This is a genomic window from Streptomyces anulatus (assembly GCF_014650675.1).
Lineage (GTDB): Bacteria > Actinomycetota > Actinomycetes > Streptomycetales > Streptomycetaceae > Streptomyces > Streptomyces anulatus.
Genome location: NZ_BMVK01000015.1, coordinates 1 through 57,671, shown reverse-complemented (window position 1 = coordinate 57,671; position 57,671 = coordinate 1). Strand labels below are relative to the sequence as shown.

At 72.3% G+C, this 57,671-nt stretch carries 37 protein-coding genes (1 of these 37 running past the window's edge); 18 read left to right on the top strand and 19 right to left on the bottom strand.

Annotated features, from left to right (window positions below; translation table 11 throughout):
- Nucleotides 1-363, bottom strand: the start of a protein-coding gene (locus IE272_RS29280; RefSeq protein ID WP_190008844.1) for a serine/threonine-protein kinase. The gene continues 1,335 nt to the left of window position 1, outside the view; only the first 363 of its 1,698 coding nucleotides appear in the window; the start codon lies at nucleotides 361-363; its stop codon lies off the left edge, out of view.
- Nucleotides 364-860: 497 nt separating this feature from the next.
- Here IE272_RS29280 and IE272_RS29275 point away from each other — a divergent pair, with 497 nt between their 5' ends.
- From IE272_RS29275 to IE272_RS29255, 5 genes are all read left to right on the top strand, one after another.
- Entirely contained in the window at nucleotides 861-4,559 is a 3,699-nt protein-coding gene (locus IE272_RS29275) for an FHA domain-containing protein (RefSeq protein ID WP_190008842.1), read from the top strand.
- A 207-nt stretch (nucleotides 4,560-4,766) separates the two neighbouring features.
- Complete coding sequence (locus tag IE272_RS29270; RefSeq protein ID WP_079044185.1) at nucleotides 4,767-6,125, top strand: ABC transporter substrate-binding protein; 1,359 nt, start codon at nucleotides 4,767-4,769, stop codon at nucleotides 6,123-6,125.
- 106 nt (nucleotides 6,126-6,231) lie between these two features.
- Nucleotides 6,232-7,518: a carbohydrate ABC transporter permease gene (locus tag IE272_RS29265; RefSeq protein WP_056707395.1), complete on the top strand. Its 1,287-nt coding sequence runs from the start codon at nucleotides 6,232-6,234 to the stop codon at nucleotides 7,516-7,518.
- Nucleotides 7,519-7,618: 100 nt separating this feature from the next.
- Nucleotides 7,619-8,560, top strand: coding sequence for a carbohydrate ABC transporter permease (locus IE272_RS29260; protein ID WP_056707397.1), 942 nt, complete (start codon nucleotides 7,619-7,621; stop codon nucleotides 8,558-8,560).
- Between the two features lie 189 nt (nucleotides 8,561-8,749).
- Nucleotides 8,750-10,978 carry a bifunctional glycosyltransferase/CDP-glycerol:glycerophosphate glycerophosphotransferase gene (locus IE272_RS29255; RefSeq protein WP_190008840.1) on the top strand — a complete coding sequence of 743 codons (2,229 nt, stop codon included), beginning with the start codon at nucleotides 8,750-8,752 and terminating at the stop codon, nucleotides 10,976-10,978.
- Nucleotides 10,979-11,017: 39 nt separating this feature from the next.
- Here the strand turns inward: IE272_RS29255 and IE272_RS29250 are convergent, their stop codons facing one another.
- The 6 genes from IE272_RS29250 to IE272_RS29225 form a co-directional block, all read right to left on the bottom strand.
- Nucleotides 11,018-12,169, bottom strand: a complete 1,152-nt coding sequence (locus tag IE272_RS29250) for a glycosyltransferase (protein WP_190008839.1) — start codon at nucleotides 12,167-12,169, stop codon at nucleotides 11,018-11,020.
- Entirely contained in the window at nucleotides 12,166-15,045 is a 2,880-nt protein-coding gene (locus tag IE272_RS29245) for a bifunctional glycosyltransferase/CDP-glycerol:glycerophosphate glycerophosphotransferase (protein WP_190008837.1), read from the bottom strand. The genes IE272_RS29250 and IE272_RS29245 overlap by 4 nt, the downstream gene beginning before the upstream one ends.
- The gene (locus IE272_RS29240) at nucleotides 15,042-18,491 is read right to left on the bottom strand and encodes a bifunctional glycosyltransferase/CDP-glycerol:glycerophosphate glycerophosphotransferase (protein WP_190008836.1); all 3,450 of its coding nucleotides are present in this window, start codon (nucleotides 18,489-18,491) and stop codon (nucleotides 15,042-15,044) included. The genes IE272_RS29245 and IE272_RS29240 overlap by 4 nt, the downstream gene beginning before the upstream one ends.
- A 342-nt stretch (nucleotides 18,492-18,833) precedes the next feature.
- Nucleotides 18,834-19,724, bottom strand: coding sequence for a TylF/MycF/NovP-related O-methyltransferase (locus tag IE272_RS29235; RefSeq protein ID WP_190008834.1), 891 nt, complete (start codon nucleotides 19,722-19,724; stop codon nucleotides 18,834-18,836).
- 60 nt (nucleotides 19,725-19,784) lie between these two features.
- Nucleotides 19,785-20,564 carry a methyltransferase domain-containing protein gene (locus IE272_RS29230; RefSeq protein ID WP_190008832.1) on the bottom strand — a complete coding sequence of 260 codons (780 nt, stop codon included), beginning with the start codon at nucleotides 20,562-20,564 and terminating at the stop codon, nucleotides 19,785-19,787.
- Between the two features lie 166 nt (nucleotides 20,565-20,730).
- Nucleotides 20,731-21,858 (bottom strand): CDP-glycerol glycerophosphotransferase family protein, encoded by a 1,128-nt coding sequence (locus IE272_RS29225; protein ID WP_190008931.1) that lies wholly within the window; start codon nucleotides 21,856-21,858, stop codon nucleotides 20,731-20,733.
- Nucleotides 21,859-22,022: 164 nt separating this feature from the next.
- On the opposite strand from IE272_RS29225, the gene IE272_RS29220 reads away from it, so the two are divergent.
- Both IE272_RS29220 and IE272_RS29215 read left to right on the top strand, forming a co-directional pair.
- Nucleotides 22,023-25,748, top strand: a complete 3,726-nt coding sequence (locus tag IE272_RS29220) for a bifunctional glycosyltransferase/CDP-glycerol:glycerophosphate glycerophosphotransferase (RefSeq protein ID WP_190008830.1) — start codon at nucleotides 22,023-22,025, stop codon at nucleotides 25,746-25,748.
- A gap of 82 nt (nucleotides 25,749-25,830) precedes the next feature.
- Nucleotides 25,831-27,048, top strand: a complete 1,218-nt coding sequence (locus IE272_RS29215; protein WP_190008828.1) for a hypothetical protein — start codon at nucleotides 25,831-25,833, stop codon at nucleotides 27,046-27,048.
- Between the two features lie 52 nt (nucleotides 27,049-27,100).
- Here IE272_RS29215 and IE272_RS29210 read toward each other — a convergent pair whose 3' ends face one another.
- On the bottom strand, nucleotides 27,101-27,709 hold the full coding sequence (locus IE272_RS29210) for a TetR/AcrR family transcriptional regulator (RefSeq protein WP_179890849.1): 609 nt from the start codon (nucleotides 27,707-27,709) through the stop codon (nucleotides 27,101-27,103).
- Between the two features lie 245 nt (nucleotides 27,710-27,954).
- On the opposite strand from IE272_RS29210, the gene IE272_RS29205 reads away from it, so the two are divergent.
- Together IE272_RS29205 and IE272_RS29200 are read left to right on the top strand one after the other, a co-directional pair.
- Complete coding sequence (locus tag IE272_RS29205) at nucleotides 27,955-28,860, top strand: ABC transporter permease (protein ID WP_179888627.1); 906 nt, start codon at nucleotides 27,955-27,957, stop codon at nucleotides 28,858-28,860.
- A complete protein-coding gene (locus tag IE272_RS29200) occupies nucleotides 28,853-29,662 on the top strand; it encodes an ABC transporter ATP-binding protein (RefSeq protein WP_050359609.1) in 810 nt (269 codons plus the stop codon). Before IE272_RS29205 ends, IE272_RS29200 begins: the two co-directional genes overlap by 8 nt.
- A gap of 245 nt (nucleotides 29,663-29,907) precedes the next feature.
- Here IE272_RS29200 and IE272_RS29195 read toward each other — a convergent pair whose 3' ends face one another.
- Nucleotides 29,908-34,914 carry an NAD-glutamate dehydrogenase gene (locus IE272_RS29195; protein ID WP_050359608.1) on the bottom strand — a complete coding sequence of 1,669 codons (5,007 nt, stop codon included), beginning with the start codon at nucleotides 34,912-34,914 and terminating at the stop codon, nucleotides 29,908-29,910.
- Between the two features lie 432 nt (nucleotides 34,915-35,346).
- On the opposite strand from IE272_RS29195, the gene IE272_RS29190 reads away from it, so the two are divergent.
- Entirely contained in the window at nucleotides 35,347-35,925 is a 579-nt protein-coding gene (locus tag IE272_RS29190) for a DJ-1/PfpI family protein (RefSeq protein ID WP_056707423.1), read from the top strand.
- 401 nt (nucleotides 35,926-36,326) lie between these two features.
- Here IE272_RS29190 and IE272_RS29185 read toward each other — a convergent pair whose 3' ends face one another.
- The gene (locus IE272_RS29185; RefSeq protein ID WP_007448348.1) at nucleotides 36,327-37,004 is read right to left on the bottom strand and encodes an HAD family hydrolase; all 678 of its coding nucleotides are present in this window, start codon (nucleotides 37,002-37,004) and stop codon (nucleotides 36,327-36,329) included.
- A 39-nt stretch (nucleotides 37,005-37,043) separates the two neighbouring features.
- The gene (locus IE272_RS29180; RefSeq protein ID WP_050359606.1) at nucleotides 37,044-37,550 is read right to left on the bottom strand and encodes a DUF6912 family protein; all 507 of its coding nucleotides are present in this window, start codon (nucleotides 37,548-37,550) and stop codon (nucleotides 37,044-37,046) included.
- A 274-nt stretch (nucleotides 37,551-37,824) separates the two neighbouring features.
- Between IE272_RS29180 and IE272_RS29175 the strand changes: the two genes are divergently transcribed.
- Nucleotides 37,825-38,271 (top strand): Rv3235 family protein, encoded by a 447-nt coding sequence (locus tag IE272_RS29175; RefSeq protein ID WP_057663279.1) that lies wholly within the window; start codon nucleotides 37,825-37,827, stop codon nucleotides 38,269-38,271.
- Between the two features lie 68 nt (nucleotides 38,272-38,339).
- Here the strand turns inward: IE272_RS29175 and secA are convergent, their stop codons facing one another.
- Nucleotides 38,340-41,162, bottom strand: coding sequence for a preprotein translocase subunit SecA (gene secA / locus IE272_RS29170; protein WP_050359605.1), 2,823 nt, complete (start codon nucleotides 41,160-41,162; stop codon nucleotides 38,340-38,342).
- A 240-nt stretch (nucleotides 41,163-41,402) separates the two neighbouring features.
- Here secA and IE272_RS29165 point away from each other — a divergent pair, with 240 nt between their 5' ends.
- Entirely contained in the window at nucleotides 41,403-42,014 is a 612-nt protein-coding gene (locus IE272_RS29165) for a GNAT family N-acetyltransferase (protein ID WP_057663281.1), read from the top strand.
- Between the two features lie 64 nt (nucleotides 42,015-42,078).
- Nucleotides 42,079-43,266 carry a winged helix-turn-helix domain-containing protein gene (locus tag IE272_RS29160; RefSeq protein WP_050359603.1) on the top strand — a complete coding sequence of 396 codons (1,188 nt, stop codon included), beginning with the start codon at nucleotides 42,079-42,081 and terminating at the stop codon, nucleotides 43,264-43,266.
- 13 nt (nucleotides 43,267-43,279) lie between these two features.
- Here the strand turns inward: IE272_RS29160 and IE272_RS29155 are convergent, their stop codons facing one another.
- The 7 genes from IE272_RS29155 to mtnA all read right to left on the bottom strand — a co-directional run bounded on the left by IE272_RS29155 (nucleotide 43,280) and on the right by mtnA (nucleotide 51,868).
- Complete coding sequence (locus tag IE272_RS29155; RefSeq protein ID WP_007448358.1) at nucleotides 43,280-44,032, bottom strand: response regulator; 753 nt, start codon at nucleotides 44,030-44,032, stop codon at nucleotides 43,280-43,282.
- A 182-nt stretch (nucleotides 44,033-44,214) separates the two neighbouring features.
- Nucleotides 44,215-44,904 carry a ribosome hibernation-promoting factor, HPF/YfiA family gene (gene hpf, locus IE272_RS29150; RefSeq protein WP_003968752.1) on the bottom strand — a complete coding sequence of 230 codons (690 nt, stop codon included), beginning with the start codon at nucleotides 44,902-44,904 and terminating at the stop codon, nucleotides 44,215-44,217.
- Between the two features lie 326 nt (nucleotides 44,905-45,230).
- Nucleotides 45,231-46,013, bottom strand: a complete 783-nt coding sequence (locus IE272_RS29145) for a ComF family protein (protein WP_098893161.1) — start codon at nucleotides 46,011-46,013, stop codon at nucleotides 45,231-45,233.
- Nucleotides 46,014-46,126: 113 nt separating this feature from the next.
- Entirely contained in the window at nucleotides 46,127-47,962 is a 1,836-nt protein-coding gene (locus IE272_RS29140) for an LpqB family beta-propeller domain-containing protein (RefSeq protein ID WP_190008929.1), read from the bottom strand.
- Between the two features lie 28 nt (nucleotides 47,963-47,990).
- The gene (mtrB, locus tag IE272_RS29135) at nucleotides 47,991-50,030 is read right to left on the bottom strand and encodes an MtrAB system histidine kinase MtrB (protein WP_073958553.1); all 2,040 of its coding nucleotides are present in this window, start codon (nucleotides 50,028-50,030) and stop codon (nucleotides 47,991-47,993) included.
- A 1-nt stretch (nucleotide 50,031) separates the two neighbouring features.
- The gene (gene mtrA, locus IE272_RS29130) at nucleotides 50,032-50,721 is read right to left on the bottom strand and encodes a two-component system response regulator MtrA (protein ID WP_007448372.1); all 690 of its coding nucleotides are present in this window, start codon (nucleotides 50,719-50,721) and stop codon (nucleotides 50,032-50,034) included.
- A 4-nt stretch (nucleotides 50,722-50,725) separates the two neighbouring features.
- Nucleotides 50,726-51,868 (bottom strand): S-methyl-5-thioribose-1-phosphate isomerase, encoded by a 1,143-nt coding sequence (mtnA, locus tag IE272_RS29125; protein WP_098893166.1) that lies wholly within the window; start codon nucleotides 51,866-51,868, stop codon nucleotides 50,726-50,728.
- Nucleotides 51,869-52,008: 140 nt separating this feature from the next.
- Here mtnA and IE272_RS29120 point away from each other — a divergent pair, with 140 nt between their 5' ends.
- The 5 genes from IE272_RS29120 to IE272_RS29100 are packed head-to-tail and all read left to right on the top strand — an operon-like array spanning nucleotide 52,009 to nucleotide 57,510.
- Nucleotides 52,009-53,220: a DUF7847 domain-containing protein gene (locus IE272_RS29120; protein ID WP_056707444.1), complete on the top strand. Its 1,212-nt coding sequence runs from the start codon at nucleotides 52,009-52,011 to the stop codon at nucleotides 53,218-53,220.
- A gap of 4 nt (nucleotides 53,221-53,224) precedes the next feature.
- Nucleotides 53,225-53,914, top strand: a complete 690-nt coding sequence (locus tag IE272_RS29115; protein ID WP_057663289.1) for a DUF4129 domain-containing protein — start codon at nucleotides 53,225-53,227, stop codon at nucleotides 53,912-53,914.
- Entirely contained in the window at nucleotides 53,911-55,161 is a 1,251-nt protein-coding gene (locus IE272_RS29110) for a DUF4350 domain-containing protein (RefSeq protein ID WP_190008826.1), read from the top strand. Before IE272_RS29115 ends, IE272_RS29110 begins: the two co-directional genes overlap by 4 nt.
- Entirely contained in the window at nucleotides 55,158-56,186 is a 1,029-nt protein-coding gene (locus IE272_RS29105; protein WP_050359595.1) for an AAA family ATPase, read from the top strand. The genes IE272_RS29110 and IE272_RS29105 overlap by 4 nt, the downstream gene beginning before the upstream one ends.
- A gap of 10 nt (nucleotides 56,187-56,196) precedes the next feature.
- Nucleotides 56,197-57,510 carry a DUF58 domain-containing protein gene (locus IE272_RS29100; protein WP_190008824.1) on the top strand — a complete coding sequence of 438 codons (1,314 nt, stop codon included), beginning with the start codon at nucleotides 56,197-56,199 and terminating at the stop codon, nucleotides 57,508-57,510.
- The last annotated feature ends 161 nt before the right edge of the window (nucleotides 57,511-57,671 follow it).

Genomic DNA, 57,671 nt, shown 5'->3' with positions numbered 1-57,671 from the left:
CAGGGAAGCGGCGACCGGGGTGAGCGGGCCGTTCTCGCGGAGGTAGCGGTGCAGGTCGGGGCCGTCGATCAGGTCCATCACCAGGGCGAGGAGATCGCCCTCGACGACGAGGTCCCGGGTGCGCACGATGTTGGGGTGCGTGAGCCTCAGCAGGACGGAGCGCTCCCGCAGGAACCGCATCACGACATCGGCGTCGTTGGCCAGCTCCTCCTTGAGGACCTTGATGGCCACGGTCTCGCCGGGCTGACCCGCGACGGCTGCCTCGGCGCCCGCGGTCTCCCGCTGGCGGGCTCGCCAGACGGTGCCCGTGGCGCCGCGTCCGAGCGGCTCCTCGAGCAGGTACTTGCTGCCTACCGGCCGCACGTCATGCGCTCCCTGCTGATCGTGGTGCTTGCGGTCCCCCAGGGGGTGTCTTGCTCGCCTCCTGGGCCCGCCCGAATGTTCCGGCCCACTGTAGTGCCGCCGAACGGGGCACCGGGGGCTCACGTTTCGGAGGAAGACGCGCGGACCGGGCGGAGGGTTGCCGCACAGCTGATCACAGGCAGGTCAGACGTTCGGCCACGGAAGCGGAATCCCGTCCGGCATCTGGCAGGTAACTGCCGGGAAACCCCTCCGAGCGGCGGGATCCGGACGCAAGCAGGCACTTTTGCGCCCACAGCCGACCATTCAAGATCATTTAAAGGTGACCGCCGGGCGTGTTGTCAGTGGCAGGTGCGAGGATGCCTCCAGCACGGATCTGCGAGGTCGGAGTCTCGCGGTGCGTGACGACCTGTACGGACGACGTGTCCGTGCCGGGTGGGGGGAATCACAGGGCGTTTCCCCTGCCGGGCACCCCCGCGCAGAAGGGACCGCTGACGGCGATGCAGATCCGGCTGACCGTCCTCGCGCCGCGCAGCGGCCAGACCCTGGCGCGCACCTGCGACGTGCTCGTCACCGCCCCCGCCGGGACCGCGCTGGCCGCCGTCGCCTCCCAGCTGGCCGCCGCCGTGTCGGGGCCCGAGAGCTCCCAGGGCGGCGGGGCGATCGTGTTCTTCGCCGGACGGGAGCGGCTGGACGGGCACCGCATCGCGCTGGGCGAACCGCCCCTGGTGGACGGCGCGGTCCTCTCGCTCCAGGTCCCCGGCGACGACGAGGCGACGGACGACGCCGTTCCGGCCCAGCTCCACGTGGTGGCGGGCCCTGACGCGGGCGGCGTCCACCTGCTGCACGGCGGGCAGATCCGGATCGGCCGCTCCGCCGACGCCGACGTCCCGCTCGACGACCCGGACGTCTCCCGGCTGCACTGCGCGGTGACGGTCTCCGACGACGGCCGGGTCTCGGTCGCCGACCTCGGTTCGACGAACGGCACCTCCCTGGACGGCGTCGAGGTGCGCGAGCGGCCGGTCCGCCTCGCCCCCGGCGCGCTGCTGCGGCTCGGCGAGTCCGCCCTCCGGCTCACGGCGGGCTCCCGCCCGGTGACGCTGCCGACCGCCCCGGACGGCGAGGGACACCTGCGGGTGACCCGCGCCGAGACGGGCTCCGCCGCCCCGGGCCACGGCACCGGTGCGCCTCTCTCCGCGCACACCCCCGACCACGGCGGCCAGGGCCACGGCTACGGCGCAGCGGCGTCCCCGTTCCCCGCTTCCGCCGGTTCCACGGCGCCCCCAGGGCCCTACGGCGGCTCCGGAGCCGGGGGCTCCTCCCCCGACGAGCCCTCCTGGCCGGAGCACGCCGAGGCCGGGCCGGGCGCGTATCCGGGACACGCCGCCCACGCCCGCGGCGAGGAGTTCGCCGACGCCCCGGCCCCCCGGCGCGGCATAGGAGCCTGGGCGAGGCGGCTCAAGGGCGGCGCGAAGGGCGAGCAGACGGCGGGCCCGGAGACCGGGGCGGGCAAGCGGGGCGACGCGTACGCCGCCCGCACGGACGGTCCGGGCGGCCCGGCGGCGCCCGGATCATCGGCGCCCGGGTCCGGCGCGTACGGCTCGGTCGCGGGGTCCCACGGGTTCCCGGGCGGCTCCCACGATCCGTCCGGCGGCCCGTCGGGGGCCGGACACCTCGCCTCCCCGGCCTCCCCCGGCTCCCCCTTCTCCGCGCTGCCCTCCGCCCCCGAGGGCACCTGGCCGGATCCGGCCGCCGTGCTGCTGACCGCGCTCGGCCCCGGGCCCCGGCTCTGGGAGCGCCACCCGGGGCACCCGGAGGCGCTGGTGGTGCGGCTCGGCACGACCGACCGGGCCGAGGTGCCCGGCGTGCCGGTGACCGTGGGGCTGCAGGAGGCCGGTTCGCTGGGGCTCGCCGGTCCGCGCGCCCGGCTGGCGGGGCTGGCCCGCGCGACGGTGGCGCAGCTCGCCGCGCTGCACTCCCCGTTCGACCTGGAGATCGTCCTCATCAGCACGGACCGCTCCCGCCCGCTGGAGGAGCGGCGGCGCGAGTGGTCCTGGCTGGGGTGGCTGCCGCATCTGCGCCCGACGCACGGGCAGGACTGCCGGCTACTCCTCGCGTACGACCGCGAGCAGGCGGCCGCCCGTACGGCCGAGCTGGTGCGCCGCCTCGACGAGGGCCCCCTCGGACCCGGCTGGCCGCATCTGGACCGGGCCTCGGTGGCCGAGGCGGCCCGCGAGCACACGGGTCCGCACACGGTGGTCGTCCTGGACGGCGACCCCGGTACGGCGATGCTGCGCGAGACCACGGCGCGGCTGGCCGGGGCGGGCGCGGCGGCCGGGATCCATCTGATCTGTCTGGCCGAGACCCCGGCCTCCTCCCCCACCTCCCCGGTGGCCGCGACGTACGAGGCCGCCTGCCGGGCGTCCATCGCCTTCCGGGAGTGCGGGGCCGTCGCGATGCTGAGCGGGGACGTCGCCACGGCGCTGCGCCTGTTGCGCACGGCGGGCGGGCAGGCCGCGGGGCACGGGACGGTGGCCGCGGTGGACGCGGTGTCGGCGGCCTGGGCCGAGCGGTTCGGGCGGTCGCTCGCGCCCCTGCGTGAGGAGGGTTCGGCCGCGCTGGCGGGCCGCCCGACGACCGCGGCGCTGCCGCCGTCCGCGCGGCTGCTGGACGAACTGGGCCTGGCCCGGGCCACACCGGCCTCGCTGATGGCCCGCTGGGCGTCCACGGCGGAGGCCCAGCCCGGCGCGTCGGCGCCCCGGACGGCGGCCGCCCCGGCCCGCTCCGAGCTGGACAGCGCCAATTCCGGGCGCACCCTCAGCGCGGGCCCGCGCGTCGGCCCGCAGCGCACCGCCGCCTCCTCCCACCGCGACTCCGGCCGCACGCCGTACCCGGCCGCGGGCGCCCCCGACCCGGACCGCACACCGTATCCACCGCTGGACGCCCGCGACTCCGGGCGCACGCCGTACCGGGGCCACAGCTCCGACCCCGACCGGCCGCCCTACCCGCCGCTGGACACCCACGACTCCGGGCGCACGCCCTATCTGGGCTCCCGGCGTTCCGGACCGGGGCAGGGCTCCGGGACCGGGTCCGGGGGCCGGGGCGACACCGCCGCCTCCGGTGGGCCCACGCCCCCGGCCGGCGCCCACACCGGCCGGCCGGTCCTCGTGCTCGGGGCGGGACCCCGGGGCCCCCTCAGCGTCGATCTCGCCGACGAGGGTCCGCACCTGCTGATCGAGGGGCCGCCGGGCAGCGGCCGTACCGAACTGCTCCGGGCCGTCGCCGCCTCGCTCGCCTCCGCGGCCCGGCCCGACCGGCTCGGCATCCTGCTCGTCGACGGCTCCGGCGGCGAGCAGGGAGAACGCGGCGAGGGCCTGCTCCCCTGTACGGAGCTTCCGCATGTCTTCACGCACCTCGTGGCGTGCGACCCGGTCCGGATGCGGGAGTTCGCGCAGGCCCTGGGCGGCGAGTTGAAGCGGCGTGCCGAGCTGCTCGGCGACCTGGACTTCGCCGCCTGGCACGAGCGGCACGCCCAGCAGGAGGCCCCGCCCCGCATCGTGGGCCAGCGGCCGCCGAGCGGCGCCGAGCGGCGGGGCGATCTGGACTCCCCGGCCAGCGGCACCCTGCGGCTGCGCCCCGTGCCCCGGTCCGGGGCCCCGGGCCCGTCGCCGCTGCCCCGCCTCGTCGTCCTCGCCGACGACTTCGACGCGCTGGTCGCCCCGGCGCTCGGCAGTCCCGGCCGGCCCGCCGCCGGTTCCGTGGTGCGGGCGCTGGAGGCCGTGGCCCGGGACGGCGGGCGGCTCGGGGTGCACCTGGTCGCCACCTCCGCGCGCCCGGACCGCACCGAGGACACCGAGCTGGCCCGTGGCGCCCGGCTGCGCATCGTGCTGGACGCCCCGGTGCTGCCGCCGTCCCCGGACGAGCCGGCCCCCGGCCGGGGCAGGCTGGGGCATCCGGACGGCCGGGTGACGCCGTTCCAGGGAGGCCGGGTCACCGGCCGCATCCCGCGTACGGCGACGCTGCGGCCCACCGTCGTTCCGCTGGAGTGGGAGCGGATGGGCGATCCGCCGACCCGGCGTCCGGTCCGGGAGCTGGGCAACGGGCCGACCGACCTGGCGCTGCTCGCCAGTGCGCTGGAGCGCGCGGCCCGTTCGGTGAACGCCGAGCGGCTGCCGGCGCTGGTGCCGTTCCCGGCCTGACGCGGCCGGCGGACGACCCGCCCCTACCCCTGCCCGGGCAGGCTTCCGACATGCCCTGACATGACGTCACGAGGCGATCACGATCGCTCTGTTGGGGCCTCCGGCGGTATTGCGGGGCCCGTGTGCCGGGCGTAGGACTGTGCGCACGGACGACGTGGTCCGGGCATGCGGACATGGCCGGACGCGTAAAGAAGAGACGGGGCAGTAATGCGCACAACCCTTCGGATACGCAGGGCCGCAGTGGTGTTCGCGGCGGCCGGCGCTCTGGCGCTCACCGGCTGCGGAGGCGACGGCAAGAAGAAGTCTGACGACGAATCCGGCAAGGGCACGGACAGCGCGTCCACGGTCGAGCTGCCGAAGCTGGACGGGGAGAACATCTCCGTCGCCGCGGTCTGGACCGGACCCGAGCAGGAAAACTTCACCAAGGTGCTGGACGAGTTCGAGAAGCGCACGGGCGCGAGCGTCACCTTCGTCCCGGCGCAGGACCCGATCATCAACTTCCTGGGCACCAAGATCGCGGGCAAGCAGCCGCCGGACGTGGCGATGATCCCGCAGGTCGGCGCCATCCAGCAGGCAGCCGCGAAGAAGTGGGCCAAGCCGGTCGGCGCCGAGGCGAAGGCTCAGCTCGACAAGAACTACGCGAAGGTCTGGCAGGACCTCGGCGCGGTGGACGGCACCCAGTACGGCGTGTATTTCAAGGCCGCCAACAAGTCCCTGATCTGGTACAACGCCGCCGCGTTCGACAACGCGGGGGCAAGCGAGCCGAAGACCTGGAAGGACTTCCTGACGACCGCGGAGACCATCTCGGCCTCCGGCGTCACGCCGGTCTCGGTGGGCGGCGCGGACGGCTGGACCCTGACCGACTGGTTCGAGAACGTCTACCTCTCCCAGGCCGGGCCGGAGAAGTACGACCAGCTGGCGAAGCACGAGATCCCGTGGACCGACCCGTCCGTCAAGGACGCGCTGACCACGCTGGCCGGGCTGTGGGGGAAGCCGGAGCTGATCGCGGGCGGCGCGGACGGGGCGCTCCAGACGGAGTTCCCGGCCTCGGTGACCCAGACGTTCACCGGGGGCGACCAGCCCAAGGGCGCGATGGTGTTCGAGGGCGACTTCGTCTCCATCAACATCGCGCAGACCGAGGCGAAGATCGGCACGGACGCCAAGGTGTTCCCGTTCCCGGCGGTCGGCGCGGACTCCCCCGTGGTGACCGGCGGCGACGCGGCGGTGGCGCTGAAGGACACCAAGGGCGCTCAGGCGCTGCTGACCTGGCTGGCGTCCTCCGACGCGGCGAAGATCTGGGCCGAGGCGGGCGGGTTCATCTCCCCGAACAAGGGCCTGGACCTGAAGGCGTACCCGAACGACGTGCAGCGCACGATGGCCCAGGCGCTGATCGACGCCGGTGACGACGTCCGGTTCGACATGTCCGACCAGGCCCCGCAGTCGTTCGGCGGGACGCCCGGGAAGGGCGAGTGGAAGATCCTCCAGGACTTCCTGAAGAACCCGAAGGACATCGCGGGGACCCAGAAACAGCTGGAGTCCGAAGCGGTCAAGGCGTACAAGAGCTGACGCCGTGACGACAGCGACCGCGGGGGGCGCCGGGTCGGCGCCCCCCGCCGACGACACGCATCCCCGTCCGTCCCCTCCCCCGGACCCGAAGAGGTCCCGCAAGAGCGTGACCGGCACCCGCAAGGTCATCGCGGCGGCGTTCCTGCTGCCCGCGCTGGTGCTGCTCGGCGCGCTGGTGCTCTACCCGATCGGGTATTCGGTCTACCGGTCGTTCTTCGACCAGGCCGGCACGGGCTTCGCCGGGATCGACAACTACAAGGCGCTGTTCACCGACGCCACCATCGTCACGGCGGTGAAGAACAACGCGATCTGGGTGGTCTTCGCCCCGACCGTCGCCACCGCGCTCGGGCTGATCTTCGCGGTGCTGACCGAGCGGATCCGCTGGGGCACCGCGTTCAAGCTGATCGTCTTCATGCCGATGGCGATCTCGATGCTGGCCGCGGGCATCATCTTCCGGCTGGTGTACGACCAGGCTCCCGAGCGGGGCGTGGCCAACGCGGTGGCGGTGGGCGTGCACGACACGTTCAACGAGTCATCCGGCTTCCCGAAGGCGCGCCCGCTGCCCGTGCACCCGCTGGAGAAGGGTGACGGCGGGGCGTTCGTGTCCAAGGAGCCGGTCCGGGCGGGCCAGCCGCTGCGGGTGCCGCTGATCGGCGTGGCTCCGGCGAAGATGCCGGGCGACGCACGGCCGGCGGAGGGCGCCCCGGCGGCCTCCGGGGACAAGATCTCCGGAACCGCCTGGCTGGACTTCACCCGGGGCGGCGGCGGCAAGCCGAATGTCGTCGACCCGAAGGAACTGGGCCTGAAGGGCCTGAAGATCGAGGCGGTGAAGGACGGGAAGGTCGTCGCCACCGCCACGGCCGGAGCGGACGGCGTGTTCACCCTGCCCGCCTCGGCGGACGGGGCCCAACTGCGCCTGCCCGCCGACAACTTCCGCGAGCCGTACAACGGCGTCGACTGGCTCGGGCCGTCCCTCGTGACGCCCGGGATCATCGGCAGCTACGTGTGGATGTGGGCCGGGTTCGCCATGGTGCTGATCGCGGCGGGCCTGGCCGGTCTGCCGCGCGAGCTCCTGGAGGCGGCCCGGGTGGACGGCGCCAACGAGTGGCAGGTGTTCCGCCGGATCACGGTGCCGATGCTGGCGCCGGTGCTCGCGGTGGTCCTGGTCACACTGATGATCAACGTGCTGAAGGTCTTCGACCTGGTGTTCATCATCGCCCCCGGCTCCTCGCAGGACGACGCGAACGTGCTGGCGCTCCAGCTGTACAGGTCCTCGTTCGGCACGGACGCGGACCTGGGGATCGGGAGCGCCATCGCGGTCCTGCTGCTGCTGCTGGTGATCCCGGTGATGCTGTTCAACATCCGCCGGATCCGGAAGGAGGGACGCCGATGACGGGCCACGCACGCCCCGTGCCGCCTCCCGGCCGGGGGTCCGGGGGTCGTCCCCCGGAAGAACGCAGCAACATCCGCCGGATCCGGAAGGAGGGACGGCGATGAGCAGCGCACCGGAAGTGAACACCGCACGCATCGGCCGCCAGAAGGCGGTTTCCCGGCAGACGAGCGCCCCAGGAGCGCCCAAGGCCAAGCAGTCCCTCGGCGCGCGGATCGCCGCCCGTGCGGGCGGCGGGGTGATGCGGGTCTTCCTGATCCTGGTCGCCCTGTTCTGGCTGATGCCCACGATCGGCCTGCTGCTGTCCTCGCTGCGCGGGCCGCAGGACATCGCGGCGACCGGCTGGTGGAAGGTCTTCACCGCCCCGTCGGAGATGACCTTCGACAACTACCAGCGGCTGCTGGACAATTCGACGATCACCGGCTCGCTCGTCAGCACGATCATGATCACCGTGCCCTCCACGGTGCTGGTGGTGGTGATCGGCTCGCTGGCCGGATACGCCTTCGCGTGGATGGAGTTCCCCGGCCGCGACTGGTGGTTCCTGCTGGTCGTCGGGTTGCTGGTGGTGCCCGTACAGGTCGCTCTGATCCCGGTGTCCGAACTCTTCGGCACCATCGGGATCTTCGAGACGACGCTCGGGGTGGTGCTGTTCCACACCGCGTTCGGCCTGCCGTTCGCGATCTTCCTGCTGCGGAACTTCTTCGCGGAGATCCCCCGCGAACTGCTGGAGGCCGCCCGGCTCGACGGGGCGGGCGAGATCCGGCTCTTCGTCCGGGTCGTGATGCCGCTGGGCGGTCCGGCGATCGCCTCGCTCGGGATCTTCCAGTTCCTGTGGGTGTGGAACGACATGCTGGTCGCGCTGATCTTCGCGGACTCCGAGTCGCCGCCGATCACCGTGGCGCTCCAGCAGCAGGTACGCCAGTTCGGCAACAACATCGACGTACTGGCGCCCGGCGCGTTCGTGTCGATGGTGATCCCGCTGGTGGTGTTCTTCGCCTTCCAGCGGCAGTTCGTGACCGGAGTGATGGCAGGCTCGGTCAAGTAGCCCTCGCCACAAGGCCGTACACCCTCGAAGGCGTACGGCTGTACGTCAACCCGGAGCGGCCCGGTTCCCCGGAACCGGGCCGCTTCGCCGTCCGCGTCCCCCGATTGCCACGTCCGGCGTAACCCTGTCATTCCATCCGACGTTTGCGGTCTGCCTGCTTCCCGCGAACGATCGACCCATGGATGTGTAGTGCCCCGGTTCTCCGTCATCGTGCCCGCATTCCGGGTCCAGGCCTATCTGCACGCGTGTCTGGACTCCGTGCTGGCCCAGTCCTTCAAGGACTACGAGATCGTCGTGGTCGACGACTGCTCCCCCGACGCCTGTGGGCCGATCGCCGACGAGTACGCCCGCCGGGACCACCGCGTCACCGCACTGCACCTCCCCCGCAACACCGGCCTCGGACCGGCACGCAACGCCGGGATGGGCCGGGCGGCCGGCGACTACCTGATCTTCCTCGACGGCGACGACACCCTGCTCCCGGACGCGCTCCAGACCATCGCCGACCGGATCGACGCGACCGGCGAACCCGACGTCCTGATGTACGACTACGCCCGTACGTACTGGACGGGCCGCAGTGTGCGCAACGTCCTGGCCGCCCACCTCGACGAGGGCGGGCCCGCCCGCTTCCGGCTCACCGACCGCCCCGAGCTGCTGCGACTCCTCATGGTCGTCTGGAACAAGGCGTACCGCCGCGCGTTCATCGAGGCCGAGGGGTTCACCTTCCCGCCCGGCTACTACGAGGACACCCCCTGGACCTACCCGGTGCTGATGTCGGCCGGGTCGATCGCGGTGCTGGACGCGGTCTGCGTCTCCTACCGGCAGCGGCGGCGCGGCAACATCCTCTCCACCACCAGCGAGAAGCACTTCGACGTCTTCGACCAGTACGACCGGGTGTTCGCGTTCATCGACGCGCGCCCCGAACTCGCCCTGTGGCGACCGGTGATGTTCCGCCGGATGCTGGACCACTTCTCGGCGCTGTTCGCCTCCCGGGACCGGCTGCCGCACCACAGCCGCGCAGCGTTCTTCCGCCGGGCGGCCGCGTCCTGCCGCCGCTATCGCACCCCCGGCGCCCCGGTCCCCCGCCGTGCGCAGCTGCGGCACGGCCTGCTGCGGCTCGGCGCACGGCGCACCTACCAGGCCCTGTCGGGGGCCCAGCGCCTCGGCGGCCGGCTGCGCCGGGGTTCGGCCGCGGTGCGCCGGGCGGTGCGGGGCTCGGCGCTGCGGGCGCACTACCGGATTCAGTTGAGGCTGCCGCTGCGCTCCCGGGACGCGGTGTTCGCCGCCCGGGGCAGCGGGGGGTACACGGGCAGCCCGGCGGCGATCGAGGCGAAGGTCCGCGAGCTGGTCCCGGGGGTGCGGACGGCCTGGATCTGCCGGGCCGTCGACGCCCACACCGTGCCGACCGGCACCCGGCATCTCGTGCCCGGCACCTTCGCCCACTGGACGGCGCTGGCCCGCTCCGCGTACCTGGTGAACGACGCCGCCTTCGACCGGGGGCTGGTCAAGCGCCGGGGCCAGGTCCTGCTGCAGACCCACGAGGGCACGCCCCTGCGGACCGTGGGCACCGATCTGCTGGACCGGCCCGCCGCCGCCCGGGGCACCGACTTCGAGCAGCTGCTGCGCTCCGTGGACACCTGGGACTTCTCCCTCTCGGCCAACCCGCACTCCACCCTCGTACGGGAACGGGCCTACCCGTCCGCGTATCTGACGCTGGAGTACGGCTCGCCGCGCAACGACGTGTACCACCGCACCGGTCCGGCCGATGTGGCGCGGCTGCGCGAGACGCTGGGGATCCCGGCGGGCAGCACGGCCCTGCTGTACGCCCCGACGCACCGCGACTACCGGCGTGTCCAGCAGCCCGCCCTGGACCTGGAGCGGCTGGTCCGGGTCCTGGGCCCGCAGTTCGTGGTCCTGGCCCGGGCGCCGCAGCTCGCGGGCCCCGGCGGCCACCGGGCGCCGCATTCCCGGATCATCGACGTCAGCGGGCACCGGTCCGTGGAGACGCTGGCGCTCGCGTCGGACGCGCTGATCACGGACTACGCGTCGCTGATGTTCGACTACGTCAACCTGGACCGCCCGGTGGTGCTGCACCTGGCCGACATCGAGGCGTACGAGGCGGCCCGGGGCACGTACTTCGACATCACGGCGTTCCCGCCCGGCATCGTGGCCCGGGGCCAGGACGAGCTGTTCGACATCTTCGCCACGGACCACTGGCGGGGCTCCCGCTCGGCGCAGCTGCGGGCCGCGTTCCGGGCCCGGTTCTGCCCGTACGACGACGGGTACGCCGCCGAGCGGGTGGTGCGGCGGGTCTTTCTCGGGGAGACGGACGGGCTGCCGCTGCCGGTGCCGTCCGCCGCCCGCCGGACGCCCTCGGCCCTTCCGGCGCAGGACGGGGCCGGGGCGGGCGTCAAGAGCTGACCCCGGCCTGTCGTTCACCCACGTGCTCGGCGGGCGTGCTCAGCGTTCCAGGAACGCGAACAGCTCCTCCCAGCGGCGCAGGGTCTCCGGCTCGGAGAACCGCTGGACGCCGGACCGGGCGCGCGCGCCCATCGCGTCGCGCAGCCGTGGGTTGCCGGTGAGCCGCAGCAGCCGGTCGGCGAGGGCGGCGATGTCACCGGCGGGGGCCAGGAGCCCGTCCTCACCGTCGCGGACGATCTCCCGCACCCCCGGCGCGCAGTCGAAGGCGGCGCAGGGCACGCCGCTCGCCATCGCCTCCAGCAACGCCAGCGGGAAGCCTTCGCCCCGGGAGGACTGGACGAAGACGGACGCCTCGGCGAGGGCCCGCTCCACGTCGTCGGTGCGGCCCATCCACTCCACGGATCCGTCGAGGCCGAGTCCGGTGCACCGGGCCTTCAGCGCGGCCTCGTCCTCGCCGGCCCCGTACACGCGCAGCCGCCAGTCGGGGCGGGCGGGGGCGACCAGGGCCCAGGCGTCCAGGAGCAGGTCGATGCCCTTCTGGTCGCTGAGCCGGCCGATGCTGGCGACGGTCCTCGCGGTGCGCGGGGAGGGCACGACGGGGAGGCGGGAGAGGGCGTTGGGCAGGAAGCCGACGTTGTTCATGCCGTCCCCGGCCCACTGGTCGGCGTCCTCCTCGGTGAGGACGAGCCAGTGGTCGAGGTCCTTGTAGTGGTTCTTGATCCAGCGGTAGCGGTGGCTCGCGCGGGAGTAGCCGTAGGACTCGTGGCTCATCCCGATGACCCGCAACCCGGTGGTGTCGGCCTCCCCGACCCATTCCATCGCCCAGACCTGGGTGACGATGACGACCGCGCCGGGGCGGGCGGTCGCGAAGATCTCCGAGAGCCGGGCGACCGCCCGCTTCTTGGCGGCGACCCGGGCCGCCTCCTTGCGCCGGGTGGGGAGGCGGAAGCGGTCGCGGACGCCGTGGGGTGTCCAGGGGGTCGGGGGGTGGGCGGGGTAGAGGGCGGTGACGGGGTGTGCGGGCTGTCCGGGCTGTCCGGGCAGCGCCATCTTGAGGTCGGACGCGTGGATGCCGATGGCGTGGACCCGGTGTCCCTGGCCGGCGAAGAGGCGGGCGGTCTGGTGCATCCAGGCGGTGACGCCGCCGAGTTCGTCGGTGCTGTTGGAGACGATGAAGATGTCGCGGCTCATCGGCCGGCCCCCCGGTCGTGGTCGATGGTGTGGCGGGCGCCCCGGGAGGATCCGGGGGCGAAGACGGCGGCGACGGTCCTGCGGGCCGCGTCGCCCCGGTCGTAGGGCCCGAACCGCCGCACGAAGGCCCGGCGTCGGTCGGCGTACCGGGTGTCGGACTTCTTCAGTTCCGCGAGGGTCGCGAACAGCTCCTCCTGCGTCGCGGTCACCGGCCCGGGGGCCTCCTCCCGCAGGTCGAAGTAGCTGCCGCGCTCGGCCGCGTACGCCTCCAGGTCGGGGGCGTACAGCACGACGGGCCGGTCGAGGAGGGCGAAGTCGAACATGATGGAGGAGTAGTCGGTGATCAACACATCGGTGAGGGCGAGGAGTTCGCTGACATCGTGGTGGCGCGAGACGTCGACGACGGTTCCGGGCGGGCAGAGCGGCAGCCGGGCGGACTCCAGGTAGTGGGCCCGCACGAGCAGGGTGTGGGTGTCGCCGAACCGCTCGGCGAACTCCCGTACGTCCAGCAGGAGTCGGGCCCTGCGCTGCTTGCCGGGGCCGCCCCGGAACGTCGGCGCGTACAGCACGGTCTTCTTGTGGTCGTCCAGCCCGAGCGCCCCGGCGAGCGGCGGGCGCGGCAGCCGTCCTTCGGTCTCGGCCCGGTCGCGCTCCGCGATCAGGGCGTCGTTGCGCGGGTAGCCGGTGCGCAGGAGCCGTTCCTCGGGCAGCCGGTAGGCGCGGGCGAGGGTGTTCACGTCGTGCTCGGAGCGGACGAGGAAGTGGTCGAAGCGGTCCACCGCCCGCTGGAGCCGTTCGCGCCCGGGGGCGTTCTGGAGCCGTACGCGGGTCTCGTCGAAGCCCATCCGCTTGTACGCGGAGCCGTGCCAGGTCTGGAGGTACGTGGTGTGCCGGGGCTTGTGCAGCTGCTGCGGGAAGCCCTGGTTGTCGACCCAGTACTCGGCGCGGGCCAGCGCCCACAGGTAGCGCCAGGACCAGCGGCGTACGAGGCGGGCGTCGTCCGGGAAACCGGCCGGGGAGGGGTCGTAGGACCAGGTGGCGTGCAGTTTCAGGCCCTGGCGGCGGATCTCCTCGTACAGGGCGCGCGGGCTGTCCCCGTAGCAGGTGCCCATGTGGCTTTCGAGGACGACGGACCCCCGGCGCACGGGGAGCCGGGTGAGCCAGGTGTTGTAGACGGGGACCTTGAAGCCCCGGGAGCGGTAGCGGTCCAGGCGCTTGCGCAGGGACCGGACGAGGAGCTTCGCCTTGCGCGCGGGCCGGAAGCGGGTCGCGTAGCGGACCAGGCGGTGGGTGGTGCGGGCCGGGCGGCGGCGGGCGGTCAGCCGGAGCGCGAAGTGGTCCTTGAGCGTGATGTAGGGCTCCCAGGTGTCCCCGGCGAGCCGCCCGAGCCGGGGCCTGGCGGCGAACCGCAGGGCCTCTTCCACCTGATCCTGCGGGGCGAACAGATCGCTGACGGACCGGGGCCCGTCGGGGCCCCCCGCGGTCACCGTCAGTCGCGCGTCCCAGGCGGTGTCGTGCATGCCGACGGGGCGCAGCCGGCGTGAGACGTCGGCCCGCGCGCGCCAGATGATCCCGTCGCCGTCGTGCCGGACCTCATCGACCGGGAACGCGACGGCGCGCGCCCCGCCCCGGGCCCGGAACTCCAGGGTCGCGGTGAGGGGGGTTCCGGGGGCGGGCCCGCTGTGGCCGGGCAGCACGAGGCGGCCTTCGAGCAGCAGGCGGCCCCGCTCTGCGGTGGCGCGGGTGAGCCGGTTCATCAGCCGCGCGTCGCCGAACGTGCGGTACTGGTGGCCGAGTTCGGTGACGTCGATGCCCGGCCTCTCCGGGTCGCCGCCCCAGGCCACCCGGGAGTCCGCGCCCGTCGTCAGCGGCGCGCACACGGTGGCGGGCCTGCTCAGCGCGTACGCCGCGGTGAGGACTCCTTCGGCGTCGCCCCGGGCCAGCAGGTTCACGGCGACCCGCTCCAGCGGCGGGAGGCCCGGCAGGTCCGACCGGAAGGAACCGGTCAGCGCGCGGGCGGCGGCCGCGGTGACCCGGTCGCGGCGGGCGGCGGGCAGCTGGGGGAAGGTCCGGGCGAGCGGCACCAGGTGGTCGCGGGCGAACGCCCTCTCCCGTTCCTCGCACAGCCCGGGCAGCCCGTGCGCGAGCAGGGTGTTGGCGACCCGGCGGTGGGCCTCGACCAGGGCCGCGAGGTCGCGGGCCCGGTCGGGGACGGTCCGGCCGGTCACGATCAGCCGGCGGACCAGGGCGATCCGGCCGACCGCGGCGGCGGCGAGCGGGCCGAAGAGGATCTCGCCGTGCGCCAGGTCCTCCTCGTACCGCAGCCCGTGCCGTCGGGCGGCCTCGCGGCGCAGACAGAATCCGGTCACCAGGGCGTCCCTGACGACGAGTTCGGGGGCGTCGGTGAAGCGGGAGAGGGTGCGGGAGCGGGCGTACAGCTCACCCTGCCAGGACGGCTCCCGTTCCTTGCCGCCCTCGTCCGTGATCCGGCTCCAGCGGCCGGCGATCAGGTCGGCGCGGCTGGTCTCGCCCGCCTGCCAGAGGTTGCGGCAGGCGTGGAGCTGGAGGCGTTCGCCGGTGGCGAGGACCAGGACGTACCGGCCGTCCGCCGCGTCCAGGCCCGCGTTGCGCAGGGCTCCGGTGGTGCGGACGGCCGGATCGGCGCGGATGAGGCGGACCCGCCCGGGGGCGCGGTCGGCGAGTGCGCGGGCGGCGGTGCGGACGGCCGGGGCGGCGGTGGCGGCGAGGACCACGACGGCCTCGGCTCCGCGCAGCGACTGGCCGAGCACGGACTCCACGGAGGCGCGCAGGGCGTCGGCGCCTCCGGGGCCCTCGCTGTCCCCGCCGCCGGTGATCACACAGCTGAAGTCGCTCATGCCTGCTCCCCCTTGAGCATCCGGTCGACGACCCCGGCGGCGGCGGTCCCGTCGTCGAGGTCGCAGAACGCCTCCCGGAACCGCTCGTACTCCTCCCGGTGCCCGGCGGTCGCGGCTTCCGGGTCGCGCAGGGCGGCCACGATCCCGGCGGAGTCGGGGATCAGGGGTCCGGGGGCGCGCTGCTCGAAGTCGAAGCAGAAGCCGCGCAGGGTGTCGCGGTAGTGGGCCAGGTCGTGGGTGTGGAAGAGCATCGGGCGGCCGGTCTGCGCGAAGTCGAACATGATCGAGGAGTAGTCGGTGACCAGGACGTCGCTGACCAGGAGCAGTTCGGCGACGTCCGGGTGGCGGGAGACGTCCCGGACGAAGGCGGTGTCGGGGACGCTGCCGCCGACGAGGTAGTGGCGGCGGACCAGCAGGACGTGGTCCTCGCCGAGGCCCTCCCGGGCCCGGTCCAGATCGAGTTGGAGGTCGAATCCATGGCGTCCGCCCTGGCGTGGGCGGTCGTCGCGCCAGGTGGGGGCGTACAGGATCACGCGTCGCCCCTCGGGGAGCGCGAGCCGTTCGCGTACGGTGGCGGCGATCTTGTCCCGGTCGGGGGCGTACAGCAGGTCGTTGCGCGGGTAGCCGCACTCCAGGACCTCGCCCGAGTAGCCGAAGGCGCGGCGCAGGACGGGGGTGGAGAAGCTGTTCGGGGAGACGAGCACGCTCCACTGGGCGGACCGGCGTTCCATGGACGCCATGTACGCGGCGTCGGCGTGCGGGGTGCCCGCGAGGTCGCGGCCGATGCGCTTGAGCGGGGTGCCGTGCCAGGTCTGGACGACGCACTGGCCCTCGGCCCGCTCGAACCACTCGGGCAGGTGGGTGTTGGTGACGATCCAGCGGCTGCGGGCCAGCGCCTCGTACCAGTCGGCGCTGTGCAGGGCGACGGGGCGGGCGCCTTCGGGCACGGCCGCCTGCTGGTCGCGCACCACCCACAGGTGCTCGATGTCCCTTCCCCGGGTGACGAGTTCGCGGTGGACGGCCCGGGGCGAGTCGGAGTACTGGCGGCCGTCGAAGCTGGAGTAGAGGACGGCCGGGCGCGGTTCGTCGACCGTGGCGGCGCGCAGTCCGGCGTACCGCTCGCGCTGGATCCGCTGCCCGTAAGCGCCCCGCTCGCCGACGGGGAGGGCGGAGCCCGACTCCAGGACGAGCCGGTCGTGGTGGCGGCGCTGGAGGGTGAAGTCCCGTCCGCCGATGTGCTGTCGCGTCGGCAGGGTGCGATGCAGGGGGGTGCTGAGGCGGAGCGGCTGGTAGGCCTCCGGGTCCCGCTCCCCCGGTTCGCGCAGGAAGAGGTACCAGCGCCCCTCGGCGAGCGGCAGCACCCCGCCGGGCCCCTCGACGGCGGCGGGCGCGACCACGGCCCGGAAGTGGTCGCCGTCTCCTCGCTCCAGGCCGAGGACCACCTCCTCCCGGTGGCCGCCGTGCCGCAGGACGAGCTCCCGGAAGGCGCCCGCGGGCTCGGGGAAGGTCCCTTCGAGGATCAGGTCGCCCGACTCCTCCCGGACGGCCGAGGTGACGACGGGCTGGACGGGCCGGTCGGTGAGCACGAGGTCGCCCGAGGGGTTGGGGGCCGCGTACAGCTCACGGCCGCCGGGCAGTGCGTAGCGTCCGTCCTGGCCGTCGGTCCGGGCTGCCACCGTCAACGGCTCTCCCTCACCGACGAGTTGGACGCCCCATACGTCGTCCTCCCCCCGGAAGGCGCTGAGCGGGATGTCCGCGGCCCGGGAGCCGAGCGAGCCGCGCAGGGCGAACTCCCGGGTCTCCTTGGTGCGCCACTCGGTGAGCCTGAGGGCGACCGGTCCGGCGTCGCCGAGGATCCTCACCTCCAGGCGCACGGCGTCCTCGACCGCCGACTGCCCGGTCAGGACGGCGGCGACGCGTTCGGTGCGCAGCTCCAGCTTGTTGCCGGAGAGGACGGGGACGATCCGGGTCCGCTCGTCGGTGTACGTCACGGCGGGCGGGGCCGGGGTGGAGACGAGCCGCATCGGGCCCCGGCGCGGCCGGCCCGCGCCGACGACGACGGCCTCCAGCTTCCAGGTCGTGCGTCCGCCGCTGCCCGTGCCCTTCGCCGTGAGCCTGCGCGGGTCGACGACGGCCTCGAACCCGGCGCGGTCGTAGCGGTGGAGGGAGCGGCCGGAGAGGGCGGTGGCCTCGTCGCCCGGGACGGGGCGGGTCCGCAGGGGGATCAGCCGCTTCCCGGAGCGCAGCCAGCCGAGCCGGACCGGACCGCCCGGGGCGTTCCGTACGTAGGCGTGGCCGGTCAGATGCAGCAGTCCGTCCCGCCAGACGGCCTCGGTGAGGTGGGCCTGGACGGGCAGGTCGGCGGAGGTCAGTGCGGTCGTGGCGGGCGGCAGGGGGTCGCGGACGGCGGGGTGGTGGGCGCGGGGGCGGAGCAGTCCGGTGACGTGGAAGGTGCCCCGGTCCTTCTTCTCGTCGGCGAGGAGGGCGAGGAGTTCGGGGAGCCGGCGTTCGCGGATGAGCTGCCACTTGACCCGCAGATGCAGGGGCAGTCCGGCGAGGACGCCGGGCTCGACGGTGGCGGCGAACGCGCCCGCGTGCTTCAGGAACGCCTCGTGGAACTCCGCGTCGCCGCCCCCGAGCGCCTCGATGAACAGCCACAGGTCGCCGGAGAGGGCGTGGGCGTCGTAGCGGCGCTTGGCCTCGGCCAGGTCGGGCCGGCCGGCGAGGAAGCGGCTGACGGTGGTGACGGCGGTGACCCGGTCGCGGATGCCCCGGGGCACGGCCCGCCGGGTGGTGATCGAGCCGTCGCGGTCGCGCCAGTGGTAGACGGGTTCCTCGACGACGTCGACGGAGCGGGCCAGGAAGTGGGCGGGCAGGACGACGGCGATGTCCTCGTACAGCACCCCGGTGGGGAAGGCGAAGGCGTGCTCGTCCCAGAAGGTGCGGCGGAACACCTTGTTGCAGGCGATGCGGTCGCCGAGCAGGATCCAGTCCCGGGTGACGTGGGTGGCCCGCCGGGCCTTCTCCATCGGTTTGCGGAACATCGGGGACTGTTCGAGCTCCCCGCCGGCCCGCAGCCGGAGCACGTTGCCGGTGGCGAAGTCGGAGCCGGAGCGGTCGAGTTCGGCCAGCATCCGGGCGTACGCGCCGGGCGGCACGACGTCGTCGCTGTCGACGAACGTCAGGAACTCCGCGCCGGGATGGGCCTCGCCGACCCCGGCGTTGCGGGCCGCGCCGAGTCCGGCGTTCTCCTGCCGGATCAGCCGGAAGCGCGGGTCCCGGTCGGCGAACTCCTGTGCCAGGGCCGGGCCGTTGTCCGTGGAGCCGTCGTCGACGAGGACGACCTCCAGGTCCGGCATGGTCTGCTCGGCGAGCGAGGACAGGCAGGCACCGAGGTACTCCTCGACGTTGTAGAGGGGGACGACGACGGTGAGACGGGGTGCCATCGCGGCGCACGATCCTTCCGGACGGACGACATCAGGGGGCAATGAGCGTCGGGGAGACGGGGACTGGAGCGGGGACTGGAGCGGGGACTCGGACAGGGAACCGGGCGGGGGCCCGGACGGAATTCGGGTTCTCGGTCGGGACTTCGGGTGCTTCGGGGCGCGAGGGGCCTTCGGGGGCCATCGGGTACAACCCGCGCCGGGGGGACGGGTCACCCGAGGGGGTCCGTTCGGGTGACGCGGAGGGCGGAGTCACGCTTCCCGGGGCGCGCCGGGAGCACGTTCGAGCCCCGTACCGGAAGGGCACGGGGCTCGATGCGCTCGGCGCTGACACGGGGCGCGGGGTCAGGGCTTGACGGCGATCCGGCCCTCGTCCATCCGGAGCAGGAGCAGTTGCTCACCGGTCTTGTCGAGGAACTCGTCGACCGCCTGCCGTGATCCCTGCCAGTAGCCGTAGTCGTCGATCAGGAGCACCCCGCCGCTGACCAACCGGGAGTACAGGTACTCCAGTTCGTGCTTCGTGGAGGCGTACCAGTCGGTGTCCAGGCGCAGGATCGAGATCTGTTCGGGGGCCTGCCCGGGGACGGTGTCCTCGACCCGCCCGCGTACGTAGTGCACGCGTTCCTTCGGGTAGGGGACGGCGTCGAAGCCCGCCTGGACGTCCTCCAGCGAGGCGACCGCCCAGATCGGCCGGTCCTTGCCCTGGGCGTCCAGCAGTTCCTGGGCCGGCCGGCCGTCGCGCCGCAGGTCCTCGGCGGTGGGCGGGGTCATGCCCTCGTACGTGTCGAAGAGGTACAGGTCGCGCTCGGTCTCGCCGGCTGCCAGCAGGGTCCGGGCGCAGGCCTGCATCGAACCGCCGCGCCAGACGCCGCACTCGACGATGTCGCCGGGGATGTCGTGCCGGACGATGTGACGGGTGGCGAGGATGAAGGCGTTGAGCCGCTCCGGCGAGGTCATCGAGTACGGCTTGACCGCGCGGATGATCTCCTTCGCCTCGTCGTCGTAGTCCGCCGGGAAAGCGAGAGCGGGCTTCTTCGCCGTGGGCTTCGGCTTCGCGACCGTCGCGGGAACGGGGGCGGGTGCGTCGGCCGGAGCCGGTACGGGACCGGCGGGGGCGGTGCGGGCGGCAGGCACCGTGACACGCCTGAGCTGATATCCGGTGAGCTGCTGAAGGACGCCGTTGACGGCGTTGCGCCAAGCCATGCCCCGGGACAGTACGCGCGGTTTGCACCGCATGTCATCTTTCGTCAACCTGCTATTGATCCCGCCGGACCGCCACATCGCGCCTCTCACCGCTCAGCCCTCCGACTCGGCGAGCACGGGAGCCGTTTCCGGCGCGGGCGTCCGCTCGGGTGCGGGTGTCTGCCCGGGTACGGGGGCGGATTCGGGCCTGCCGCACCGCTCGCGGCCGTCCACCGGGCGGGGCAGCGGGACGCCGTCCACGCCGCCGACCCGGTTCGCCCACCACACCGCCAGCTCCCGTACGGCGAACATGGTCAGACGCGGGTAGCGCCGCGGCTTGCGGAAGACGCCGACGGAGTCGCCCCAGTAGGCGGCCTTTCTGTCGATGGCCCGGTAGTCGTGCCAGATGCCCTTCCTGGGCGGGAAGTCGGTGTAGGCCTCGCGCAGTTCGAGCCGCGAGTGGGCGGCGAGCGCACGGAATCCGTCGGGGTAGTAGCGCCAGCAGTCCTGCGCGTCGTGGACGTGGCCGCGCGAGGGGGCGGTGATGAACGCGTGTCCGCCCGGCTTCAGGATCCGGGCGATCTCCAGCATCGACGCCCAGAAGAACGGGATGTGCTCGAACGCCTGGCCGGACAGCACGGCATCGGCGCTGTTGGAGCGGGCGGGGATGCGGTACGGCTTCGTCATCACCGCGTCGACGTTGGGGCCGTCCTGCACATCGACCCCGAAGTAGTCGACGGGATGCCCGGCGAGCAGCGCCCGGTGGGTACGGGTCTGCTTGCCGGAGATGCGCGATCCGAGGTCGACGACGCGGTAGGCGCCTGACGCGGGCCCTTCGACGGGCAGATACTCCTGGATGCAGAGTTCCATCTGCTCGTAGGCGGACCGGTGCATGGACGTCTCCCAACATGGCGGGGTGAGCGAGCTGTTGGGCACAACGACCGTGCGGCGCGGAGGAATCGGCACGGGAGGCCCGCCTTGAGCCATTCGGGTGGCGGACGCGCCGGCCGACCGGTGGCGGGCCCCGCGTCACAGGGACAGGGGGGGGGCGGGCCCAGCGTCACAGGGACGGGGCGAAGAACCGCCGTACGACGCGTTCCGCCGCGTGCCCGTCGTCGTACGGGCAGAACCGCTCCCGGAACGCGGTGCGCAGCGCGGCCGACTCCGGGGACCGCCACTCCCCCGTCCGGAACACGTCAGCCAGCTCGGCCGGGGTGGTGGTGACGGGGCCGGGGGTGTCGCCGGGGCGCCCGGAGAGCAGGTCGAAGTACGTCCCGCGCGTGGCCCGGTAGGCGGCCCAGTCGGGGGCGTGGACGACGATCGGGCGGTCCAGACAGGCGTAGTCGAAGATCAGGGAGGAGTAGTCGGCGATCAACGCGTCGGCAGCCAGGCACAGTTCCTCGACCCGGGGGTGCCCGGTGACGTCGATGACCCGCCCCGCCCCCGCCCCGCCGACCTCGGCGGAGCGCCCGTAGAAGTAGTGGGCGCGCACCAACAGGACGTAGTCCGGGCCCAGTTCGCTCGCCAGCCGCTCGGGGTCGAGATCGGGTACGAAGCCGTCGCGGTAGTCGCGGTGGGTCGGGGCGTGGAGGAGGGCGGTCTGCCCCTCGGCGATGCCCAGTTCGGCGCGGATCTTCGCGATGTCCTCGGCGGTGGCGGTGGCGTAGGAGTCGTTGCGGGGGTAGCCGAGGTCGAGCCGTTCGTACGCGCCCGGGTAGACGCGGTCCCAGACCTCCGTGCTGTGCGGGTTGGCGGAGAGGCTGAAGTCCCACTGGCCGACATGGGCGCGGATCTTGGCGAAGTCGGTCTTCCGGGCGAGGGCGGGGTACGCGCGCTGGTCCAGCCCCATGGTCTTGAGCGGGGTCCCGTGGTGGGTCTGGAGATAGCGCTGACCGGTCCGCTTGGTGAAGCCGCCGGGAAAACTGGAGTTGTTGACCAGGTAGGCGGCGGTGGCCATGGCCCGCCAGTAGGGGCGCGAGCCCTCGATGACGTACGGCACGCCCGGCTCCATCCGGTCGCGGTGCCGGGAGGAGACGACCCACACGCCCCTGATGTGCGGGGCCAGTTCGCGGGCCTTGGCGTGGATCGCGGCGGGGTTGCAGGCGACGCCCCGGTTCCAGTACGCCCCGTAGACGGCGAGGTTCGGGTCGAGCGGGCGGCGCAGGTCGGTGCGGTAGGCGGCCCGCATGGCCTGCCTGCGGACGAACCGCTTCGCGGCGGCGACGGACACGGCGGGCGCACGGTGGGGCATGGGAGCCGAGGGTAGTCGCGGGGCCGGGGAACGGGAGGCTCGTGTTCACCCGTTCGGGTCAGCGCCGGTGACCCCGGGACCCGCCCTCTGTTGACCAGGACATGAAGCCACCACTCCTCAGCGTCGTCGTCCCCGTCCACAACGTCGAGGCCTACCTGGAGGACTGCCTGCGGTCGGTGGCGGACCAGACCCTCGAAGCGATCGAGGTGGTCATGGTCGACGACGGTTCGACGGACGGCAGCGCCCGGATCGCGGCGGAGTTCGCCGCCCGGGACGGCCGCTTCAGGCTGGTGCGGCAGCGGAACGCCGGGCTGAGCGCCGCCCGCAACACCGGCGTCCGGCACACCACCCCCACCGTCCCCTATCTGGCGTTCGCCGACAGCGACGACATCGTCGTGCACGACGCGTACGAGCGGATGACGGCCTCGCTGGAGTCGACCGGTTCCGATCTGGTGACCGGCAATGTGTGGCGGCTGACCGCGCAGGGGCGGCAGCAGGCGTGGCAGTACCGCTGGCTGACGGCCACCCGGCCCCGCACCCACATCACCCGGGACCCGCGCCTCCTCGCCGACCGGGTGGCGTGGAACAAGGTGTTCCGGCGCTCCTTCTGGGACGCGCACGGCTTCGCCTTCCCCGTGGGCAAGCTGTACGAGGACACCCCGGTGATGATCCCCGCGCACCATCTCGCCGGGTCCGTCGACGTCCTGCACCAGCACGTCTACTACTGGCGGGTGCGGGAGGGCTCGATCACCCGGCGGCGTACGGACGTCACGGGCGTACGGGACCGGATCGCCGCGTGCGAGCAGGTCAGCGCGTTCCTGGGCGGCCGGGACGCGGCACAGCGGCGGGCGTACGACGCGTCCTGCCTGCGCGACGACTTCGGGTACTTCCTGGACGGCCTGCCGATGGGCGGCGAGGCGTACCGGGCGGCGTTCCTGGAGGGCGCGGGGGCCTTCGTCGACCGGGCGGGACCCGGGGCGCTGGAGGGGCTGCCGGTGGAGCTGCGCATCAAGTGGGCGCTGGTGCGGGAGCGGCGTCTGGAGGAGCTGCTGACGGTCCTCGCCTTCGAACGGGCCAACGGGGCGGGCACGTTCGCGGTCGAGGGGCTGCCGGGGCGGCGGCGAGCGGTGTACCCCGGCGTGCGCGGCGCGAGCGCCCGGCTCACGCGCACGGACATCCCCGCGGTGGCGCGGCTGCTGGAGGCGCGCTGGGGCGCGGACGGGAAGCTGCGGCTGCGCGGGTACGCGTATCTGCGCAACCTCCCCGCCGCCTCCGCCCGGCAGCGGCTCACGGTGGGGATGGTCCGGGCGGAGCGCGGGCGGCAGGTGCGGCCGGTGCCGGTGCGGTCCGTGGACGCGCCCGAGGCGACGGTGAACTCCGGCCAGGGGCTGCACGGCTACGACCACGCGGGCTTCGAGATGGTCCTCGACCCGGACCGGCTGCCCGCGACAACGGACGGCGGCGGCTGGCTGGTCGGCCTGGTCCTCGCCGCGCCCGGAGCGGTGCGGCGGGTGGCGGTGCGTGCCCCGGACGCGGGCGCGGACCAGCCGCTCGTCCACGACCTGGGCGACGGGCGGCGGGCGGTGCTCGACTACCGGGGCGGCCGGCTCCGGCTGACCGTGTCGCACCTGCGGGCACGGGCCGAGGGCCACCGGACCGCCGGGGCGGAGGGGGCCCCGCTGGAACTCACGGGCCGGCTCTTCGGCGGAGGCAGGCCGGCGGCGCTGCTGCTGACCCGCGACGGGAGCGAGGAGCGCTCCTGCCCGGTGGTGACGGAGCACGCGGAGACCGCCGGGGGCGGGGGGTCGGGCGGGACGAGTGCGGCCGGCGGGGGGCGCGGGCCGGACGGGGTCGGGTTCACGGTCCGGGTGCCGCTCGCCGACCTCGCCGCAGCCCCGCCCGCCCCGCACCGGGCCCCTCGCGAGGTCGAGGCGGCGGGCGGCGCGCGCTGGCGGGTCCGGCTGCTGCTCGCCGACGGCGCCCGCGTCCCGCTGCCCGCCGCCCCGGACCTGCCGCCGCCCGCGTGCGCGGACCCGGCGGGCGACCTGGTGCTGGACCTGTCGGGGCCCCCGTACGCGGACCGGGTGGAGCGTACGCCGGAGGGGGCCCTGCGCATCTCGGGGACGTACGCCCCGTCCGCCCCGGGGACGGCGACGACGACCGCGTCCGGCGGCCGCCTGGTCCTGCACCACGAGACGCTGCACGAGGCGGTCCCGGTCGCGGCGACGTTCACGGGGACCATCGCGCAGACCGGTGCGGAGGCCGGTGCGCAGACCGGTGCGGAGGCCGGTGCGGAGGCCGGTTCGGAGGCCGGTTCGGATGAAGCCGCGGGGACCGCCGCGAAGTCTGCCGTGTACGGAGCTTCGGGCGAGAACTCGGACGTGAGCTCGGAGGAGAACCACGTGAGCAACGCGGGCGGCGTGAGCTCGGAGGAGAACTCGGGCCGGGCCCCCGACCACGCGCCGAGCCGTTTCTCCGCGCTGATCGCCCCGCCGCTCCCGGAAGGCCGCTGGGAGGTCCGCCTGGACGGCCGCCCCGTACACGTCCTCGGCTCCGCCGCCGCGCGGCTCCCCTGCGGCGGAGCCGGGAGCCCCCTGCGCCTGGAGCGGCGGCACGGCGACCGGCTCTCCGTCGTCGCGGGGCCGCAGGCGGAGACCGCCGGGCGGAGCGCGTACGGCAGGCGGCTCCTGCGCGCCGCGCACTACCGCGACGGGCGCACGACCCTTCCGCTCCGCGACACCGTCCTCTACGCGGGCGGCGACTCCCCGCGCGCCGTCCACACCGAACTCGTACGCCGGGGCACGGAGACCGAACACCTGTGGGTCACCGGTACCACCCCCGGCCGGACCACCCACGTGCCGCCCGGCGCGCGGGCCGTCCCCGTGCACAGCGCCGCCTGGTACGAGGCGCTGGCCCGCTCCCGCCGGATCGTCACGGACGAACAACTGCCCGGGTGGTTCGAGCGGCGGCCGGGGCAGACGGTCGTCCAGACGTGGCACGGCACCCCGCTCGGCCGGTTCGGCGGCGATCTGGCGGACACCCTCTACGCCGACCACCAGTACCTCGCCACCCTGCCGCGGCGGTCGGCCCAGTGGTCGGTGCTGGTCTCCCCGAGCCGCTTCGCCACCCCGTGGCTGCGCCGGTCGCTGGGGTACGGGGGCGAGGTGCTGGAGGCCGGGTCGCCCGCCAACGACGTGCTGTTCCCGCCCGACCGGGACAAGGCCGCCGAGGAGGTGCGGCGCGGGCTCGGGATCCCGGAGGACCACCGCGTCGTGCTGTACGCCCCGACCTACCGCGACCACCTGGCCCATCCCCCGGCGGCGGCCGGCCGCACGGCCCCCGGCCCGTACCGCTGGGACCCGGCGCTCGACCCGGGCGCCCTGGCCCGGGCGCTCGGCCCCGGCCACACGGTGCTGGTCCGGCGGCACCCCCGGGTCACCGGTGGGCTCCAGGACGGGCCCGGTGTGCTCGACGTGTCCGGGCACCGGGGGGCCGCCGGGCTGCTGCTGGTGGCCGACGTCCTGGTGACGGACTACGCGGGGCTGATGTTCGACTTCGCGCTGACGGGCCGGCCGATGCTCTTCCACACGTACGACCTGGAGCACTACCGCGACACCGTGCGCGGCTTCTGCCTGGACTTCGAGACCCGGGCGCCGGGGCCGCTGCTGGTCACGACGGACGAGGTGGCGCAGGCGCTGCGCGACACCGGTTCGCTGGCGGCCCGGCACGCCGACGCGTACGAGAGTTTCCGCCGCGACTACTGCGACCTGGACGACGGCGGCGCGGCGGCCCGGGTCGCGGACCGGCTGCTGGCGGACACGGCCTGAGTGCGTCGGGAAGCCGGGGCCCGGAATCCCTCGGACGGGTGGCGGCGGGGAGAGCGGGCCCGCCGCACGGAACCCATGAGGTGTGCCCCTCTTCTCCGCAGCTTCCGCCCCGCCCTCCGATCTCCCGCCCGCCGCGACCGGAGGCGACGGGGCCGACGGGACGGCCCGGCCGCCCCTGTGGCTGCCGTCGCCGTACCTCCTGCTGGGCGGCCTGCTGTGGGCGGTGCTGTCGGCGGCGGCCTGGCAGGCTCCGCTCTGCTGCGAGGCCGGGCTCCAGGCGGCGGTCGTCGAACGGCTGCGGGTGAACCTGCTGCACCCGGCGTTCCCGATGACCGACCTGCCCGCCGTGGCGAGCGCGCACTACTCCCCGTACGCGCTGCTCCAGGGGCTGGCCGCCCGCGCCACCGGGCTTTCGGGCCCGTCCGTCGTCGCGCTGGCCGCGTCGGTGAACCTGCTGCTCCTGCTCACCGGGATCGGCCGGCTCACCCGGCTGCTGACCCCGAACCGCTGGGTTCCGGTCCTCGTGCTGGTGCCCCTGGCCCTGATCCACTGGGCGGACCCGGCGCGCTGGAGCGCACCGAGCACGTTCGCGGTCGCGGTCACCCTGCATCTGTGGGCGTGGACCGGTCGCACGACCGCCCGGACCGCCCGCCCCGGTGATCCGAGGCCGGGCCGGACGCCCCGGTGGGCGGAGGCGGCCGGGATCGGCGTACTGCTCGGGCTCGTCCTGCTGGTCCACCCGCCGACGGCGATCGGAGCGGCGATCGGGTGCGTCGCCCTGATCGCGGTCCGGACGCGGACCCGGATCCGGCCGACCGTGTGGCGGTGGGCGTCCGCCGCCGTGTGCGCGGTGACCGTGGCGGCGCTGTGGCCGTACTACAACGGGCTCACCGCCCCGCGCACCCCCGTCGAGGGCCGGACCACGGGCCCGCCGGCGGCCGAGGGGGTGCGGGCGGCCGGGGAGCCGTACGCCTGGGCGACCGCGTACGTGCCGCCGGGCGAGGTGGTCCTGACGGACAGCCGCCCGGCGATGTACGCGCTGGCCGGGCACGGGGCGTACGTGCTGGCCGACGCGCTGCCGGACGCGGGGCTCGCGCGCACGGAGCGGCGGGATCGGAGCCGGGCGGTGGCCGCCTACCTCGACGCGTCGACCCCGCAGGCCCGGCGGGACGGGATCACCGCCCGGTACGGGGTGCGCTGGCTGCTGCTGACCCGCAACCAGCGGCTGCCCGAGAACGCGACGATGCTGGCGTTCAGCCCGCGCACGGGCGAGGTGCTGGCACGGGTGGCGGCGCACTGACGCGGGCCGCTCCCGGCTTCCCTCACGCGTGCTCAAGCCCGCCCGGCTTGCCTCACGCGTGCTTGAGGGCGGCGACCGCCGAGGCGGCCAGGTCGTCCAGGTAGCCCTTCGGCAGCTCGCCGCGGACCACCACGAGCCGCCAGTACAGCGGGCCGACGATCAGATCGAGCGCCCGGTCGGGATCGCTTCCTGCGGGCAGCTCGCCCCGGGCCACCGCCTCCCTCACCACCACGGCGGCGACGCCCTGCTGCTGGTCCAGGAGCGCGGTCTTGATCGCCTCGGAGATCTCCGGGTTCCGGGCCGCTTCGACCAGCAGGTCCGGGATGACCTGCGAGGCGACCGGGTGGCGCAGCGCGTACGCGGCCAGTTCCAGGACGGCGCGCACATCCCCGTACAGCGAACCGGTGGCCGGGGCGGGCATCCCCTGGGCGGCGACGGCCGCTACCAGGTCGAGGACGAGCGCCAGCTTGGACTTCCAGCGGCGGTAGACAGCGGTCTTGCCGACGCCCGCACGCCGGGCGATGCCCTCGATGGACATCCGGGCGAACCCCACCGCGGCGAGTTCCTCGAAGACGGCGGCGCGGATGGCGTCCGTCACGTCCTCGCGCAGGACGGCGGCGCCTGCGGGGGCGCGGCGGCGGGTTCCCCGTTCGGTGGTCATGGCCCGCATGATAGTCGGCCGCGACGAAACGGTTGCGTTGCGACGTAGAAGCGTCCTACTCTCAGCGTTACGACGATACGGTCCCGTCCCAACGAGGGCGTCCCCACGGGACCGTATCGTTCCGTCGCCGTATCGCCCCACCGCGCCACCGCCTAACCGTTCAGGCGTTCGGGCATCGTCCCCCCTCCCGCTTCCGTCGAAAGCGATCGTTCGTGGTGAGCCAGACAGCAGCTCCGCCGTCCCCGGTGAGCACCCCCGCCCAGGACGTCCCCACCTACGCACCCGGTGAGCTGGCCGCCCTGGCCGCCCGGCACGGCCTGACGGTCAGCGGCGCCCGGCCGACGCTGCCCGCCTACATCCGGCAGCTCTGGGGGCGGCGGCACTTCATCGCCGCGTTCGCGACGGCCAAGCTGACCGCCCAGTACAGCCAGGCGAAGCTCGGCCAGATCTGGCAGATCATGACGCCGCTGCTGAACGCGACGGTCTACTACTTCATCTTCGGTGTCCTGATGAACACCAAGCACGGGGTGGAGGACTTCGTCCCGTTCCTGGTCACCGGGGTCTTCATCTGGACCTTCACCGCCAGCTCGATCACGGCGGGCACGCGGGCGATCAGCGGCAACATCGGACTGGTCCGGGCCCTGCACTTCCCGCGCGCCTCGCTGCCGGTGGCCCTCGCCCTCCAGCAGTTGCAGCAGCTGCTGTTCTCACTCGGCGCGCTGACCGTGATCCTGCTGGCGTTCGGCCAGTACCCGCGCCCGTCCTGGCTGCTGGCCGTCCCGGCGCTCGCGCTCCAGGCGGTGTTCAACACCGGGGTGTCGATGGCCGTGGCCCGGCTGACGGCGAAGACCCCGGACATCGCGCAGCTGACGCCGTTCGTGCTGCGGACCTGGATGTACTCCTCCGGCGTGATGTGGAGCCTGGACCACCTGCTCAAGGGGGACCGGGTGCCGCACGCGGTGATGGTGGCGCTGGAGTACAACCCGGCGGCGCTCTTCATCAACCTCATGCGGTACGCGCTCATCGACAGCTACACCTGGGCGCAGTTGCCGCCGTACGCATGGGCGGTCGCGGCGGGCTGGGCACTGCTGTGCGGAGTGGCCGGATTCGTGTACTTCTGGAAGGCCGAGGAGACGTACGGACGTGGCTGATCTCAAGGATTCCCCCGGCCTCGGGGATGCGCCCGTCGACCGGCGCGTCCCGACCGTCGTCGTCGACGACGTCCACATCACGTACACGGTCAACGGCGCCCGTACGGGCAAGGGCAGCGCCACCTCGGCGCTCAGCCGGATCACCACCCGCCGCCGTACCCCCGGCGCACGCCAGGTGCACGCCGTGAAGGGGGTCAGCTTCGCCGCGTACAAGGGCGAGGCCATCGGCCTGATCGGCTCCAACGGCTCGGGCAAGTCGACGCTGCTCAAGGCGGTCGCGGGCCTGCTCCCGCCGACCCGGGGCAGGGTCCACACCCAGGGCCAGCCGTCGCTGCTCGGCGTGAACGCGGCGCTGATGGGCGACCTGACGGGCGAGCGCAACGTGGTGCTGGGCGGACTCGCGATGGGCATGACCCGCGAGCAGATCCGCGAACGCTACGACGAGATCGTCGACTTCTCCGGCATCAACGAGAAGGGCGACTTCATCACGCTGCCGATGCGCACGTACTCCTCGGGCATGGGCGCCCGGCTCCGCTTCTCCATCGCGGCGGCCAAGAGCCACGACGTGCTCCTGATCGACGAGGCGCTGTCCACGGGCGACGCGAAGTTCCAGCGCCGCAGCAAGGACCGCATCAAGGAACTGCGCGCCGAGGCGGGCACGGTCTTCCTGGTCAGCCACAGCAACAGATCGATCACCGAAACCTGCGACCGGGCCCTGTGGCTGGAAGCGGGCACACTGAGGATGGACGGCCCGGCAAAGGAAGTAGTGGCAGCGTACGAAGCATTCACCAAACGCAAGTAGCCCCTCACCCGGTCCGGCCCACCCGCGCACACCCAGCCCGTCCGGCGCTTGAGGACAAGCCCTCCGCCGGAGCCCCCGCGCACCTCCCGGTCCACCCGCGCACACCCAGCCCGTCCGGCGCTTGAGGACAACACTTCAGCCCGTCCGGCGCTTGAGGACAAAACCCGCGCCCCGGAGGCCCGCAGAAAACGCCCAGGGGGCCGGCACCACCACGTGGCGCCGGCCCCACAGACGTACAAGAACCCCTAGGCGTGCGTACGGAGCAACGTCCGCATCGTCCGCATCGCCACCGACAGATTCGCCAGATCGAACGCGTCCGACCCCTGGATCTCCTCCAGCGTCGACCGCGACCGGGCAAGAATCGCCGCGTTCTTCGACTCCCACGCCAGGAACCGCTCCTCCGGCGTGGACGACCCGTTCCCCACACTCAGCACGTCCGAGGTGAGCGCCGCGTGCGCCGCGTACAGGTCCTCGCGGATGGAGGCGCGGGCCATGGACTGCCAGCGGTCGGCCCGCGGCAGCTCGATGATCCGGTCCATCAGCTGGGTGATCCGCAGCCGGTCCGCGAGGTCGTAGTAGACCTCGGCGACCTCCAGCGGATCCTGACCCGTACGGTCGGCGATGGCCACGATGTCCAGCGCCGGGAAGGCGGAGGAGAACCCGGCCACCCGGACCGCCAGCTCGTCCGGCACACCCGCGGCCGTCAGCTCGTCCAGGATCGAGTGGTACCAGTCCAGGTCCGCACCCTTGAGCATCTTGGGCAGCTCGTCCCAGACCCGCGCGACGCCGTCCCGGAACCCTTCGATGGTCTCCGCGATGGCGACGGGCTGCGGCCGGTTGCCCAGCAGCCAGCGCGCACCCCGCTCGACCAGCCGCCGCGAGTGCAGCCGGATCCGGGTCTGGACGTCCGCGGCGACCTTGTTGTCGAGCGCCTCGACCGCGTCCCACACCCGGGACAGGCCGAAGATCTCACGGGCCGTGAACTGGGCCCGGACGATCTCCTCGATCGACGCCCCGGTCTCCTCGCGCAGCCGGTGCAGGAAGGTCGAACCGGCGGTGTTCACCGTGTCGTTGACCAGGACCGTCGTGATGATCTCGCGTCGCAGCGCGTGCCCGTCGACCGCCTCGGGGAACCGCTCGCGCAGCTCGCTCGGGAAGTAGGCGTGCACCAGCTTCTGCAGGTGCGGGTCGTCCGGCAGGACGGTGGAGATCAGCTCGTCCGCCGCCGTGATCTTGGTGTAGGCGATCAGCACGGCCAGCTCGGGCTGGCTGAGCCCCTTGCCGTTGCTCAGCAGCTCCCGGATGTGCCGGTCGGCGGGCAGGAACTCCAGCGCCCGGTCGAGGGCGCCGTCGCGCTCCAGGCGTCGCATGAACCGCTGCTGGGCGTGGAGCAGGGAGGGGGCCTGGGCGGAGGCGTTGGAGAGCGCGACGTTCTGCGCGTAGTTGTTGCGCAGGACGAGCGCGCCGACCTCGTCGGTCATGTCGGCGAGCAGCTTGTTGCGCTGCTTGACGGTCATGTCGCCGTCCCGCACGAGACCGTTCAGCAGGATCTTGATGTTCACCTCGTGGTCGGAGGTGTCCACACCGGCGCTGTTGTCGATCGCGTCGGTGTTGATCCGGCCGCCGCTGCGGGCGAACTCGATCCGGCCGAGCTGGGTGGCCCCGAGGTTGCCGCCCTCGCCGACGACCTTGGCCCGCAGGTCCTCGCCGTTCACGCGGATCGCGTCGTTGGCCTTGTCGCCGACGTCGGCGTTCGACTCGGAGACGGCCTTGATGTACGTGCCGATGCCGCCGTTCCACACCAGGTCGACGGGGGCCTTGAGGATGGTCTGCATCAGGTCGGCGGGCGTCATCTTGCTCACCGAGGGGTCGATGCCGAGCGCCTCGCGGACATGCGAGTTGAGCGGGATCGACTTGGCGCTGCGCGGGTGGATCCCGCCGCCCGCCGAGAGCAGGCCCGTCTCGTAGTCGGCCCAGGAGCTGCGGGGCAGGTCGAACAGCCGACGGCGCTCGGCGTACGAGGTGGCGGCGTCCGGGTTCGGGTCGAGGAAGATGTGCCGGTGGTCGAAGGCGGCGACGAGGCGGATGTGCTCGGAGAGCAGCATCCCGTTGCCGAACACGTCGCCGGACATGTCGCCGACGCCGACGACGGTGAAGTCCTCGGTCTGGGTGTCGTGGCCCAGCTCCCGGAAGTGCCGCTTGACGGACTCCCAGGCGCCCCGGGCGGTGATGCCCATGCCCTTGTGGTCGTAGCCCGCCGAGCCGCCGGAGGCGAACGCGTCGCCGAGCCAGAAGCCGTACGCGACGGCGACCTCGTTGGCGATGTCGGAGAAGCTCGCGGTGCCCTTGTCGGCGGCGACGACGAGGTAGGTGTCGTCCTCGTCGTGCCGGACGACGTCGGCGGGCGGCACGACCTCGCCGGTCACCATGTTGTCGGTGATGTCGAGCAGCGCGGAGATGAACGTGCGGTACGCGGCGATGCCCTCGGCGAGCCAGGCGTCGCGGTCCACGGACGGGTCCGGGAGCTGCTTGGCGACGAAGCCGCCCTTGGCACCGACGGGCACGATGACGGTGTTCTTCACCATCTGCGCCTTGACCAGGCCGAGGATCTCCGTACGGAAGTCCTCACGCCGGTCCGACCAGCGCAGCCCGCCTCGGGCGACCTTGCCGAATCGCAGGTGGACGCCCTCCACGCGCGGCGAGTAGACCCAGATCTCGTACGCCGGCCGGGGCGCGGGCAGGTCCGGGATGGCCTGCGGGTCGAACTTCATCGAGACGTAGGAGTGCGGCGTGCCGTCCTCCGTGTGCTGGAAGAAGTTGGTGCGCAGGGTGGCCTTGATGACGGTGAGGAAGGACCGCAGGATCCGGTCCTCGTCCAGCGAGGCGACCTGGTCCAGGGCCCCGTCCAGCTCCTCCAGGAGCCCGTCGGTCAGCTCCGTGCCGGCGCTCTGGCGGCCTGGCGACATGCGGGCCTCGAAGAGCGAGACGAGCAGCCGGGTGGTGTGGACGTTGTTACGGAGCGTGGACTCCATGTAGTCCTGGCTGAAGGTCGAACCGGCCTGCCGCAGGTACTTCGCGTAGGCGCGCAGCACCATGGCCTGCCGCCAGTTCAGCCCGGCGCCGAGGACCAGCGCGTTGAAGCCGTCGTTCTCCGCCTCGCCCCTCCAGACGGCGGCGAACGCCTCCTGGAAGCGGGCGCGGGCGTCGTCGGCGAGATAGCTGCCGTTGCCGTTGACCAGCGGCATCCGCAGCCCGAAGTCGTAGATCCAGGCGTGGGTGCGGTCCGCGCAGCGCAGCTCGTACGGCCGCTCGTCGACGACCTCGACGCCGAGCTGCTGGAGCGCCGGGAGGACGGCGGAGAGGGAGACCTGCTCGCCGGTCCGGTAGATCTTGAAGCGGCGCTCGCCGGGGCCCGCGCCGACCGGCTCGTACAGGCTGAGGGCGAAGTCCTTCTCGCCCTGCTTGAGGGTCTCCAGGTGGACCAGGTCGGCGACGGCGGCGCGCGGCGAGTGGTCGGCCTTGTAGCCCTCGGGGAACGAGTGGCCGTACTGGCGCTGGAGTTCGGCGCCGCGCTCCTCGCCCAGCTCGGCGGTGAGCGCCTCCTGGAAGCCGTCGGCCCAGGAGCGGGCGGCCTCGACGAGGCGGGCCTCGATGCGGTCGGCGTCGGCGTCCGTCAGGTGCGGCAGCTCGGTGCCGGCCGGGACGCGGACGACGAAGTGCAGCCGGGAGAGGATCGACTCGGTGTTCCAGGCCGTGAAGTCGACGCTGTTGCCGCCGAGCTCCTCCTTGAGGATGTCGATCAGCCGCAGGCGTACGCCGGTGGTGTAGCGGTCGCGCGGCAGGTAGACGATCGCGGAGTAGTAGCGCCCGTACTCGTCCTGGCGCAGGTAGAGCCGCAGCCGGCGGCGCTCCTGGAGGTAGAGGACGGAGGTCACGATGGAGCGGAGCTGGTCGACGGGCGTCTGGAACAGCTCGTCGCGGGGGTAGGTCTCCAGGATCTGGAGCAGGTCGCGGCCGTCGTGGCTGTTGTACGAGAAGCCCGCGCCCTCGACGACCTCGGCGACCTTGCGACGGATGACGGGCACCCGGCGCACGGACTCGGTGTAGGCGGCGGAGGAGAAGAGCCCGAGGAAGCGGCGCTCGCCGACGACGTTGCCCTTGGCGTCGAACTTCTTCACGCCGACGTAGTCGAGGTAGCTGGGGCGGTGCACGGTGGCCCTGCTGTTGGCCTTCGTCAGGACGAGGAGCTTGTGCTCACGGGCCTTGGCGCGGGCGTCGGCGGGCAGCCGGTCGAAGGACGGGCTGACGGGGTGCGCCTCGTCCTCGCTGTGGTGCGGGTCGGAGCGCAGGATGCCGAGTCCGGTGCCGGGCACGGCGGCCAGCGCGTCGCTGTCCTTCAGCTCGTACTCGCGGTAGCCGAGGAAGGTGAAGTGGTCGGCGGCCAGCCAGCGCAGCAGCTCGCGGGCCTCCTCGACCTCTTCGTCGGCGAGGTCGTCCAGCGGTTCGCCGGGCAGGTCGTCGGCGATCCGGAGGGCGGCGTCGCGCATCTTCCCCCAGTCCTCGACGGTCTCCCGCACGTCGGACAGGACGCGCAGCAGGTCGGCGGTGATCTGCTGGAGGTCGGCGCGGTCGGTCTCGCGGTCGATCTCGACGTGGATCCAGGACTCGACGAGCGCGTCGTGGGGCAGCTCGGCCTTGACGCCCTTGCCGCCCTTGCGGCCGTTGGCGCTCTTCGGGAGGCCGGGACCGCCGGAGAGGACCTCGATGAGCTTGCCGGTCACATCGCGGCGGACCGTGACCTGCGGGTGGATCACGACGTGGATGCCGCGACCCTGCCGGGACAGCTCATTGGTGACGGAGTCCACCAGGAAGGGCATGTCGTCGGTGACGACCTCGACGACGGAGTGGCTGCAGGTCCAGCCGTTCTCCTCGACGGTCGGGGTGTGCACCCGGACGTTCGCGGTGCCCTGCGGACGGTTCTCGGCCAGCCGGTAGTGCGAGGCGGCGGCGCCGAAGACGTCGACCGGGTCACGGCCGCTGAGGTCCTCCGGAGCCGTATGCAGGTAGTAGCGCTGGAGGTAGGCGAGCACCGTGTCCTGGCCGGGACGGGCGCTCTCGTCGGCCCCGGCAGCGGAAGTCCGCGCCCGGGGGGCACCTCCCGGGCCACCGACACCACCGCCCGGACCGTTTTCAGCTACCTTGGCGGCCCCTGCGAGCAGCTCGGCCTTGGCTTCGTCCAGCTTGGTCTGCATGTCCTCTGGCTCCTGTCGCGCGCCGTTGCGTGACGTAGGTGAGAAAAGCGGCGTACCGCCACGACGCGGGGTTTCCGGTCTGGGTCGACGCTATGCCGCTTCGAGAGATACCCGGGACCATATTGGCCATTTTCGGCAGCCGGTCCGGAGTCGGGAGATCGCGGATCGCCCGGGTGCTGTGGCACTCCGGGCGGCAGCCGGGGGCTTCGCTGCCCCCGAGGCGTATCGCGCTGATCACGGCACCAGGCTATCCCCCTCGCACCCCATCGCGTCATGGGCTGCTTGTGTACAAAAGAACCCCCCGAACTTTGACACTCTGGACAGTGCGCCGCGCCGCCTTGGCGAACTCCCGAAACCGGGGCAGTCTGTCGGTACCGCACGGATCCAGGCCCTCGGCACGCCATCGGGGCCACCGGCCCCGAGGAGCCCGCCATGCCGCAGAAGATCCTCATCGTCACCGGCGACGCCGCAGAGTCGCTCGAAGTCCTCTACCCGTACCAACGGCTGCTGGAGGAGGGGTACGAGGTCGACATCGCGGCCCCCGAGCGCAAGACGCTGCGCTTCGTGGTCCACGACTTCGAGCCCGGCTTCGACACGTACACGGAGAAGCCCGGCTACACCTGGCCCGCCGACCTGTCCTTCTCCGAGGTCGACCCCGGGGCGTACATCGCCCTGGTGATCCCCGGCGGTCGCGCCCCCGAGTACCTCCGCAACAACGCGGAACTGCGGAAGATCGTCGGCGCCTTCTTCGCCGCGGACCGCCCTGTCGCCCAGATCTGCCACGGCCCCCTGATCACCGCCGCCACCGGCAGCCTCAGCGGCCTCAACGTCACGGCCTACCCGGCCCTGGAACCGGACATGCAGAGCGCGGGAGCGACCTTCCAGGACACGGAGGCGGTCGTGGACGGCACGGTGGTCTCCTCCCGAGCCTGGCCGGACCACCCGGCCTGGATGCGAGAGTTCCTGAAGGTACTCAAGTCAACCCACCCCTCAGACCCGTCCAGCACCTGAGGCCCCCTTTCCAGCCCGCCCGGCCGCACGCCCAGCCCGCCCGAGCACACCTCCCGGCCTGCCCGGCCGCACCCCTCCAGCCCGTCCGGCGCTTGAGGACGCCTTTTCAGCAGTACGGACGCACGCTCATCCCACCCGAGCGCACCTCCCGGCCTGCCCGGCCGCACCTTCCAGCCCGTCCGGCGCTTGAGGACACCTTTTCAGCCCGTCCGGCCGCACACTCATCCCGCCCGAGCGCACCTCCCCGGCCTGCCCGGCCGCACTCTCCAGCCCGTCCGGCGCTTGAGGACATCTTTCAGCCCGTCCGGCGATTGAGGACCGGGGTCCGGGGCAGCGCCCCGAAAAGCCCGCAGCAAGCCCCCCGCACACGGCACCGCCACCCGCACCGGCCACCCGCCCCGCTACGCGGAAAACGTCTCCGCCAACGCCACCGCCTCCCCCAGGCTGTCCACCACCGGCACCCCCGCCCCCTCCAGACTGCTCCGGCTGTGCGACCCCCCGGTGTACAGCACCGCCCGAGCCCCCACATGCGCCGCCGCCACCGCGTCGTCCAGCGCGTCCCCGATGACCACCGAATTCTCCGGCGCGATCCCGCCCACCCCGGCCAGCGCCTCGAAGTGCCGCTCCATGTGGAGCGCCTTGCTCCCGCCGGACGGCCCCGTACGCCCCTCGACGCGGACGAACCGAGGCTCGATCCCGTACCCCCGCACCACCGGCACCAGCTGCTCGTGCCCGTACATGCTCAGCAGCGACTGACTGCGCCCGGCCCGCTGCCACTGATGCAGCAGCTCCTCCACCCCGGCGGTGAGCCCACAGCCCACCCGCTGCTCCGCGTAGTACCGGTGGAAGATGCCGTCCATCCGCTCCCACTCGGCCTCGGTGGGCAACCGGCCCAGGAACCGTTCGTAGAACCGGGGTATGGGGATGGTGTACATCTCCCGGTACTGCTCCAGCGTGATCGGCGCCAGCTCGACCTCCGCGAACGCGGCGTTCGTCGCCTGGATGACGGCATGGGTGTCGTCGAGCAGCGTGCCGTTCCAGTCCCAGACCAGATGTGTGCGTGTCGTCCCCGAAGTCATACGCGAAAAAATACCCGCCGGGTCCGACAACACCATCCCTCAGCCGATGAGCTGCGGAATCTCCTGCACGCCGAACCACAGCAGCTCGTGGTCCCCGGCCCCGTCCACGGTGAACTGCGCGTCGTCGTCGCCGAGGTCCGCCGCTCCCAGCGCCGCCGCCGCGGCGGCCACGTCCTTCTCCGCGTCGTCGGCGTCCACGTGCACCGCCGCCGCCTTGGCCAGCGGCAGCGCGGCGGCGATCCGCACCTCGCCGAGCGATGCCGCGCTCAGCCCGTGATCGGGGTCGGCGACGGCGGCCCCGTCCGGTACGTCGACGGCCACGACGACCCGGCGGCGCACCTCGTCCGGCTTCCCCGCGATCATCCGGAGCGAGGCGGCGGCGGCCCGGTTGAGCGCCGCGTACTCCAGCTCCTCGATGTCGTCGGAGAGGTACCACTCGCGCAGTCCCGGGGTCACCGCGTAGGCGGTCAGCGGTCCGGGGCCGACCTCGCCCGCTCCGTGCGCCGCTGCGAGACCGGAGAGGGTCAGGGGGACGTACACGCGCATGGCAGGTCGCTTTCGTAGAGGGAAACGTCCTCAGGATACGTGGGAACGTCCCCTTTCGGGTTTCGGCAACCGGGGGCATCCGTCCACGGCCGCCGCCCCGTCACCCCCGCTGTCGCCCTTGTCCCGCAAGGGCCGGTCCACGGATAGGTGAATCCGCCCACGCACGATCGGCGGCCGGAGGCCCCTTGCGTCGCTGACGACCGCACCCGTAGAAGATCCCCAACACAAGTTACCGTCCGGTAGAAGCCGGGCCCGGTCAACGGGGGCGACGATCATGAGCACGGACAGGACGAGGCCCGCCGGCCGACGCGACCAGGGTGGTCCCCGGTCGGTACCTCCACAGCGGTCCCGCAGGCAGCAGCCCCACCGGCCGCAGCGCCCTCACCAGTGGTTCGCCGAGCGCCTGCTCGCGGTCCTCAGCGGCCAGCGCCCGGTGCACTGGATGCTCGGCCACACCATCGGCGAGGCCTACGACCAGCTCGCCGAACTGGCCCCGAGCACCCCGCTGGGGTCCACCCGGGGCAGCCGCCCCGTCCTTCGCCACTGCCGCGGGGCCCAGCCCGCCACCGGCGTGGTCGAGGCGTTCGCCAGCATCGCCGAGGGCGACCGGGTCCGGGCGATGGCCTTCCGCCTGGAACAGGGACCCGACCAGCGCTGGCGCTGTGCCGCCGTGGAACTGGGCGGCGAACGCCTCACAGCCGGCGCCCCGGGCCCCCGGTGAACCGGCGAACGCGGCAGGGGCCGGACACCTCGTGGTGTCCGGCCCCTGCCGGGGTACTGCCGCTGGTGCTACTTCTTGCGACGGCGACCGCCGCCGCCGCTCTTCTGCGCCTTGCGGCGCTCCGCACGCGTCATGCCGTCGGCAGAACCGGACCGCGTGTCACCGGTGGCGTCGTCGTTGGCGAAGTCACCCTCGACGACACCGCCCTCGCCGTCCACCGTGGGAGCGGAGAAGTGGAGCCGGTCCGGCCGCTGCGGGGCCTCCAGGCCCTTGGCGCGGATCTGCGGGGCGGCAGCGGCGCCCTCCTTCTCCAGCGAGGTGCGCTCGGCGCCGTCCTGCACCGGAACCTCCTCGACCTGCTGCTCGACCTGGACCTCCAGGTTGAACAGGTAGCCGACGGACTCCTCCTTGATGCCCTCCATCATGGCGTTGAACATGTCGAAGCCCTCGCGCTGGTACTCGACCAGCGGGTCCTTCTGGGCCATGGCCCGCAGGCCGATGCCCTCCTGGAGGTAGTCCATCTCGTAGAGGTGCTCGCGCCACTTGCGGTCGAGCACCGAGAGGACGACGCGTCGCTCCAGCTCACGCATGATGTCGGAGCCGAGCGTGTTCTCCCGCTCCTCGTACTGCTCGTGGATGTCGTTCTTGACCGACTCGGCGATGAACTCGGCGGTGACGCCCGCCAGGTCCCCGGCCGCCTCCTCCAGCTCGTCGACGGTGACCTTCACCGGGTAGAGCTGCTTGAAGGCGCCCCACAGCCGGTCCAGGTCCCACTCCTCGGCGAAGCCCTCGGCGGTCTCCTGCCGGATGTAGTCGTCGATCGTGTCGTCCATGAAGTGCCGGATCTGGTCCTGGAGGTCCTCGCCCTCCAGGACGCGGCGGCGCTCGCCGTAGATGACCTCGCGCTGCCGGTTGAGCACCTCGTCGTACTTCAGGACGTTCTTACGCGTCTCGAAGTTCTGCTGCTCGACCTGCGACTGGGCGGAGGCGATGGCGCGGGTGACCATCTTGTTCTCGATCGGGACATCGTCCGGAACGTTCGCCATCGACATGACGCGCTCGACCATCTGGGCCTTGAACAGGCGCATCAGGTCGTCGCCCAGCGACAGGTAGAAACGGGACTCGCCCGGGTCGCCCTGACGGCCGGAACGACCGCGCAGCTGGTTGTCGATACGGCGCGACTCATGGCGCTCGGTGCCGAGCACGTAGAGCCCGCCGAGGTCCTTGACCTCTTCGAACTCCGCCTTCACGGCCTCCTCGGCCTGCTCCAGTGCGGCGGGCAGCGCGGCCGCCCACTCCTCGACGTTCTCCACCGGGTCGAGGCCGCGCTGACGCAGCTCCGCCTCGGCGAGGTCGTCCGGGTTGCCGCCGAGCTTGATGTCGGTGCCTCGGCCGGCCATGTTCGTCGCGACGGTGACGGCGCCCTTGCGGCCCGCCTGGGCGACGATCGTCGCCTCCCGGTCGTGCTGCTTGGCGTTGAGGACCTCGTGCTGGACGCCGCGCTTGGAGAGCTGCTGCGAGAGGTACTCCGACTTCTCGACCGAGGTGGTGCCGACCAGGATCGGCTGGCCCTTCTCGTGCTTCTCGGCGATGTCGTCGACGACCGCGGCGAACTTGGCGACCTCGGTGCGGTAGATCAGGTCCGACTGGTCGGCGCGGACCATCGGCCGGTTCGTCGGGATCGGCACCACGCCGAGCTTGTAGATCTGGTGGAACTCGGCGGCCTCGGTCATCGCCGTACCGGTCATGCCGGAGAGCTTGCCGTAGAGGCGGAAGAAGTTCTGCAGGGTGATCGTGGCGAGGGTCTGGTTCTCGTCCTTGATGTCCACCCCTTCCTTCGCCTCGATCGCCTGGTGCATGCCCTCGTTGTAGCGGCGGCCGGCGAGGATACGGCCGGTGTGCTCGTCGACGATCATGACTTCGCCGTCGATGACGACGTAGTCCTTGTCCTTCTTGAACAGTTCCTTGGCCTTGATGGCGTTGTTCAGATAACCGACGAGCGGGGTGTTCACCGACTCGTAGAGGTTGTCGATGCCGAGCCAGTCCTCGACCTTGGCGACACCGGCCTCGTGGATGGCCACGGTCCGCTTCTTCTCGTCGACCTCGTAGTCGCCGGTCTCCTCGATGCCCTTGAGCTGGTTGCCCGCCTCACCCTTGGTGAGGCGCGTGACCAGCTTGGCGAAGTCGCCGTACCACTTGGTGGCCTGGTCGGCCGGGCCGGAGATGATCAGCGGCGTACGGGCCTCGTCGACGAGGATCGAGTCGACCTCGTCGACCACCGCGAAGTTGTGGCCGCGCTGGACGAGCTCGTCCTTGGACCACGCCATGTTGTCGCGGAGGTAGTCGAAGCCGAACTCGTTGTTCGTGCCGTACGTGATGTCACAGGCGTACTGCTCGCGGCGCTGGGCCGGCGTCATGTTGGCGACGATGCAGCCGACGCTCAGACCGAGGAACTTGTGGACCCGGCCCATCATCTCGGAGTCACGCTCGGCGAGATAGTCGTTGACCGTGATCAGGTGCACGCCCTTGCCGGAGAGCGCGTTCAGATACGTGGGCAGGGTGCCGACGAGGGTCTTGCCCTCACCGGTCTTCATCTCGGCCACATAGCCGAGGTGCAGGGCGGCTCCGCCCATCATCTGTACGTCGTAGTGACGCTGTCCGAGGACGCGCTTCGCGGCCTCACGGACCGTGGCGAACGCTTCGGGAAGCAGGTCGTCCAGGCTCTCGCCGTCCGCGTACCGTTCCTTGTACTCGTCGGTGAGCGCCCGCAGCTCGGCGTCGGAGAGGTTGACGAAGTCCTCTTCGATGGAGCTGACCTGGTCCGCGATGCGGTGCAGTTTGCGCAGGATCTTGCCTTCGCCTGCACGCATGAGCTTGTTGAAGACGGACACTGAGGCTGGTCTCCTTGCCGGTCGGGCCTGGCACTGGGTCGTGTAATGGACTCTGGCGCGGGCACGGCAGGTGGGCCCCACCGCAACGGCCATCGTAAGCGAGGACACCACCGCGTCGGGAGGGCTGCCGTCGCGTGGACCTCGCCGCACCCTTATAGGACAACGGTCCAAACGCACGGAAGGTGCCGGGAAGCCCCAAAAGTGCTCGCATCGGGGAAGCGGGCTCACGAGAATCGGTCCATGGAGCCGATCACTCTCACCACGGAACGACTGTTCCTGCGGCCCTTCGGCCCGCAGGACACCTACCCGGTGCACGCCGCCTGCCAGGACCCGGACATCCAGCGCTGGACGGTGATCCCTTCCCCGTACCGCCTCACCGACGCGGAGCTGTTCACCACGAAGCTCTGCCCGGCGGGCTGGCAGGACGACTCCGCCTACGGCTTCGCCCTGGTCCTGCGGGAGACCGGGGCGCTCGTCGGTGCGCTCGGCATCGACCGCCGCAGCCGGCCGGGGACGTACGAGGTGGGCTACTGGAGCACCAGGGAGCACCGGGGCCGCGGATACGTCACCGAGGCGGTGCTCGGCTCCGCCCGCTGGGCCTTCTCCTCCCTCGGGGCGGACCGGCTGGAGTGGCGGGCCGAGATCGGCAACCTGGCCTCGCGGGCCGTCGCCCTGCGGGCGGGGTTCCGGCTGGAGGGCGACCAGCGGTCCGGGCTGCTCAACAAGGGGGTGCGGCGCGACGCCTGGACGGCGGCCCTGCTCCCGTCCGACCTGGGGCTAGCGGGCGCCCACCCGTACGTCCCCGAGCGGCGGTCCCCGAGGCCCGGCGGCGCCCCGGACCCCGGACGCTGACCCGCGTGCTCCGCGTACGGCATGCGGGGCAGGACTGTCAGCGGCGCCGTCTAGGGTTCGACGTATGACGCCTGTGCCTCCTCCCGCAGTCGAACTCTCCGCCGACCAGGCCCGCCGCATCGCGCTGCGCGCCCAGGGCTTCCTGGGGGCTCCGGACCGCCGGGCGGGGGTGCCGGGAGTGCTGCGGCACCTCGGCGCGGTCCAGCTGGACACGATCTCGGTGCTGGCCCGCTCGCACGAGCTGATCCCCTACGCCCGGCTGGGCCCGGTGAGCCGCCGGACGGTGGAGGACGCCTACTGGTCGGGCGGCCGGACCTTCGAGTACTGGTCGCACGCGGCGTGCATTCTGCCCGTCGAGGAGTGGCCGCACTTCGCGTTCCGCCGCCGCGCCTACCGCTCCCGCCCGCACTGGGGCCACGATCTGCCCGACGGTTCGTACGACACCGTGATCAAGCAGCTGCGCGACGAGGGCCCGCTGACGGCGACCGAGCTGGGCGGCGCGAAGAACGGCGGCGAGTGGTGGGACTGGTCGGCGTCCAAGGTCGCCGTCGAGCGGGCCCTGATGTACGGCGAGGTGGTGTGCACCGAGCGGCGCGGCTGGAAGCGGGTCTACGACCTGGCCGAGCGGGCCATTCCGGATGCGCTGCTGCACGACGATCTGAGCGACGCCGAGTGCCGGCGGCGGCTGGTGGCGCTGGCGGGCAGGTCCCTGGGCGTCGGCACCCGCAGCGACATCGCGGACTACCACCGGCTGAAAGGCGAGGAGTTCGACGCCGTGGTGGCGGACTCGGGGCTGGTCCCGGTCGTGGTGGAGGGCTGGGCGAAGCCCGCCTGGGCGGACCCGGAGGCACTCGCCAAGGAGCCGCGCGGACGCCACCGTACGACGCTGCTGTCTCCGTTCGACTCCCTGATCTGGGAGCGGGCGCGCACGGAGCGGATCTTCGACTTCACGCATCGGCTGGAGGCCTACGTGCCCAAGCAGAAGCGGATCCACGGCTACTTCGCGATGCCGTTGCTGGCGGGCGGGAAGCTCCAGGGCCGGGTCGACCCCGCACGCGAGGGCACCACGCTGGTCGCCCGGCAGGCGTCGCTGGCCGGCCCGAAGGCGGTGGCCCCGATGGCCGAGGCCCTGGTGGAGGCGGCGGCCTGGGTGGGCTGCACGGACATCCGGGTGGACCGGGTGGACGCCCCGGAGCTGCGCGAGCCGCTCAGGACGGAGATCGGCCACGCGCTCCAGCGCGCCTACCGCTGACCGGGACCGACCACTACCTGATCTCCAGGATCTTCTCCCGCATGGCATAGACCACGGCTTCCATCCGGGAGTGCAGCTGCAGTTTCTCCAGGATATTGCGGACGTGGTTCTTCACCGTGTTCTCGGAAATGAACAGCTCCTTGGCGATATCCCGGTTGTTCATGCCGGTCGCCACGAGCTTCAGCACTTCCAGCTCGCGTTCGGTGAGCCGGGGCGCCGGAACGAGCCGCCGCTCGTCGGTGCGCTGGATCATCGATTTGAACTCGGTGAGCAGCTTGGAGGCCATGGAGGGGCTGATCTGGGACTGTCCGTCGGCGACCGCGCGAATGGCCGTGGCGACCTCGTCGGTGGAGATCTCCTTGAGGAGGTATCCGGTCGCGCCCGCCTTGATCGCCTCGTAGAGGTCGGCTTCCTCATCGCTGATCGTCAGCATGATGATCTTCGCGCTGGGGGCCACCTCCTTGATGGCGGTGCAGGCCTCGATACCGCCGCGCTTGGGCATCCGGACATCCATCAGAACGATGTCGGGCAACAGGTCGGCGGCCTTGTCGACCGCCTCGGAGCCGTCCCCGGCCTCGCCGACGACCTGGATGTCCTCCTCCTGGGCGAGGACGATCTCCAGACCCCTGCGGAAGAGCGCGTGGTCGTCGACCACGAGGACCCTGATGGGCTCCTTGCGCGAAGTGCCGTCCGCTCCGGTGCCGGTGTACGCACCGGCGTCGTCGGAGTCATTCGCATCGCGCACGGGACCGAAGGTGTCCGCCATCGTTCCTCCCCCTGAAGGCCACGGCCTGAAGTGTCGGTCGTTCGCCAACGGCACTTCGCGGAACACCGATTGGCTCGGGCCGCCATGATTCCATGCCCGGCCCCCGGCACGGTGGCCCTGTGCCCGTGCGCGGGTGCCCCCGGTGGCGCGAAAACGCCCCGGGGGCACCCGACGACGCGGTCTCAGCCGCCGAGCGCACCGCCCGCGCCGCCTGCTTCGTCCGCGGCGAGCGGGTCGGTCCTCAGGTGGATGACGCCGTAGTCGTAGGCGTGTCGCCGGTAGACGACGCTGGGCTCCTTCGTCTCGGAGTCGACGAACAAGTAGAAGTCGTGGCCGACCAGTTCCATCTCGTAGAGCGCCTGGTCGAGCGACATCGGTGCGGCGGTGTGGGTCTTCTCGCGCATCACGAGCGGCCCTTCGCCCTGTACTTCGAGCGAGCCGATCTTCGTGGTGGGGACGGGCTCTGACGGCTGGTCGCCGACCAGCTCACCGTCCTCGTCGAACGAAGCGACGCCGGGGACCACGTCCCCGACCTCGGCAGCAGACAGACGGCCGTTGCCACGGCGGCTGTAGCGCTTGTCGTGCTGCTTGCGCAGCCGGGCCTCCAGCTTTCCGGTGGCCAGGTCGAGCGCTGCGTAAGGGTCGCCCGCCGCCGCTTCCGCCCGGATGACCGGTCCCCGGGAGCGGAGCGTGATCTCCACCCGGTCGGAACGGTCGGCCTGACGGGGATTCGGCTCCTTGGACACCTCGACGTCGAGGCTGATCACCTTGCCGTCGAACTTCTGGATCTTGTCCAGCTTCAGCTTCTCGGCCACGTGCTTGCGGAACCGCTCGGGCACCTCGGTCTTGCGGCCCTTGACGACGATGTCCACGCAGAACTCCGTTCCCGGATCGCCCCGCTCAGCGGCGGAGCATCTCCCTTTTGCACCAGGCCCCGGAGATCACCAGGGCCTCGGACTCGGTGGCTTTCGCCTCCTCCTCCCCCGTCGGGAGGGTCGCAACCCCACCGACTTGCGTGCTTCTCCTACCGGTGAGTTACCTGCCCGAAACCTGATGGTGCATTCATCGAGGTCCGGCATTCACCGTTCCTCACAACCGAACATAGCCTGCACACCAGGGTCTCGGCACCCGCTACTGGCACGTACCTCCGTTCAGGGGGTATTGCCCTCTCATTACCTGCAACGATGCGGGTTCTCGGTCAGTTCCGGTTTATTTCGAAGGCGGTGGGAGAGGCTGCGACGACCGCCGCCCAACACACTCCGTGCACGGAGGACTCCCGACCGACGCCGCCCGCCTCGCCGACGGCCCGAGCCGCCTCCGCCAGCGTCGATCCGGTCGTCAACAGGTCGTCGACCAGGATCACCCTGCCGAGCCGGAGAAGCCCGTGCCGGTGGAGTTCGTGCCGGGGAAGCCCGTGCCGGAGGAGTCGCCCTCCCCCTGCCGTGAGCTCCAGCGCACCGGCCAGATTCGCCCGCCGCTGCCGCGCCCCGAGACCCGACTGGTCGGCGACCGCGCGCCGCTGCCTCAGCAGCGGAAGGACCTGGGCCGGCAGGCCCGCGCGCCGGAGGTCCCGCGCGGCCGCGGCGGCGATCCTGCGCACCGGGTCATGGCCACGCGCCGCAGTAGAGGAACGCGCGGAGGGCACGGGGACCAGCAGCAGGGGACCCGCATCGCCCGGCCGCCCCGCCCCGGCCCGTACACAACCCGCCAGGGCCCGTCCGAGCACCCCGGCCAGCCCCAGTGCCCCTCGCTCCTTGTGGGCCAGCAGAACCGCGCGTACGGCGTTCTCGTACGGCGCGGCCGCGTACACCGCCGGAAGCCCGGGGGGCCGGGGCGAGGGCCGGACCAGGCGGGCGGGCGCACCGTGCAACGCGGCCCCGCAGGCCGTGCACAGCTCGGTGCGCGGCCTGCCGCAGCCGGCGCAGGCCACCGGCAGAAGCAGACCGGACAGTTCCTGCCACGCCCGCCACGCGTTCCGCATGACCCCACAGTGCCGGGACCGCCGGAACCGGACCACCCCTGTGGAAAACCCCTTGAGGAAAACCCCCTGGGGAAAACCTCGGGTGTCCGGTGGAGCACCGGCCGGCCACCGGATCAGCCGGGATAGACCAACGACGTGCCCTGTTTGAGAACCGTCTGCCAGTTGTCCCCCGGCGAGAGCTTCACTATGCCGTCGCCGACGGTCTCCGCCATCAGCGGAAGCAGCTCGTCGTCCGCCGCGGCGACCGACTGGACCTGGTTCACCCCTGGCAAGGACCCCGAGGCCGACGTGGAGCCGTCCGCCTGCACGTAACGCACCTGCTGGACCCCGCCCTCCTCCTTGCCGACGACCACCAGCCGGCTGCGTCCGGACCAGGAGATGGCCGTCACGTCCGTGAGCTGCGGTGCGGCCTGGCGCAGGTCCTCGACCGAGATCTCGGGCGCCACGGAGGACCCCCGGCGCTCGACCCGGCCGATGTTCAGCGTCGTACGGCCGTCCTTCGTCAGCAGCAGAGCGATCCGCACCCCGTCCGCGGACATCCGCAGCTCCTCGATCCGGGCGCCGTCGAGACCCGGCACCCGGACCTCCTGCGGCTCGCCCGTACCCCCGGTGAGCCGCAGCAGCCGGGGACCGGCCGGATCGCGGTCGGCGACCCACAGGTCGCCTCGGCCGTCCCAGCTCGGCGACGACAGCCGGTCGGCGGCCTTCTTCGCCTTGCTGCTGACGAGGGGGTCGGTCAGCTCGCCCTCCGTCTCCAGGGACGACACGTAGAGGTGCTGTCCGTGGGAGGAGACCGCGGCGGCCCGTTGTTCGTCCCGGGCCACCCCGACGGAGCCCATCGGGACGGTGCCCGAACCGAGCGGGCCCATCACGGGCTCGGGCGTTCCGGTGCCGTCGGTGGCGCCGGGGATCTGCTCCACCTGGCCCTTGTCGTTGATGAAGTACTGGCTGTCGTCCCCGTCGGAGCCGTGGTCGGCGGAGAATTCCGGTGCGTCGTCGGCGTCCAGCGCACAGAGCTGGCCCTCGCCGCCCTCCAGCTCCACCCGCTCGACCCGCGCCGAGGTCAGGTCCCCGAGGGTGAACAGCACCTGTGCGGCCATCATCCGGCAGGCACTGGGGCTCGCCTTGTCGGCCTTGTCGTTGAGCGGCACCTTCAGCACGTTCTGGTCGTCCTGCGGCAGCGCGATGACGCCCTTGCGCAGGGCGGTCCCCGTCGGGAAACGGGAGTCGACCACGGGCCGCAGCCAGTTCGTCGGCCCGGCGAGCAGCGTCCGGACGGTCTGCGTAGCGGTGTCCATGCGCGTGACCGGGTCCGTACGGCTGCGTACGTAGACGGGGTCCGCGACGAGCGTCGACTGCCCGTTCGCACGTCCGGTGGCGAAGTAGTACTTGTTCACGGGGCGGTAGAGCCGCTTGAAGTCGGACTGCCCGAGGACCAGGCCGTCCGGCACGACGTCGATGCGCCATTCCTGCTTCCCGTCCGCCCCCTTCTCCAGCACCAGGTGCAGGGTCTGGGAGTAGTCGGTGGGCGCGAGCGGACGGTAGGAGCTCTGGGCGTCGACCGCGGCCACCTTCTCGCCGGTGAGCGTGTAGGTCGTCGCCTTGTCCCGGGTGGCCCGGTTGTCCCCGTCGTGGAGCAGGGGGCCGCTGCGCGTGGGGGCCTGGGCGAGCACCGTGGTGCCCCCGCCCGGCTGCCAGGTACGCCGGGCGTCGGCGCTCAGATACTTCCGCGTGGTCGCGAACGCGGGGTCATCACTGGTCATCGACTCCAGGAAGCCGTCGACGATCTCGCTGGGCGGCGCGCCTTCCCGGGGCGCCACCGCGTACACCTGCACCTGGGAGTCGCCGGGCTGTGAGGCGTCGACCGCCTTGACGTCCCCGGTCACCGGCATCGAGCCGCAGCCGGCCAGCACGACGATGCCGCAGCCCAGCAGCGCGGACACCCGCACCGCCCGCCCTCGGCCGCCCGGACGGCGGTCAGTACCCACGTGTGGTGTCCTCCTGGTCGGATTTCTGTACGCCGCTGTCCGCACGCCCACCGGGGCGCTCCTGGACCGGGCGCGCCACGACACGTGCCCCGTTGCCGGGCAGCGCTGCGGGGTGCACCGACGAGGGGGCGCCGTTGCGGACGGCGGGCCCGCGACCGGGCACGGGCAGCGGCGAACGCTCTCCGGCTCCGGGCTGGGGCGGCACGGACATCAGCCGGTGGTCGTCCGACGCACCCGCCCCGGCCTCGTCGCGTTCCCGGTTGCCCCGGTTGCGCCGCGAGTCCTCGGGTTCCAGGGGTATCGGCGAACCACGCAGAGGCTCGTCCGCCGTACGTGGCAGGGTCAGCCTGAACTGGGAGCCGCCGCCCGGCTCGCCCCACGCCTGGAGCCAGCCGCCGTGCAGCCGGGCGTCCTCCACGGCGATCGACAGGCCGAGCCCCGTACCGCCGGTCGTCCGGGCCCGCGCCGGGTCGGCACGCCAGAACCGGTTGAAGACCCGGGTCGCCTCGCCGGGCTTGAGCCCGACCCCGTAGTCCCGGACGGCCACGGCGACTGCACCCTGTGCCACGCCCATCCGCACCACGACGTCCCGGCCCTCACCGTGCTCGACGGCGTTGACCACGAGGTTGCGCAGGACGCGTTCGACGCGGCGGGCATCGGCCTCTGCTATCACCGGCTGGTCGTCGCCGACGACCAGGATCCGGGTGCCCTTGCGCTCGGCGAGCGGTTCGGCGCCGCCGATCACCCGGTGCACCACGGTCCGCAGGTCTATCGGCTCGGCCTCCAGGGCCGCCGCGCCCGCGTCGAACCGGCTGATCTCCAGCAGATCGGCGAGCAGCGACTCGAACCGGTCGAGCTGGTCGCCCAGCAGCTCGGCGGAGCGCGCGGTGATGGGGTCGAAGTCGGCACGCGCCTCGTGGATGACGTCGGCGGCCATCCGGACGGTCGTGAGGGGGGTGCGCAGCTCGTGCGAGACGTCGGAGACGAAGCGCCGCTGCATCCGGGAGAGCTCCTCCAGCTGCTGGATCTTCAGCTGGAGGTTCTGGGCCATCTTGTTGAAGGCCTCGCCGAGCCGGGCGATGTCGTCCTCGCCGGTGACCTTCATCCGTTCCTGGAGTCTGCCGGCGGAGAGCCGCTCGGCGATGCCTGCGGCCATCCGCACCGGTGTGACGACCTGCCGCACCACGAACCAGGCGATGGCCCCGAGCAGCACGACGACGAACAGTCCGGCGGTCGCCAGGGTCGTCTTGACCAGTGTCAGAGACTTCTCCTCCTGCGTGAGCGGGAAGAGGTAGTACAGCTCGTAGGGCTGCTGATCGATGTCGTAGAGCCGCTTGCCGACGACGAGCCCCGGCTGCGACTCCTTGCCGTACGAGTACCGGATCAGGGAGTACGTCTGGAACGCGCCCTGCCCCTTGCTCACGTTCTGCCGCAGGCGCTCGGGGACGCTGGACGCCTCGACACTGCCCGAACCGCGCGCGGCACGGCTGCTCGCGCCCTCGGACACCGAGTCGACGCTGAGCGCCACCACGTTGAAGGCGTTCTTGCCGCCACTGGCGAGCTGGTCGACGAGCTCGGTGCGCCAGGAGGTGCTGCCGGTCATGCCGTCGGTGCGTTCGCTCCCCTGCCCCTCGGGGGCGAGGGGGGCGTTGGCCTTTTCCTGGGCCGCGGCGAAGCCGCCTGCGGCCTGGGTCTGGGCGGCCTTGCCCTTGGCGTCGAGCAGGCCGTTGCGCACCTGGCCGATGACGACGAAGCCGAGCAGCAGCACAACGCCGATCGACATCAGCAGGGTGCCCGCGACGACGCGGAGCTGCAGATTGCGCCGCCACAACCGGACGGCGGGCAGCAGCGGACGGCGTACCCACCGCATCAGCAACCGCGGTACGGGCCCGCCGGGCGTCCGGTCCTCGAACAGCCGGCCGCCCTGCAGGAAACGGCTCATACGTGACGCCTTCCGTCCCGAATCGGCAGCCCGCTCCGTACGGACTCCCGGCTCGCCGGGCCTCGGAGCAGCACTGCCTCGGGCCATCTCAGCTCGGTCCGGCCTTGTAGCCGACGCCTCGGACCGTCACGACGATCTCCGGCCGTTCCGGGTCCTTCTCGACCTTGGAACGCAGACGCTGGACATGCACATTCACCAGGCGGGTGTCGGCCGCGTGGCGGTAACCCCATACCTGTTCCAGCAGGACCTCACGGGTGAAGACCTGCCACGGCTTACGGGCGAGCGCGACCAGCAGGTCGAACTCCAGCGGAGTCAGGGCGATGGACTGCCCCTCCCGCTTCACGGAGTGGCCGGCCACGTCGATGACCAGGTCACCGATGGTCAGCTGTTCCGGCGCGGGCTCTTCGGACCGCCGCAGACGTGCCCTGATCCGGGCAACCAACTCCTTAGGTTTGAACGGCTTGACGATGTAGTCGTCGGCCCCTGATTCCAGGCCGACCACAACATCGACGGTGTCGCTCTTGGCAGTGAGCATGACGATCGGCACACCGGACTCGGCCCTGATCAGCCTGCACACCTCGATGCCGTCCCTTCCGGGCAGCATGAGGTCGAGCAGCACCAGGTCCGGCTTGGCCTCACGAAATGCGGCCAGTGCCTTGTCGCCGTCCGCTACGAACGACGGCTCGAAACCTTCTCCACGCAGCACAATCCCGAGCATCTCGGCCAGTGCGGTGTCGTCGTCGACGACAAGGACGCGTCCCTTCATAATCGACATCATCCCATTAGCTAATCGTTACCTGCGATGACCTGGCACACAGCTCTGCCAGTCCGACCCCAGTGACCGGGGAAACAACGCCCTCCTCGGTGACGATCGCCGTGATCAGTTCGGGCGGCGTGACGTCGAAGGCCGGGTTGTACGCCGGGGCCCCGAGGGGTGCGACGACCATCCCGCCTCCGCCGCCGGTCGATACACCATGCGGCAATGTGAGCTCCGTCACTTCTCTCCCGGAGCGCTGCTCGACGATGATCGATGTGCCGTCCGCGGTCTCCAGATCCACGGTCGTCGTCGGCGCCACCACGATGAAGGGCACGTGGTGGTACTTCGCGAGCACGGCCAGCGGATAGCTCCCCACCTTGTTGGCCACCGAGCCGTCCGCGGCGATGCGGTCCGCCCCTATGAGCACCGCGTCGACCTCACCGGCCGCGAACAGGGACCCCGCCGCATTGTCCGTGAGCAGGCTGTACGCCAGACCGTTGCGCGCGGCCTCGTACGCGGTCAGCCGGGCCCCCTGGAGCAGCGGCCGCGTCTCGTCCACCCACAGCCGCCGCAGCCGCCCCTGCCGGTGCACCCGCAACGCCACGGCGAAGGCCGTCCCCTCGCCGCCGGAGACCAGCGCCCCGGTGTTGCAGTGAGTCAGCAGCCGGTAGGCGCGGCCCGGCAACAGCTCCTCGAGCAGCACCTCGCCGTACTCCGCCATACGCCTGCTGGCCTGGGCGTCCTCCTGGTGCAGCGCCCGCGCCTCGGCCAGCGCCGCCGCTGCGGCCGCCTCGTCCCCCTCCCCCTTCCCGGCGGCCTCCCAGTAGGCCGCCGCCACCCGCCGCACCCCGTAACCGAGGTTCACCGCGGTGGGCCGCGCCCCCTCCAGCAGACCGGCCGCCTCCGCGACGTCGAAGCCCCGCGCCGCGGCGAGCGCCACCCCGTAGCCTCCGGCGATCCCGAGCAGCGGAGCCCCTCGCACCGCAAGCGTCCGAATCGCCCGCACGAGCGCGGGCACGTCGGTGCACACCAGCTCGACCTCCTCGGCGGGCAGCCGCGTCTGGTCGAGAAGCACCAGCACGGGGCCTTCCGGAGGCTCGTCCCAGCGAAGTACGGAAAGCGCGGGAGGCTCGCAGCCCACCGGCGATTGCGCGTCCTGATCAGCCATCTGTCCAGTCTGCCCGGTGAGCCGCCCGTACATGAAGGCACGAAGGAGACAGAGCGGCTGGTCCACCCCGGACCGACGCGTGGCACGATGGCTGCCAACCTGCCGCCCCGATGAGCGGTCAGGACGGTGAAGGAGCGAGAATGAACGACTCTCCGGGCTGGGCGTCGCCCGGATCTGCCCCCTCCGACGGCAAGGAGACGGCGATTCCCCGCCCCTCCGAACCCCAGGACGGAAGCGGCCCGACGGGACAGTGGTCCCCCGAGCAGCCGCCCCCCGGGCAGTGGTCCCCACCGAGCAACCCCGGCAGCGGCCCCGGAACACGGCCGCCCGCACCCGGCTGGGGCGGCGGCCCGCAGCGACAGGGCTGGGCAGGACCACCGCCGGCCGCGAAGCCCGGCGTCATCCCGCTGCGCCCCCTGAGCCTCGGCGAAATCCTCGACGGCTCCGTCTCCGCCCTGCGCGCCCACTGGCGTACCGCACTCGGCTTCAGCCTCGCAGTCTCGGTGATCACCCAGATCGCCGTCATCCTCATGCAGCGTTACCTGCTGCCGGAGCCGACCTCCGTCGACCCGAACGCCACCGGCGCCGAGGCCCTCCGCCAGGCCACCGACTCCGCCCGGTCGACACTGATCTCCCTGGCCCCGGCCACCCTCGTCACGATGATCGCCACGCTCTTCACCGCGTCGATCATCACCGTGGTCATCAGCCGCTCGGTGCTGGGCCGTCCCACCACGCTCTCCGACGCCTGGGCAGAGGCACGCCCCCGGATCCTCCCGCTGCTCGGACTGACCGTGCTGGTGCCCTTGATCATGGCCGTGATCATGACTGTGGGCATCGGCCCCGGCCTGCTGCTGGGCTCCGAGGCGGGAGCGGCACTCGCCTTCCTCGGCTTCGCCGCCGCCTGCGTCGCGGCGCTCTGGCTGAACGTCAGCTTCGCACTCGCCGCCCCCGCACTGATGCTGGAACGGCAGAGCATCGTGGCCGCGCTCCGCAGGTCGGCGAAGCTGGTCCGCGGCGCCTGGTGGCGCACCTTCGGGGTCCTCGCCCTGACCTGGCTGCTGACCTTCCTGCTGACGTTCCTCGTCTCCATCCCGTTCGGCATCATCGCGGTGATCGTCGACGGAACCGACGTCAGCGAATTCCTCAACGGCACCGCCCCTTCCTTCGGCTGGTCCTTCCTGATCGTCACCGGCATCGGCGAAGTGATCGTCTCGACACTGATCTACCCCTTCGTCGCCGGCGTGATGGCCCTCCTCTACGTGGACCAGCGCATCCGCCGCGAAGCACTGGACCTCGACCTCGCACGGGCCGCGGGCCTGCCCGGCTACGGCGCCGACACCCCCAGGAGCTGATGCGGTGTCGGGGGCGGGGGGCATCACCACAGCACGGCGGGACACGGCAGCGGGCGACATACCCGTGGACACTCCGCGTCTCCCCGCACGGGAGGCGGCCGAGAGCGAGCTGTCCAAGCCGATGTACCACGAGAACGACCCGAACTTCCTCCAGCGTGCCCTGAACCAGTTCTGGGACTGGGTCGCCGGAGTATTCGACGCCGCCGCGGGTGCCGCCCCCGGCGGCCCGGCCGGACTCGCCGTCCTGGTCGTCATCGTCATCGGCCTTACCGCCGCCCTCTGGTGGCGGCTCGGCACCCCACAACGCTCCTCCCGGAGTGCGGACGCACTCTTCGACAGCGACGGCCCCCGCAGCGCGGCCCAGCACCGCGCCGCCGCCGAAACACACGCCGCGGCTCTGCGCTGGACCGAGGCCGTCCAGGAACGCATGCGTGCCATCGTCCGGTCCCTGGAAGAACGTGCCCTGCTCGACGCCCGTCCCGGCCGCACAGCGGACGAGGCCGCAGCCGAAGCGGGCCGTACCCTCCCCGAGCACGCCGCCCGGCTGCGCGCCGCCGCCCGGAGCTTCGACGACGTGACATACGGGGGCCGCACCGCGGACCAGCCGGCATATCTGTCCCTGCAGACCCTCGACCTCGAACTCGACGAGGCAAAGCCGCTGCTGCCCGGAACCTCCCGAGGAGCCACCGGATGACCGCGGCGACGACCGCCTCCCCCACCTCGACGGCGCCCACACCCGGCCAGGTCTGGACCCGCGCCCGAGGCGTCTTGGCCGTCGTCCTCATCCTCGTCGTCGCCGGCATCACGTTCGCCGTCGTACGCTCCGGAACGAACCACGGACAGCTCGACCCCCGCTCCGCGGACCCCAAGGGCAGCCGCGCCGTGGCCGAACTCCTCAAGGCACGCGGCATATCCGTCACCGTCGCCACCACTCTCGACGAAGCCACCGCCGCGACCGGCCCCGACACCACGCTCCTGGTCGCCGGCCCCAATCTCCTGACACGGTCGCAGCAGCTCCGACTGCACGAGACGGCCTCCGCCTCCGCAGGACGCACCTTGCTGATCGCCCCGGGACCGGCAGCCACCACCCGGCTCGCCCCCGGCGTCCGCACCGAGCCGCACCACGCCGTCAGTGCTCTCGCCCCGTCCTGCGAGCTCCCCGCCGCCCGCCTCGCCGGCACGGCAGACATGGGCGGCATCCGCTACACGACGCAGGCCCCCACCGCCATCACCTGCTACCCGGCTGCGGGCCGCCCCAGTCTGGTCGTCCTCCCGACCGGGGCGGGCGGCGACACCGTCCTTCTCGGTGCCCCCGACCTCCTCCACAACGAGCGTCTCGACAAGCAGGGCAACGCCTCGCTCGCCCTGCAACTCCTCGGCTCCCGTCCCCATCTCGTCTGGTACCTCCCCTCTCTCACGGATCCATCCGCAACAACCGATGACGACTCGCCGGGCGACGAGAACGAGGAACAGCCGGAGAGCGGAGCGCGGGACGACGCGGCCGACGAGAGCAGCTTCCTCGACCTCGTCCCCTCCGGCTGGCTGTGGGGGACGCTGCAACTCACCATCGCCGCGGTCCTCGCCGCCGTCTGGCGAGCCCGCCGACTCGGCCCCCTGGTGACAGAGCGGCTGCCGGTAGCCATCCGCGCGTCCGAATCGGCCGAAGGCCGCTCCCTCCTCTACCGCAAGGCCAACGCCCGCGACCGGGCCGCCGACGCCCTCCGAGCCGCCACCCGCACACGCATCGCCCCCCTCGCCGGAGTGCCGGCCCGTGATGCGCACACTCCCGACGTCCTCCTCACCGCCGTGTCCGCACGCATCACCACCCCGGACCACGACGTCAGCACCCTGCTCTTCGGCACGGCTCCCCCCACCGACGCCGCCCTGGTCCTCCTCGCCGATCAACTCGACGCCCTCGAAAGAGAGGTACGCACTTCATGAGCGCCCCGACCCCCGAGCCGGCCGAGCCCACGGCGCCCGCAGCGGCCACCGTGAGGCCTGCGGAACCGGAGCCGTCCGACAGCGCCCGCGCGTCCTTGGAGGCCCTGCGCTCCGAGATCGCCAAGGCCGTCGTCGGCCAGGACCCCGCCGTCACCGGGCTTGTCGTCGCGCTGCTCTGCCGGGGACACGTACTCCTCGAAGGCGTACCCGGCGTGGCCAAGACCCTGCTGGTGCGCGCACTTGCCGCATCACTCGAACTCGACACGAAACGCGTCCAGTTCACCCCCGACCTGATGCCCAGCGACGTCACGGGTTCACTGGTCTACGACGCGCGCACCGCCGAGTTCTCCTTCCAGCCCGGCCCCGTCTTCACCAACCTGCTGATCGCCGACGAGATCAACCGCACCCCTCCCAAGACCCAGTCCTCCCTCCTCGAAGCGATGGAGGAACGGCAGGTCACCGTGGACGGAACACCACGACCGCTGCCCGACCCCTTCCTCGTCGCCGCGACCCAGAACCCCGTCGAGTACGAAGGCACCTACCCCCTCCCCGAAGCCCAACTGGACCGCTTCCTGCTCAAGCTGACGGTTCCTCTTCCTTCGCGGCAGGACGAGATCGATGTACTCACCCGTCACGCCGACGGCTTCAACCCGCGCGACCTGAAGGCCGCGGGGATACGGCCCGTCGCCGGACCCGCCGATCTGGAAGCAGCACGCGAAGCCGTCGCGAAGACGACCGTCTCCCCCGAGATCGCCGGCTATGTAGTGGATATCTGCCGTGCCACGCGCGATTCCCCCTCGCTCGCCCTTGGCGTCTCCCCCCGAGGCACCACCGCTCTGCTGTCGACCGCACGCGCCTGGGCCTGGCTGACCGGCCGGGACTACGTCATCCCGGACGACGTGAAGGCCTTGGCGCTCCCGACGCTCCGCCATCGCATCCACCTGCGGCCCGAGGCAGAAATGGAAGGAGTCACCCCGGACTCCGTCATCGCCTCAGTGCTCGCCCACGTCCCCGTACCCCGATGAGGCGGTGACCATGGCCCTCACCGGACGTACCGCGCTGCTGGCCGCCCTGGGGTCACTCCCCGTAGGCATCCTCGCTCCCAGCTGGACCGGGATGCTTGCGGTCAACGCACCGCTCTCACTGGCAATTCTGTGTGACTATGCCCTGGCCGCGCCAGTGCGCACGCTTCGATTCACTCGATCCGGCGATACATCCGTTCGACTCGGTGACGCGGCCGAAGTGCAACTGACAGTGACCAACACGTCGCGTCGGCGTCTGCGCGCCCAGCTGCGGGATGCCTGGCCCCCCAGCAGCTGGACCTCGGGTTCCGAACGACGCGCTTCCCGCCACACCCTGGCGATCCCCGCCGGGGAGCGGCGACGTCTGGTCACCATTCTGCGCCCGACCCGTCGCGGCGAACGGCAGGCGGAAAGCATCACGATCCGCTCGTACGGCCCGCTGGGCCTCGCCGCACGCCAAGGGCAGCACCGGGCACCGTGGACCGTACGGGTCCTGCCGCCGTTCACCAGCCGCAAGCATCTGCCTTCCCGGCTCGCCCGGCTCCGGGAACTCGACGGCCGCACCAGCGTTCTGACACGCGGTGAGGGCACGGAGTTCGACAGTCTGCGGGCCTACGTGCCCGGGGACGACACCCGCTCCATCGACTGGCGGGCCACCGCACGCCAGTCGGCCGTCGCGGTCCGGACATGGCGCCCCGAGCGTGACCGGCACATCCTGATCGTCCTGGACACCGGGCGCACGTCAGCCGGCCGGGTGGGTGACATCCCCCGTCTGGACGCGTCGATGGACGCCACACTTCTTCTCACCGCGCTCGCCACCCGGGCGGGCGACCGCGTTAGCCTCCTCGCCTACGACCGCCAGGTCCGAGCCCGGGTCCAAGGCCGTACGGCCACGGGCAATGTTCTGGCCACCGTCATCAACACCCTGGCCACGCTGGAGCCCGAGCTCATCGAGACGGACGCCCGCGGCCTGAGTAATGCCGCCCTCACCGACGCCCCCCGCGGTTCGCTGATCGTCCTCCTCACGACGCTGGAGGCCGCCCCCATCGAGGAGGGGCTCCTCCCGGTGCTGCCTCAACTCACCCAGCGCCATACCGTCCTGCTGGCCGCCGTCTCCGACCCTCGGATCGAGGAAATGGCCAACGCCCGGGGAACCGTCGAATCGGTATACGACGCGGCAGCCGCCGGCCAGGCCCAGGCCGACCGTCGCCGCACGGCCGACAGGCTCCGCCGCCACGGCGTCGTCGTTGTGGACGCCACTCCGGAGAATCTCGCTCCCGCGCTTGCCGATACCTACTTGGCGCTGAAGGCCGCAGGCCGTCTCTGAGGGACAGGCCAGAGAGCTATGGCATGGCGGCTGCCCTGCCCCTTCCGACGGGGCAGAAGCCGCTGTCCGCCGGCCCCGGGACTTCGCAGTCCCGATCCGTCCTGGAACGCAGAAAAGCCCCGCACCAGAGGTGCGGGGCTTTCCCGGAAAAATTGTTCGGC

Coding starts and splice junctions, on each gene's coding strand:
- IE272_RS29165 (WP_057663281.1), top strand. CDS start 41,403: ATGGAGCCGATCACTCTCACCACGGAACGACTGTTCCTGCGGCCCTTC.
- IE272_RS29120 (WP_056707444.1), top strand. CDS start 52,009: ATGAACGACTCTCCGGGCTGGGCGTCGCCCGGATCTGCCCCCTCCGAC.
- mtrA (WP_007448372.1), bottom strand. CDS start 50,721: ATGATGTCGATTATGAAGGGACGCGTCCTTGTCGTCGACGACGACACC.
- IE272_RS29220 (WP_190008830.1), top strand. CDS start 22,023: ATGAAGCCACCACTCCTCAGCGTCGTCGTCCCCGTCCACAACGTCGAG.
- IE272_RS29195 (WP_050359608.1), bottom strand. CDS start 34,914: ATGCAGACCAAGCTGGACGAAGCCAAGGCCGAGCTGCTCGCAGGGGCC.
- IE272_RS29270 (WP_079044185.1), top strand. CDS start 4,767: ATGCGCACAACCCTTCGGATACGCAGGGCCGCAGTGGTGTTCGCGGCG.
- IE272_RS29160 (WP_050359603.1), top strand. CDS start 42,079: ATGACGCCTGTGCCTCCTCCCGCAGTCGAACTCTCCGCCGACCAGGCC.
- IE272_RS29155 (WP_007448358.1), bottom strand. CDS start 44,032: ATGGCGGACACCTTCGGTCCCGTGCGCGATGCGAATGACTCCGACGAC.
- IE272_RS29225 (WP_190008931.1), bottom strand. CDS start 21,858: ATGCGGGCCGCCTACCGCACCGACCTGCGCCGCCCGCTCGACCCGAAC.
- IE272_RS29230 (WP_190008832.1), bottom strand. CDS start 20,564: ATGCACCGGTCCGCCTACGAGCAGATGGAACTCTGCATCCAGGAGTAT.
- IE272_RS29260 (WP_056707397.1), top strand. CDS start 7,619: ATGAGCAGCGCACCGGAAGTGAACACCGCACGCATCGGCCGCCAGAAG.
- IE272_RS29190 (WP_056707423.1), top strand. CDS start 35,347: ATGCCGCAGAAGATCCTCATCGTCACCGGCGACGCCGCAGAGTCGCTC.
- mtnA (WP_098893166.1), bottom strand. CDS start 51,868: ATGGCTGATCAGGACGCGCAATCGCCGGTGGGCTGCGAGCCTCCCGCG.
- IE272_RS29250 (WP_190008839.1), bottom strand. CDS start 12,169: ATGAGCCGCGACATCTTCATCGTCTCCAACAGCACCGACGAACTCGGC.
- IE272_RS29275 (WP_190008842.1), top strand. CDS start 861: ATGCAGATCCGGCTGACCGTCCTCGCGCCGCGCAGCGGCCAGACCCTG.
- IE272_RS29185 (WP_007448348.1), bottom strand. CDS start 37,004: ATGACTTCGGGGACGACACGCACACATCTGGTCTGGGACTGGAACGGC.
- IE272_RS29100 (WP_190008824.1), top strand. CDS start 56,197: ATGGCCCTCACCGGACGTACCGCGCTGCTGGCCGCCCTGGGGTCACTC.
- IE272_RS29110 (WP_190008826.1), top strand. CDS start 53,911: ATGACCGCGGCGACGACCGCCTCCCCCACCTCGACGGCGCCCACACCC.
- IE272_RS29240 (WP_190008836.1), bottom strand. CDS start 18,491: ATGGCACCCCGTCTCACCGTCGTCGTCCCCCTCTACAACGTCGAGGAG.
- IE272_RS29210 (WP_179890849.1), bottom strand. CDS start 27,709: ATGACCACCGAACGGGGAACCCGCCGCCGCGCCCCCGCAGGCGCCGCC.
- IE272_RS29175 (WP_057663279.1), top strand. CDS start 37,825: ATGAGCACGGACAGGACGAGGCCCGCCGGCCGACGCGACCAGGGTGGT.
- IE272_RS29105 (WP_050359595.1), top strand. CDS start 55,158: ATGAGCGCCCCGACCCCCGAGCCGGCCGAGCCCACGGCGCCCGCAGCG.
- IE272_RS29245 (WP_190008837.1), bottom strand. CDS start 15,045: ATGAGCGACTTCAGCTGTGTGATCACCGGCGGCGGGGACAGCGAGGGC.
- mtrB (WP_073958553.1), bottom strand. CDS start 50,030: ATGGCCCGAGGCAGTGCTGCTCCGAGGCCCGGCGAGCCGGGAGTCCGT.
- IE272_RS29145 (WP_098893161.1), bottom strand. CDS start 46,013: ATGCGGAACGCGTGGCGGGCGTGGCAGGAACTGTCCGGTCTGCTTCTG.
- IE272_RS29180 (WP_050359606.1), bottom strand. CDS start 37,550: ATGCGCGTGTACGTCCCCCTGACCCTCTCCGGTCTCGCAGCGGCGCAC.
- IE272_RS29235 (WP_190008834.1), bottom strand. CDS start 19,724: ATGCGGTGCAAACCGCGCGTACTGTCCCGGGGCATGGCTTGGCGCAAC.